The sequence below is a fragment of the Flavobacterium cellulosilyticum genome, from assembly GCF_004349355.1.
GTDB classification, from domain to species: Bacteria; Bacteroidota; Bacteroidia; order Flavobacteriales; family Flavobacteriaceae; genus Flavobacterium; species Flavobacterium cellulosilyticum.
The window spans coordinates 288,358-346,028 of the sequence record NZ_SMFK01000003.1 but is presented as its reverse complement, the minus strand read 5'-3'; the positions used below and the strand labels follow the sequence as shown (position 1 = coordinate 346,028).

At 32.1% G+C, this 57,671-nt stretch carries 55 protein-coding genes (2 of these 55 only partly in view); 33 read left to right on the top strand and 22 right to left on the bottom strand.

Annotated features, from left to right (window positions below; translation table 11 throughout):
• Window positions 1-318, bottom strand: partial view of a LytR/AlgR family response regulator transcription factor gene (locus E0F76_RS07915; RefSeq protein WP_132003887.1) — the 5' end (the start) only. Its footprint begins 378 nt before the window's first position; 318 of the gene's 696 nt are visible here — the first part of the coding sequence; it begins with the start codon at window positions 316-318; the stop codon falls past the left edge of the window.
• A gap of 166 nt (window positions 319-484) precedes the next feature.
• On the opposite strand from E0F76_RS07915, the gene rpsF reads away from it, so the two are divergent.
• The 17 genes from rpsF to E0F76_RS07830 all read left to right on the top strand — a co-directional run bounded on the left by rpsF (window position 485) and on the right by E0F76_RS07830 (window position 17,270).
• Window positions 485-826, top strand: coding sequence for a 30S ribosomal protein S6 (rpsF, locus tag E0F76_RS07910; RefSeq protein ID WP_132003884.1), 342 nt, complete (start codon window positions 485-487; stop codon window positions 824-826).
• 5 nt (window positions 827-831) lie between these two features.
• Window positions 832-1,128 (top strand): 30S ribosomal protein S18, encoded by a 297-nt coding sequence (rpsR, locus tag E0F76_RS07905; protein WP_007138295.1) that lies wholly within the window; start codon window positions 832-834, stop codon window positions 1,126-1,128.
• Between the two features lie 65 nt (window positions 1,129-1,193).
• Complete coding sequence (gene rplI / locus E0F76_RS07900; protein ID WP_132003881.1) at window positions 1,194-1,637, top strand: 50S ribosomal protein L9; 444 nt, start codon at window positions 1,194-1,196, stop codon at window positions 1,635-1,637.
• Between the two features lie 125 nt (window positions 1,638-1,762).
• Window positions 1,763-2,236, top strand: coding sequence for a DUF6495 family protein (locus E0F76_RS07895; RefSeq protein ID WP_132003878.1), 474 nt, complete (start codon window positions 1,763-1,765; stop codon window positions 2,234-2,236).
• A 73-nt stretch (window positions 2,237-2,309) separates the two neighbouring features.
• Window positions 2,310-4,316 carry an NAD-dependent DNA ligase LigA gene (gene ligA / locus E0F76_RS07890; protein ID WP_132003875.1) on the top strand — a complete coding sequence of 669 codons (2,007 nt, stop codon included), beginning with the start codon at window positions 2,310-2,312 and terminating at the stop codon, window positions 4,314-4,316.
• A gap of 1,101 nt (window positions 4,317-5,417) precedes the next feature.
• Window positions 5,418-5,936, top strand: a complete 519-nt coding sequence (locus tag E0F76_RS07885) for a DUF6913 domain-containing protein (RefSeq protein WP_132003872.1) — start codon at window positions 5,418-5,420, stop codon at window positions 5,934-5,936.
• 8 nt (window positions 5,937-5,944) lie between these two features.
• The gene (dapA, locus tag E0F76_RS07880) at window positions 5,945-6,832 is read left to right on the top strand and encodes a 4-hydroxy-tetrahydrodipicolinate synthase (protein ID WP_132003869.1); all 888 of its coding nucleotides are present in this window, start codon (window positions 5,945-5,947) and stop codon (window positions 6,830-6,832) included.
• A 182-nt stretch (window positions 6,833-7,014) separates the two neighbouring features.
• Window positions 7,015-7,812, top strand: a complete 798-nt coding sequence (locus tag E0F76_RS07875) for an outer membrane protein assembly factor BamD (protein ID WP_407920982.1) — start codon at window positions 7,015-7,017, stop codon at window positions 7,810-7,812.
• An 8-nt stretch (window positions 7,813-7,820) separates the two neighbouring features.
• Entirely contained in the window at window positions 7,821-8,138 is a 318-nt protein-coding gene (locus tag E0F76_RS07870) for a DNA-directed RNA polymerase subunit omega (RefSeq protein ID WP_132003863.1), read from the top strand.
• Window positions 8,139-8,146: 8 nt separating this feature from the next.
• Complete coding sequence (gene coaBC, locus E0F76_RS07865; RefSeq protein ID WP_132003860.1) at window positions 8,147-9,358, top strand: bifunctional phosphopantothenoylcysteine decarboxylase/phosphopantothenate--cysteine ligase CoaBC; 1,212 nt, start codon at window positions 8,147-8,149, stop codon at window positions 9,356-9,358.
• Window positions 9,351-10,235, top strand: a complete 885-nt coding sequence (gene porD / locus E0F76_RS07860) for a type IX secretion system protein PorD (RefSeq protein ID WP_132003857.1) — start codon at window positions 9,351-9,353, stop codon at window positions 10,233-10,235. Before coaBC ends, porD begins: the two co-directional genes overlap by 8 nt.
• A gap of 49 nt (window positions 10,236-10,284) precedes the next feature.
• A complete protein-coding gene (gene recN, locus E0F76_RS07855) occupies window positions 10,285-11,937 on the top strand; it encodes a DNA repair protein RecN (protein WP_132003854.1) in 1,653 nt (550 codons plus the stop codon).
• A gap of 58 nt (window positions 11,938-11,995) precedes the next feature.
• Window positions 11,996-13,186: an enoyl-ACP reductase FabV gene (gene fabV, locus E0F76_RS07850; RefSeq protein WP_132003851.1), complete on the top strand. Its 1,191-nt coding sequence runs from the start codon at window positions 11,996-11,998 to the stop codon at window positions 13,184-13,186.
• A gap of 132 nt (window positions 13,187-13,318) precedes the next feature.
• Window positions 13,319-14,320 (top strand): glycosyltransferase, encoded by a 1,002-nt coding sequence (locus E0F76_RS07845; protein ID WP_132003848.1) that lies wholly within the window; start codon window positions 13,319-13,321, stop codon window positions 14,318-14,320.
• A 1-nt stretch (window position 14,321) separates the two neighbouring features.
• A complete protein-coding gene (gene coaE / locus E0F76_RS07840; RefSeq protein ID WP_132003845.1) occupies window positions 14,322-14,906 on the top strand; it encodes a dephospho-CoA kinase in 585 nt (194 codons plus the stop codon).
• A gap of 71 nt (window positions 14,907-14,977) precedes the next feature.
• Window positions 14,978-16,561, top strand: coding sequence for a sensor histidine kinase (locus E0F76_RS07835; RefSeq protein WP_132003842.1), 1,584 nt, complete (start codon window positions 14,978-14,980; stop codon window positions 16,559-16,561).
• Window positions 16,562-16,565: 4 nt separating this feature from the next.
• The gene (locus E0F76_RS07830; RefSeq protein WP_132003839.1) at window positions 16,566-17,270 is read left to right on the top strand and encodes a response regulator transcription factor; all 705 of its coding nucleotides are present in this window, start codon (window positions 16,566-16,568) and stop codon (window positions 17,268-17,270) included.
• A 44-nt stretch (window positions 17,271-17,314) separates the two neighbouring features.
• Here E0F76_RS07830 and E0F76_RS07825 read toward each other — a convergent pair whose 3' ends face one another.
• The 9 genes from E0F76_RS07825 to E0F76_RS07790 all read right to left on the bottom strand — a co-directional run bounded on the left by E0F76_RS07825 (window position 17,315) and on the right by E0F76_RS07790 (window position 24,688).
• Window positions 17,315-18,055, bottom strand: coding sequence for an acyl-[acyl-carrier-protein] thioesterase (locus E0F76_RS07825; protein ID WP_132003836.1), 741 nt, complete (start codon window positions 18,053-18,055; stop codon window positions 17,315-17,317).
• A gap of 58 nt (window positions 18,056-18,113) precedes the next feature.
• The gene (gene miaA / locus E0F76_RS07820) at window positions 18,114-19,067 is read right to left on the bottom strand and encodes a tRNA (adenosine(37)-N6)-dimethylallyltransferase MiaA (RefSeq protein ID WP_132003833.1); all 954 of its coding nucleotides are present in this window, start codon (window positions 19,065-19,067) and stop codon (window positions 18,114-18,116) included.
• Window positions 19,068-19,221: 154 nt separating this feature from the next.
• Window positions 19,222-20,061, bottom strand: coding sequence for an ion transporter (locus E0F76_RS07815; protein WP_132003830.1), 840 nt, complete (start codon window positions 20,059-20,061; stop codon window positions 19,222-19,224).
• Between the two features lie 15 nt (window positions 20,062-20,076).
• Window positions 20,077-21,438 carry an exonuclease domain-containing protein gene (locus E0F76_RS07810; protein ID WP_132003827.1) on the bottom strand — a complete coding sequence of 454 codons (1,362 nt, stop codon included), beginning with the start codon at window positions 21,436-21,438 and terminating at the stop codon, window positions 20,077-20,079.
• Window positions 21,439-21,564: 126 nt separating this feature from the next.
• Window positions 21,565-21,798 (bottom strand): four helix bundle protein, encoded by a 234-nt coding sequence (locus tag E0F76_RS19600; protein WP_281275274.1) that lies wholly within the window; start codon window positions 21,796-21,798, stop codon window positions 21,565-21,567.
• A gap of 12 nt (window positions 21,799-21,810) precedes the next feature.
• Window positions 21,811-21,933 carry a hypothetical protein gene (locus tag E0F76_RS19845; RefSeq protein WP_281275272.1) on the bottom strand — a complete coding sequence of 41 codons (123 nt, stop codon included), beginning with the start codon at window positions 21,931-21,933 and terminating at the stop codon, window positions 21,811-21,813.
• A gap of 65 nt (window positions 21,934-21,998) precedes the next feature.
• Window positions 21,999-22,658, bottom strand: a complete 660-nt coding sequence (locus tag E0F76_RS07800; RefSeq protein WP_132003824.1) for a YggS family pyridoxal phosphate-dependent enzyme — start codon at window positions 22,656-22,658, stop codon at window positions 21,999-22,001.
• Window position 22,659: 1 nt separating this feature from the next.
• The gene (locus E0F76_RS07795) at window positions 22,660-23,547 is read right to left on the bottom strand and encodes a 3-hydroxyacyl-CoA dehydrogenase family protein (RefSeq protein ID WP_132003821.1); all 888 of its coding nucleotides are present in this window, start codon (window positions 23,545-23,547) and stop codon (window positions 22,660-22,662) included.
• 175 nt (window positions 23,548-23,722) lie between these two features.
• Window positions 23,723-24,688, bottom strand: coding sequence for a Gfo/Idh/MocA family protein (locus tag E0F76_RS07790; RefSeq protein WP_132003818.1), 966 nt, complete (start codon window positions 24,686-24,688; stop codon window positions 23,723-23,725).
• A gap of 170 nt (window positions 24,689-24,858) precedes the next feature.
• Between E0F76_RS07790 and E0F76_RS07785 the strand changes: the two genes are divergently transcribed.
• The gene (locus E0F76_RS07785; RefSeq protein WP_132003815.1) at window positions 24,859-25,500 is read left to right on the top strand and encodes a protein-L-isoaspartate(D-aspartate) O-methyltransferase; all 642 of its coding nucleotides are present in this window, start codon (window positions 24,859-24,861) and stop codon (window positions 25,498-25,500) included.
• 55 nt (window positions 25,501-25,555) lie between these two features.
• Here E0F76_RS07785 and E0F76_RS07780 read toward each other — a convergent pair whose 3' ends face one another.
• On the bottom strand, window positions 25,556-26,605 hold the full coding sequence (locus tag E0F76_RS07780) for a Fic family protein (RefSeq protein WP_132003813.1): 1,050 nt from the start codon (window positions 26,603-26,605) through the stop codon (window positions 25,556-25,558).
• Window positions 26,606-26,702: 97 nt separating this feature from the next.
• Window positions 26,703-27,155: an SsrA-binding protein SmpB gene (gene smpB, locus E0F76_RS07775; RefSeq protein WP_132003810.1), complete on the bottom strand. Its 453-nt coding sequence runs from the start codon at window positions 27,153-27,155 to the stop codon at window positions 26,703-26,705.
• 70 nt (window positions 27,156-27,225) lie between these two features.
• On the opposite strand from smpB, the gene E0F76_RS07770 reads away from it, so the two are divergent.
• On the top strand, window positions 27,226-27,468 hold the full coding sequence (locus E0F76_RS07770) for a VF530 family protein (protein WP_132003807.1): 243 nt from the start codon (window positions 27,226-27,228) through the stop codon (window positions 27,466-27,468).
• Here the strand turns inward: E0F76_RS07770 and E0F76_RS07765 are convergent.
• From E0F76_RS07765 to E0F76_RS07755, 3 genes are all read right to left on the bottom strand, one after another.
• Window positions 27,465-28,016 (bottom strand): DUF3575 domain-containing protein, encoded by a 552-nt coding sequence (locus E0F76_RS07765; protein ID WP_132003805.1) that lies wholly within the window; start codon window positions 28,014-28,016, stop codon window positions 27,465-27,467. The genes E0F76_RS07770 and E0F76_RS07765 overlap by 4 nt on opposite strands.
• A gap of 114 nt (window positions 28,017-28,130) precedes the next feature.
• Window positions 28,131-28,694, bottom strand: a complete 564-nt coding sequence (locus E0F76_RS07760) for a GNAT family N-acetyltransferase (RefSeq protein ID WP_132003803.1) — start codon at window positions 28,692-28,694, stop codon at window positions 28,131-28,133.
• 25 nt (window positions 28,695-28,719) lie between these two features.
• Window positions 28,720-29,571, bottom strand: a complete 852-nt coding sequence (locus tag E0F76_RS07755; protein WP_132003801.1) for an aldose 1-epimerase family protein — start codon at window positions 29,569-29,571, stop codon at window positions 28,720-28,722.
• Between the two features lie 168 nt (window positions 29,572-29,739).
• On the opposite strand from E0F76_RS07755, the gene E0F76_RS07750 reads away from it, so the two are divergent.
• Window positions 29,740-32,004, top strand: a complete 2,265-nt coding sequence (locus E0F76_RS07750; protein ID WP_132003798.1) for a M1 family metallopeptidase — start codon at window positions 29,740-29,742, stop codon at window positions 32,002-32,004.
• 268 nt (window positions 32,005-32,272) lie between these two features.
• Here E0F76_RS07750 and E0F76_RS07745 read toward each other — a convergent pair whose 3' ends face one another.
• Window positions 32,273-33,313, bottom strand: coding sequence for an agmatine deiminase family protein (locus E0F76_RS07745; RefSeq protein ID WP_132003795.1), 1,041 nt, complete (start codon window positions 33,311-33,313; stop codon window positions 32,273-32,275).
• Window positions 33,314-33,765: 452 nt separating this feature from the next.
• Here E0F76_RS07745 and E0F76_RS07740 point away from each other — a divergent pair, with 452 nt between their 5' ends.
• The 3 genes from E0F76_RS07740 (at window position 33,766) to E0F76_RS07730 (ending at window position 35,528) form a co-directional block, all read left to right on the top strand.
• On the top strand, window positions 33,766-34,407 hold the full coding sequence (locus E0F76_RS07740) for a DUF2971 domain-containing protein (protein ID WP_132003793.1): 642 nt from the start codon (window positions 33,766-33,768) through the stop codon (window positions 34,405-34,407).
• A gap of 445 nt (window positions 34,408-34,852) precedes the next feature.
• Complete coding sequence (locus E0F76_RS07735) at window positions 34,853-35,149, top strand: type II toxin-antitoxin system HigB family toxin (protein ID WP_132004025.1); 297 nt, start codon at window positions 34,853-34,855, stop codon at window positions 35,147-35,149.
• A 10-nt stretch (window positions 35,150-35,159) separates the two neighbouring features.
• Window positions 35,160-35,528, top strand: coding sequence for a helix-turn-helix domain-containing protein (locus E0F76_RS07730; RefSeq protein ID WP_132003790.1), 369 nt, complete (start codon window positions 35,160-35,162; stop codon window positions 35,526-35,528).
• Between the two features lie 273 nt (window positions 35,529-35,801).
• Here the strand turns inward: E0F76_RS07730 and E0F76_RS07725 are convergent, their stop codons facing one another.
• Window positions 35,802-36,689, bottom strand: a complete 888-nt coding sequence (locus E0F76_RS07725; protein WP_132003787.1) for a carbon-nitrogen hydrolase — start codon at window positions 36,687-36,689, stop codon at window positions 35,802-35,804.
• A 600-nt stretch (window positions 36,690-37,289) separates the two neighbouring features.
• Here E0F76_RS07725 and E0F76_RS07720 point away from each other — a divergent pair.
• Entirely contained in the window at window positions 37,290-37,862 is a 573-nt protein-coding gene (locus tag E0F76_RS07720; RefSeq protein WP_132003784.1) for a glutathione peroxidase, read from the top strand.
• 1 nt (window position 37,863) lies between these two features.
• On the opposite strand, the gene E0F76_RS07715 is transcribed toward E0F76_RS07720, so the two are convergent.
• Both E0F76_RS07715 and E0F76_RS07710 read right to left on the bottom strand, forming a co-directional pair.
• Window positions 37,864-38,361, bottom strand: a complete 498-nt coding sequence (locus E0F76_RS07715) for a GNAT family N-acetyltransferase (RefSeq protein ID WP_132003781.1) — start codon at window positions 38,359-38,361, stop codon at window positions 37,864-37,866.
• 2 nt (window positions 38,362-38,363) lie between these two features.
• Window positions 38,364-39,533 (bottom strand): thioredoxin family protein, encoded by a 1,170-nt coding sequence (locus E0F76_RS07710; RefSeq protein ID WP_246022013.1) that lies wholly within the window; start codon window positions 39,531-39,533, stop codon window positions 38,364-38,366.
• Window positions 39,534-39,726: 193 nt separating this feature from the next.
• Between E0F76_RS07710 and menD the strand changes: the two genes are divergently transcribed.
• The 3 genes from menD to cydB all read left to right on the top strand — a co-directional run bounded on the left by menD (window position 39,727) and on the right by cydB (window position 43,919).
• Window positions 39,727-41,388, top strand: coding sequence for a 2-succinyl-5-enolpyruvyl-6-hydroxy-3-cyclohexene-1-carboxylic-acid synthase (gene menD, locus E0F76_RS07705; RefSeq protein WP_132003775.1), 1,662 nt, complete (start codon window positions 39,727-39,729; stop codon window positions 41,386-41,388).
• A 131-nt stretch (window positions 41,389-41,519) separates the two neighbouring features.
• Window positions 41,520-42,863: a cytochrome ubiquinol oxidase subunit I gene (locus E0F76_RS07700; RefSeq protein WP_132004022.1), complete on the top strand. Its 1,344-nt coding sequence runs from the start codon at window positions 41,520-41,522 to the stop codon at window positions 42,861-42,863.
• Window positions 42,864-42,881: 18 nt separating this feature from the next.
• Window positions 42,882-43,919, top strand: a complete 1,038-nt coding sequence (gene cydB / locus E0F76_RS07695) for a cytochrome d ubiquinol oxidase subunit II (RefSeq protein ID WP_132003772.1) — start codon at window positions 42,882-42,884, stop codon at window positions 43,917-43,919.
• Between the two features lie 19 nt (window positions 43,920-43,938).
• On the opposite strand, the gene E0F76_RS07690 is transcribed toward cydB, so the two are convergent.
• Complete coding sequence (locus E0F76_RS07690; protein WP_132003769.1) at window positions 43,939-44,943, bottom strand: PorP/SprF family type IX secretion system membrane protein; 1,005 nt, start codon at window positions 44,941-44,943, stop codon at window positions 43,939-43,941.
• An 18-nt stretch (window positions 44,944-44,961) separates the two neighbouring features.
• Window positions 44,962-49,323 carry a PKD domain-containing protein gene (locus E0F76_RS07685; protein WP_132003766.1) on the bottom strand — a complete coding sequence of 1,454 codons (4,362 nt, stop codon included), beginning with the start codon at window positions 49,321-49,323 and terminating at the stop codon, window positions 44,962-44,964.
• A gap of 781 nt (window positions 49,324-50,104) precedes the next feature.
• On the opposite strand from E0F76_RS07685, the gene E0F76_RS07680 reads away from it, so the two are divergent.
• The 6 genes from E0F76_RS07680 (at window position 50,105) to E0F76_RS07655 (ending at window position 57,372) form a co-directional block, all read left to right on the top strand.
• A complete protein-coding gene (locus tag E0F76_RS07680; RefSeq protein ID WP_132003763.1) occupies window positions 50,105-50,959 on the top strand; it encodes a CvfB family protein in 855 nt (284 codons plus the stop codon).
• Between the two features lie 1,261 nt (window positions 50,960-52,220).
• Window positions 52,221-53,051 carry a 1,4-dihydroxy-2-naphthoyl-CoA synthase gene (locus tag E0F76_RS07675; RefSeq protein ID WP_132003760.1) on the top strand — a complete coding sequence of 277 codons (831 nt, stop codon included), beginning with the start codon at window positions 52,221-52,223 and terminating at the stop codon, window positions 53,049-53,051.
• 96 nt (window positions 53,052-53,147) lie between these two features.
• Window positions 53,148-54,098, top strand: a complete 951-nt coding sequence (gene menA, locus E0F76_RS07670) for a 1,4-dihydroxy-2-naphthoate octaprenyltransferase (protein WP_132003757.1) — start codon at window positions 53,148-53,150, stop codon at window positions 54,096-54,098.
• 23 nt (window positions 54,099-54,121) lie between these two features.
• A complete protein-coding gene (locus E0F76_RS07665) occupies window positions 54,122-54,799 on the top strand; it encodes a metal-dependent hydrolase (protein ID WP_132003754.1) in 678 nt (225 codons plus the stop codon).
• A 105-nt stretch (window positions 54,800-54,904) separates the two neighbouring features.
• Window positions 54,905-56,107 (top strand): tetratricopeptide repeat protein, encoded by a 1,203-nt coding sequence (locus E0F76_RS07660; protein ID WP_132003751.1) that lies wholly within the window; start codon window positions 54,905-54,907, stop codon window positions 56,105-56,107.
• A gap of 221 nt (window positions 56,108-56,328) precedes the next feature.
• A complete protein-coding gene (locus tag E0F76_RS07655) occupies window positions 56,329-57,372 on the top strand; it encodes an o-succinylbenzoate synthase (protein ID WP_132003748.1) in 1,044 nt (347 codons plus the stop codon).
• A gap of 90 nt (window positions 57,373-57,462) precedes the next feature.
• On the opposite strand, the gene E0F76_RS07650 is transcribed toward E0F76_RS07655, so the two are convergent.
• Window positions 57,463-57,671, bottom strand: the 3' portion of a protein-coding gene (locus E0F76_RS07650; RefSeq protein ID WP_132003745.1) for a PAS domain S-box protein. The gene runs 3,751 nt beyond the window's last position; only the last 209 of its 3,960 coding nucleotides appear in the window; its start codon lies beyond the right edge, outside the window; it ends in the stop codon at window positions 57,463-57,465.

Below are 57,671 nucleotides of genomic sequence, written 5' to 3'. Positions count from 1 at the left end.
TCGATCTATAGCAATAGGTTTTTGTAGATAATCAGTAGCGTCATAATCAAACGCTTTCATTGCATATTCAGCCTTAGAAGTGATGAAGATAATTTGGGGTTTAGTTTTTAAACCATCCAAGAAATCGAAACCACTAATAACAGGCATCTCAATATCTAAAAAGATTAAATCTACATTATGGATGGTCATACATCCTCTAGCTTCAATCGCATTAGAAAAATCACCAATTAAATTTAGATTTGGGTGATTATTTACTAACTTTGTGATAATCATTCTTTGAATGGAACTATCATCTACAACGACACAGTTTAGTTTCATAATTTTTATTTTATAAAGATTTGGGTTAGTAAAAGTAATATTGATTTTTCAATAAACCTAATCTTTATCGTCTTTTTTTGCATTATGACGATTATAATTGAATAATGTTTGTTTATTTAAAAAAAAAGATTACTTTCGCGGCCAAATTAATTTTAAATAAAAATTTATGAATCATTATGAAACTGTTTTCATTTTAAATCCCGTTTTATCTGAAGTCCAGGTAAAGGAAACAGTAAGCAAATTTGAAGATTTTCTTACTAGTCGTGGAGCTGAAATGGTATCGAAAGAGGATTGGGGCCTAAAAAAAATGGCTTACGAAATCCAAAACAAAAAATCTGGTTTTTACCACCTTTTTGAATTCAAAGTACCAGGAGAAATCTTAATTGCTTTTGAAACTGAATTTAGACGTGACGAAAGAGTAATGCGTTTCTTGACTGTAAGTCTTGATAAACATGCTATTTCATGGGCTGAAAGAAGAAGAACTAAACTTAAATCTGCAAAAGCTTAATTATTATGGCAACATTACAACAATCTGCTTCAGGAAAAAAAGACGGAGATATCAGATATCTTACTCCTTTAAATATAGAAACAAACAAAACTAAAAAGTATTGTCGTTTCAAAAAATCAGGTATCAAATATATTGATTATAAAGATGCTGATTTCTTATTGAAATTCGTAAATGAGCAAGGGAAAATTCTTCCTCGTCGTTTAACTGGAACTTCATTAAAATACCAAAGAAAAGTGTCTGTAGCTGTAAAAAGAGCGCGTCATTTAGCTTTAATGCCATATGTGGCGGATTTATTAAAATAAAAAAAATCTCAGTTGTTGGTTTTCATTAATTTGAAACCTAACTTCTAATAACAAAGGACAACAACATGGAAATTATATTAAAAAAAGACGTTCAAAATTTAGGTTTTAAAGATGATGTGGTAAATGTAAAAAATGGTTACGGTCGTAACTTTTTGATCCCACAAGGTCACGGAATTTTAGCTACTCCTTCTGCAAAGAAAGTATTAGCTGAAAACCTAAAACAAAGAGCACACAAAGAAGCTAAAGTAGTAAACGATGCTAAAGAACTTGCTGAAGTTTTAAAAGCACTTGAAATTAAAATTTACGCAAAAGCAGGTGGTGAAAAACTTTTTGGTTCTATAACAAATATTGATATTGCTACATCTTTAGAGAAAGCAGGTCAATCTATCGAAAGAAAATTTATCACTAGCGGTATCGTAAAAAGAACAGGTAAATATGCTGCAAGCATTAGATTACACAGAGATGTTGTAGTTGAATTAGCTTACGAAATCATTGCTGAAAAAGCATAATTTCTAAAACTATAGATTTAAATCCCGATGTAAATCGGGATTTTTTTTGTTTAATTTTTATTGGATTTTTAATTTTAATCTCTCCTTTTTTAATCTAAAATCCTTAATCTAAAATCTAAAAAGGAATGAAATACTCAAGACTTACAAAAGAACAATTCGAAGAATTACATCAAGAATTTATTAATTTTCTGGCTACTCAAGCAATTGATAAAGCGGAATGGGATAAAATAAAAATAGAAAAACCTGAAGTTGCAGAACAAGAACTGGATGTTTTTTCCGATTTGGTTTGGGAAGGTGTTCTAGGAAGAGCAGCATATTTAGAAAATTTTTCCAAAAATCATATTTTCCTTTTTCAATGTTTTGATACTTATGTTCAATCCATTGTTTTAAAATCATTGGTTCCAGAAACCGATTTTCTAACAAAAGAAGGTTTACAATGGTTGAGTGACAATATGTTTACTGATACTATCGAAATTAAAACAGGTAAAAAAGTATTTATAGAAGATAGAAATACATCTATTTTTGAATTGATACAACAAGGTTCGTTCTTGAGCGACGGACTTTTGTTTAAACAAATTATTTCGATTATAGAATCTTAATTGTATCGTTTATTCTATTAAATTGGTTATTTTAGTCTTTTATTTTAAAAACTAAAATTGCCAATTTTTTCATATGGATATTCTAAATACAATTCAAAATTTAAGAGCGGAATTGAATCTACACAATTATAATTATTATGTGTTAGATACTCCATTTATTTCGGATTTTGAATTTGATCAAAAGCTCAAACAACTTCAAGATTTAGAAAATACGCATCCAGAATATTTTGATGAAAGTTCACCAACACAACGTGTAGGAGGGTTTGTTACCAAGAATTTTGAAACGGTGAAACATGAATTCAGAATGTATTCACTAGATAATTCGTATTCCAAAGATGATTTAAAGGAATGGGAAAAACGGGTTCAAAAAGTATTGGGTGATGTTCCCTTAGAATATACTTGTGAATTGAAATACGACGGTGCATCCATTTCTATCACTTACGAAAATGGAAAACTGAAACGAGCATTAACACGTGGTGATGGAGTGCAAGGCGATGATGTTACTAATAATATCAAAACCATAAAATCAATTCCTTTACAATTAAAAGGAAATTATCCTTCAAAATTTGATGTTCGAGGCGAAATAATTTTGCCTTTTGCTGGTTTTGAAAAAATGAATCAGGATTTAATAGAGATTGGTGAAACACCATATTCTAATCCAAGAAATACCGCTTCAGGAAGTTTGAAATTGCAAGATAGTGCTGAGGTTGCTAAACGACCATTGGATTGTTTGCTGTATTTCCTGATTGGAAATAATTTGCCTTTTAATACTCAATTTGAAGGATTAGAAACCGCAAGGGATTGGGGATTCAAAGTGCCAAAAGAAGCTACCTTAGCAAGTAGTTTGGATCAGGTTTTTGAGTTTATTGAATTTTGGGACATTCACAGAAACAATCTTCCTTATGAAACGGATGGTGTTGTTGTAAAAGTGAACTCTTTTCAATACCAAGATGAATTGGGATATACTGCAAAATCACCAAGATGGGCAATGGCGTATAAATTTAAATCAGAACAAGTTGCTACAGCATTGAATTCTATTTCCTATCAAGTAGGAAGAACAGGTGCGATCACTCCAGTAGCCAATTTGGAACCGGTTCAATTAGCGGGTACTGTGGTTAAACGAGCATCATTGCACAATGCTGACCAGATCGCAAAGTTAGATATCCGTGTTGGAGATACTGTTTTTGTAGAAAAAGGAGGGGAAATTATTCCCAAAATTATTTCGGTGGATTTAAGTAAACGTCCCGATGTTTCCGAACCTACAAAATACATCGCACATTGCCCAGAATGTAGCACCGAATTAGTTCGTGGAGAAGGGGAAGCGAATCATTATTGCCCTAATTTCTATGGTTGTCCACCACAGATTATTGGAAGAATTCAGCATTTTATTTCGAGAAAAGCGATGGACATTGAAGGCCTTGGCGGAGAAACAGTAGCATTGTTATTCAATAATAAATTAGTTCAAAATTATGCCGATTTATATGAGTTAAAAGTAGAGCAAATTCTCCCTTTAGAAAGAATGGCCCAAAAATCAGCTGAAAATTTAGTAAATGGAGTTAAGGATTCTTTAAATATTTCATTCGAACGTGTTTTATATGCTCTCGGAATTCGATTTGTTGGGGAAACAGTTGCTAAAAAATTGGCATTACATTATAAAAATATCGACGCCTTGAGTCAAGCTAACCTAATGGAGTTAATTTTAGTTGATGAAATTGGAGAGCGCATTGCGCAAAGTGTGTTAAACTTTTTTGAAAACCAAGAAAATAAAATAATCATTGAAAGATTAAAAAATTACGGTGTTCAATTAGAAATTATAGAGAAAATAAACCCAAATGCAACTACTTTACTTTTAGGTAAAACCTTTGTGGTTTCAGGTGTTTTTGAGCAATTTTCTAGAGATGATTTGAAAAAAGCTATTGAAGATAACGGTGGAAAAGTAGGGAGCTCCATCTCTGCAAAAACGGACTATGTTATTGCTGGTGCAAATATGGGGCCTGCAAAATTAGAAAAAGCAAATAAATTAAATGTTGCTATAATTTCAGAAGATGATTTTATTAACTTGATTAATGATAAAGAATAAAAATGAAAATTTTTAGTGAAGAATCTTAAATAGAAAAATCAATAATAATAGTATATTTTTTCTTAATGTTGATTTAAGTGATGACCGAATTAATTGCTGACAGTCCAATTAAGTATGGACTTAAGCCATTATTAACAATATTAATAGTAATCCTATATTGGAACTTTTCCATTCGAAGAAATTGGCTCTTTTTTATAAGCATGGTTTTTTTTATTAATTTGTAGGTTGTTTTTTATGCCAGATGAGATTAATTTCCTGTTGTATGCTATGTTAGCTTTCTTTTTTCATAGAATAATTGATATAAATATATATTATTACCAAATTGATAAGACTCAAAGATTTTATACCTCCAGTTTTAGTATCAGTACCCTTTCTCGCTTTTTTTTTTTGTATTTAGGGGATTCTAATGAATCTATTTTGATGAGAAGCTATTTTGTATTGATTGTTCAATTTATTCTAATTTCAGTACTTAGTGGAATAATATTATCTCATTATTTATTAACTTTAAAAAAAAAATGATGTTTGTTTATTTATTTTTGGAATCATGTCTTTTTTGTAGTTTTTTATTGTTTTTATTGAGAAATATTATCTTTCAGAATTAAAATTAAGAAGCTTGCGGCCATTAGCAGTGTTGTTAAACACGATTGTCTGTTATTCGGTTTATAAGTTTGTAATTGCTACAGAGCGATTAAACGATGAATGATTTACTAACAGTTTTTTAATTTTTTTAATAAAAAAATTAAATGTATTCGGCTTGGATTTAAGGTGTAAGACTAGTTTTTTAGCTAAGCTCTCAGGATAATAATCTTAAAAACTTTAATAATGTATGTTGCGATACATACGATATGAATTTAAGTGATTTTCGATTTGATGTTGCAATTATATTAATCGCTTAAAAAGTAGGTTTGACTTCCTTTTTCGAAATTTAAGGACCCACATTTCTTTAATTTTAGTAACAGAGTTACTATATTTACAGCAATAAAAGTTTAAAAAAAGTGTTAAGAATATAACAAAAAGTTTTAAAACACCACTTTACTTTTTTAGATTTGCAATCCGTTATGCAACTTAAATTAATTAATTTTGTAACAAAGTAAAAGCAGTATGATTTTAAATTATATAAAGAATTTTTTTTTTAAGAAAAAGCAAAAAAAAAAAATTCAAGATGTAATAAGTACTTCTAATTCAAATACAATTCAAACAGTCGGTTTGCTTATAGACGAAAGTTATTTTTTTGAAAAGGAAGCTTTTGTAAAGGAGTTAATTGCTAATGGAATTTTAGAAACAAATATTAAAATTATTGCTTTTAGCGATAGGTTAAAAAAAAGCGAACTCAATTCTCATCCGACCTTTAGTTTGAAAGATTTCAATTGGAAATCTCAAATTACAAATTTGGAAGTAAATAATTTTATCCTCGAAAAATTTGATTTGTTAATAAATTATTATGATGTTGAAAAAGCGATTTTATTGTACATTACAAATGCGTCAAAAGCAGATTTCAAAGTAGGGTTTTCAACAATAGATAAAAGATTAAATCATTTTATGATAAATACCAACGCTGAAAACTACACTGTTTTTACTCAGGAGTTGTTCAGGTATTTAAAATTATTAAATAAAATATAAAACAAATTATGCAATCATTAATAGGTACAGGCGTTGCTTTAGCAACTCCCTTTAAAAAAGATTTTTCAATTGATACAGAGGCATTAATTAAAACAGTTAATTTTTCAATAGACGGAGGAGTTGAATATATAGTAGTGTTAGGTACAACAGCTGAAGGGGCTACTATGACCAAGGATGAAAAAGAATTTGTAATCAAGACTATAATTGAAACAAATAATGGAAGAATACCTTTAGTTCTTGGAGTTGGAGGTAATAATACCATGGAGGTAGTTCAGGAGCTTAAAACGAGAGATTTTTCTGCATTTGAAGCTATTCTATCCATATCACCCTATTACAATAAACCAAATCAAGAAGGAATATACCAGCATTTTAAAGCTATAGCTGAAGCATCTCCAATTCCTGTAATTTTGTATAATGTTCCTAGTAGAACTGGAAGTAATATGTTGCCATCCACTGTGATGCGTTTAGCTAATGATTTCAAAAATATCGTTGCCACTAAAGAAGCTGCAGGTGATATGATTCAAGCATTACAGTTGTTCAAAAATAAGCCTAAAGATTTTTTAATAATATCAGGTGATGACATGATTGCTTTACCAATGGTATTAGCAGGCGGATCAGGGGTTATTTCTGTAATTGCACAAGGTTTTCCAAAAGAATTTTCAGAAATGATACGATTGGGGTTGAATAGAAAAGTAGATGATGCATTTGAGATTCAATACCTTTTGTCAGATAGTATTGATATGATTTTTGAGCAAGGAAACCCTGCTGGAATCAAACAAGTGCTTCAATCGCTGGGTATTGCTGAAAATACGGTGCGATTACCCTTGGTAAGTGTAGATGAATCGTTGTCAAATAGAATTGATCTTTTTGTAAAGAAAATCAATAAGTTGACCTAGAAATTACCCTTCTTTTTTAATAAAAAAATATATTTTGTAGTGGCTAAATTAATGACTAAATTTGCCACCGAATTACATTTTGATTTTTATTATAAAAGATTTCTAATAAATCATTAAAAAAGTAAATAACAAAAATGAAATCTAAGATTCAGAAACTCCAAAAAACAAGCATTAATTTTATGATGAGTAAAAAAATAGTATCGTTATTACTTATGGTAGTTCTATTTGTTTCTTGTAGTGAATATCAAAAAGCACTTAAATCAGAAGATATTGCAGTAAAATATGATATGGCTTCTAAATTATATGATGCTGGAAAATACAATGATGCAATTCGATTAATTGAACAAATAGCGCCAACATATAGAGGAAAGCCGCAAGCTGAGAAATTATTTTACATGTTTTCTCAATCGTATTACAAAACGAAACAATATTATTTAGCTGCATATCAATTCGAAAGTTTTGTTTCTGGTTATCCTAAAAGTGAAAAAATACAAGAAGCTGCTTTTCTAGGTGCTAAAAGTTTTTCTACGCTTTCACCAGTATACAGTTTAGATCAAACAGATACTTTTAAAGCAATAGACAAGTTACAGGATTTTATAGATTCTTATCCAAATTCAGAGTATTTTGCAGAAGCCAATACTATTCTAAAAGGGTTAAATGAAAAAATAGAGCAAAAAGTTTATGAAAATGCTAAAGGCTATAACACCATTTTAGATTATAAATCTGCAATGGTAGCCTTAGAAAACTTTATTACTGATTATCCAGGTACACACTTTAAAGAAGATGCATTATTTTATAAATACGATTCAGCATATCAATTAGGTATTAATAGTATTCCTTCTAAAATGGAAGAAAGATTAATAATTGCTAAAACTGCTTATTCAAATTTGATAAAATTTAAAGAAGATACAAAATACAAAAAATTAGCTGACCAAATGTTAGTTAGAATAGAAACAGATTTACAACAATTTACTAAATAAATAAAGTCATGGATTTAAGAAAGACGAATGCTCCAGTAAACACAATTACTTATAATAAGAATATTATTGAAGAGCCTACTGGAAATGTTTATGAAGCTATAACAATAATGGCTAAAAGAGCAAATCAAATTAATTCTGAAATCAAAAAAGAATTGACTGAAAAACTAGAAGAATTTGCTACTTACAACGATAGTCTTGAAGAAGTATTCGAAAATAAGGAACAAATTGAGGTTTCAAAGTTTTATGAAAAATTGCCTAAACCACATGCTTTAGCAGTTCAAGAATGGTTAGATGGTAAAACATACTACAGAGACGCAAACAAATAATTATACCAATGTCAGTTTTAAGCGGAAAAAAAATTTTACTGGGAATTTCTGGTGGAATTGCAGCTTATAAAACAGCTACATTAGTTCGACTTTTTATCAAAGCAGGTGCACATGTCCAAGTGATAATGACACCTGCTTCTAAGGATTTTATAACTCCTCTTACCTTATCTACCTTATCAAAAAATGCTGTTTATTCTAGTTTTTATGATGAAAGTACGGATAACGAAAAATGGAATAGCCATGTAGAATTTGGTCTCTGGGCAGATTTGATGATTATTGCTCCTGCTACGGCAAATACTTTGTCGAAAATGGCCAACGGAATATGCGACAACCTGTTAATTGCAACATATTTATCGGCTAAGTGCCCTGTTTATTTTGCACCAGCTATGGATTTGGATATGTATATTCACCCTTCTACATTAGAGAGTTTTTCGAAATTGCAACAATATGGAAACACCATGATTCCTGCCGAAAGTGGAGAATTAGCGAGTGGTCTATCTGGAGAAGGAAGAATGTCAGAACCGGAACATATTATAGCTTTTATAGAAGCTGATTTAGAAAGTAGGTTACCACTTAAAGGGAAAAAAATATTAATTACTGCTGGCCCCACTTACGAAGCGATTGATCCTGTACGTTTTATCGGCAATCATTCTTCGGGGAAAATGGGTTTTGATATTGCACAAAGTGCCGCAAATCTTGGAGCTTCGGTACTATTAGTTACTGGACCAACTCATTTTACAATAGAAAGTAATTTGGTAAAAGTGATTCGAGTTGTTTCTGCACAGGAAATGTATGAAGCTTGTCATCTCTATTTTGACGATGTTGATGTGGTAATTGCAGCAGCGGCAGTTGCTGATTATAGGCCAAAGAATGTCGCGTCTCACAAGATCAAAAAAAATACTGCTGAATATAAAATAGAGCTCGAAAAAACAATAGATATTTTAGCTTCTCTGGGAGAAATCAAGAAAAATCAGCTTTTAATAGGTTTTGCATTAGAAACTGAGAATGAAATTGAAAATGCAAAGTTGAAAATTCAGAAAAAAAACTTAGATTTGATTGTTCTTAATTCTTTACAAGATAAAGGAGCTGGTTTTGGGAAATTGACAAACAAAATCACTTTCATAGATAAAAATTTCGTGGTAGAACCAATGGAACTTAAATCAAAAGAAGCAGTTGCAGACGATATATTAAACAAAGTAATAGCACATTTTTATGCCTAGAATAATTGTTTTTTTCTTTTTACTCACATTTGGAGTTGTTCATTCTCAAGAGTTGAATTGTATTGTTACGGTCAATACTCAAAAACTTTCTAATGCGAATCAACAAGTCTTTAAAACTTTGGAGACCTCTTTAAGTGAGTTTGTAAACCAGACCCACTGGACAAATCAAGTTTTTAAACAAAATGAAAAAATAAATTGTTCGATGTATATAACTATATCGTCTAATAATTCGGATCAATTTACGGGCACAATACAAGTTCAATCCTCTCGACCAGTATTTAATTCTACTTTTTCTTCGCCAGTTTTAAACTTTAATGATAAAGATTTTAGTTTTAAATATACGGAGTTTGAAAGTCTACTTTTTAATCCAACTGTATTTGATTCTAATCTAGTTTCGGTAGTTTCGTTCTATAGCTATATTATTTTAGGATTAGATTACGATACATTTACTCCATTAGGAGGAAATTCTTATCTAGAAATCGCTCAAAACATTGCTAATATAGCTCAACAAGGAAGTTATAAAGGTTGGAGCCAATCTGATGGAAATCAAAGCAGGTATTATTTGATTAATGATTTATTGGCGCCAGCTTATAATGATATCAGACAATCATCTTATACCTATCATTCTGGATTGGATTTAATGAATCAGGATTTAAAATCTGCAAAGGTGAAAATTCAAACGGCTGTAGTTACTATTGGAAAATTGAATTCAGTAAAACCAAATGCCTTTTTAACTCGAGTATTTTTTGATGCCAAAGCCGACGAAATTGTCTCTATTTTTTCTGGAGGGCCTAGTGTTCCAATAACAGATTTAGTAGAAAATTTAAACAAGACTTCACCTTTGAATTCCAGTAAATGGGCGCTAATTAAGTATTAATTAGTTTCGGGTTTCACTAACTTAATTTTAGATTTCAAAATTTATAAAAATGATCACTTCACTGTCGATAAAGAACTATGCTTTAATTGAAAAATTAACTATTGATTTTTCAAAAGGTTTTTCAATTATAACAGGGGAAACTGGTGCCGGAAAATCAATAATTTTAGGTGCCTTAGGTCTGGTTTTAGGTAAAAGAGCCGATCTTACTTCATTAAAAAATAAGGAAGAAAAATGTATTATCGAAGCCCTTTTTTCAATTTCAAAATATAATTTGGCTCCTTTTTTTGAAGCCAATGATTTGGATTATGAAGATGAAACTATTATTCGTCGTGAAATATTACCCTCAGGAAAATCGAGAGCTTTTATCAACGATAGTCCTGTGAATCTTCAAGAATTACAAGAATTAAGTTTCTATTTGATTGACATTCATTCCCAACATCAAACTCAAGAACTATCTGAAGAAAAAGTTCAGTTTGAAATTATTGATGCAATAGCCGATAATTTTCAAAATATTGTAGAGTATCAAATCCTTTTGAAAAATTATAAATCAGATAAAGTCAAGTTAAATACATTACTTAAAAAACAATCTGAATCTGCCAAGGAACAGGAATACAATACTTTTTTATTAGATGAATTAGTTGCTGCCAATTTAAAAGCTGATGAACAAGAAGTATTAGAGTCTGATTTTGAAAAACTGAATAATGTTGAAATCATTAAAGAATCAATAGATAAATCCTTGGCTGTAGCCAATGAAGAACAAATAGGAGTGATGCACAATTTGAAAGAAATTAAAAATTCATTGCATAAAATTGCTTCTTTTTCTCCAGAATACGATGCTTTGTTAGAGCGGGTTTCGAGCGTAGCGATAGAATTTGATGATATCACAGTCGAACTAAATCGAAGTGCCGAAAAATTGATTAATGATCCAGAGCAGTTGGTCTTGATTAGTCAAAAGTTACAATTGATTTATACCTTGCAAAAGAAACATCAAGTTACTACAGTAAATGAATTAATTCAGATTAAAAACAGGCTGGAAAACACTGTTTTAGAATTAGGGAATTTAGAAGATCAAATTGTAAATTTAAAAAAATCGATTCAACAAATCACTACCTCATTAGATGGATTATCTAATGAAATTCATCAAAAAAGAGTAGATGCTGTTCCTGTTTTAGCGCAGAAGTTAATAGCTATATTAGAAACTTTAGGCATGCCAAATGTTCGTTTTAAAATTGACATACGAGCGTCTTCAACTTATTTCGATAATGGAAAAGATACACTTGAATTTTTGTTTTCTGCCAATAAAGGAACAGATTTTGGATTGTTGAAAAAGGTAGCTTCTGGTGGTGAAATGTCAAGAATTATGCTTGCTGTTAAAGCAGTATTAGCGCATTATTCAAAACTGCCAACTTTAATTTTCGATGAAATAGATTCTGGGGTTTCTGGTGAAATTGCCAACAGTATGGGTGAAATAATGAAGGAAATGAGTCAAAATATGCAAATATTTGCCATTACACATTTACCTCAAATTGCTTCAAAAGGAACGGCGCATTTCAAGGTGTCAAAATCTACAATTGGAGAAGACACACTTTCAGAATTAAAATTATTATCCAAAGAGGAGCGTATAGTTGAAATAGCGCAAATGTTATCAGGAACAGTTGTTTCGGATTCGGCATTAAACCATGCAAAAGCCTTGTTGAATTAAAGAAATGCCTTATATTTGTCCACTTAAAAATTCAGATAAACCGAAAATTTTTTAAAATATGATTATAGAACCAAGAATGAGAGGATTTATTTGCCTAACGTCTCACCCAGATGGTTGTGCGCAAAGTGTAAAAAATCAAATTGAATATATCAAATCAAAAGGTGATATCAATGGAGCCAAAAAAGTTTTAGTAATTGGAGCTTCAACCGGTTTCGGTTTATCATCGAGAATAACTGCCGCTTTTGGTTCTAATGCTGCAACAATTGGTGTATTCTTTGAAAAACCACCAACTGTAGGAAGACCAGGTTCTCCAGGTTGGTATAATTCAGCGGCTTTTGAAAATGAAGCAAGTAAAGCTGGCTTGTATGCAAAAAGTATCAATGGCGATGCGTTTTCAAATGAAATCAAAAAACAAACTTTAGATTTAATAAAATCTGATCTGGGTCAAATAGACTTGATAATTTATAGTCTAGCATCACCTGTTCGATTGCATCCAGTTACAGGAGTTTTGCATCGTTCGGTTTTGAAACCAATTGGTCAAAAATTCACCAATAAAACAGTTGATTTTCATACAGGAATTGTTTCTGAAGTTTCTATTGAACCTTGCACAGAGGAGGATATCACAAACACAATTGCAGTAATGGGTGGAGAAGATTGGGCAATGTGGATTGATGCATTAAAAGCAGAAAATCTTTTGGCCGAAGGAGCTTCAACAGTTGCTTATTCTTATATTGGACCATCATTAACTGAAGCTGTTTATAGAAAAGGAACTATTGGTCAAGCTAAAGATCATCTAGAAGCAACTGCTTTTGAAATTACAGATAGTTTAAAATCTATAGGTGGAAAAGCATTTGTATCTGTAAATAAAGCATTGGTAACACAAGCAAGTTCTGCTATTCCAGTTATTCCTTTATATATTTCTTTGTTATACAAAATAATGAAAGAAGAAGGAATTCATGAAGGATGTATTGAACAAATTCAGCGATTATTCCAAGAAAGATTATATACAGGAAATGAAATTCCTACCGATGAAAAAGGAAGAATTAGAATTGATGACTGGGAAATGCGTCCAGATGTTCAAGAAAAAGTAGCTGCTTTATGGAAACTTGCAACAACTGAAACGCTGCCTGAGATTGGTGACTTAATAGGTTATAAAAAAGATTTTTTAAATCTTTTTGGATTTGAATTTGAAGGAGTTGATTATGCGGCAGAAGCTAATGAAATGGTAGCAGTTTCAAGTATAGTTTAATTTGATACTATAGTTTTTTATACTGTTCATATATTGAAAACCATCACGATTTACGTGATGGTTTTTTTATAGATATAGATTATCTTTGTTAAATTTATGGCGCTATTTATACGTTAATCTTAAACCATTATTATGTTTTTTTCTTTAATTATTCCAGTTTACAATCGTCCAGATGAAATAGAGGAGCTATTTGAAAGTTTATCACTGTTAGATTACTCTAATAAATTTGAAATTATAATCGTAGAAGATGGATCTTCAATCCGATGCGAAGAAGTAATTCAAAAGTATGAAGATAAATTATCGGTATATTATTATTTTAAAGAAAATTCAGGTCCAGGAGATTCAAGGAATTATGGAATGAAAAAAGCAAATGGAGATTATTTTATCATTTTTGATTCCGATTGTATCATTCCAAAAAACTACTTGACTGAAGTAGAAAAGGCTTTAAATGCCAATTATGTTGATTGTTTTGGCGGACCGGATAAAGCTTTGGATAGTTTTTCGGACATACAAAAAGCAATTAATTTTACCATGACATCCTTTCTTACAACAGGTGGAATTAGAGGTGGATCTGAAAAAATTGACAAGTTTCAGCCTCGAAGTTTTAATATGGGTTTGTCTCGAAAAGCATTCGAAGCATCTAAAGGTTTTGGGAATATACACCCTGGGGAAGATCCAGATTTGTCTATTCGTTTATGGAATTTGGGTTTTGAAACGAAGCTTTTTCAAAATGCGTTTGTCTATCACAAACGTAGAATTGATTGGGGTAAATTTTCGAATCAAGTAAATAAATTTGGCAAAGCCAGACCAATATTAAACAGTTGGTATCCTAAATACAACAAGCTTACATTTTTCTTTCCATCCCTTTTTATTGTTGGACTAGTTGTTGCAGTCTTAGCTTCGTTAATTTTTAATCACGATTTATTACTCCAATTCTATTTTTTATATTTTTTGGTGCTGTTTTTAATATCGAGCTATCAAAATAAAAGTTTAAAAATAGGGGTTTTAACAATAAAAGCAGTTTGGAAACAATTCTTTGGTTACGGAATAGGTTTTATAGAATCCTATTTTAAGATTATCATTTTGAAGCAAAAACCACAGGTTGCTTTTCCAGAATTGTTTTTCAAAAACTAAGATGTCAAAAATAATTGGTTTAACAGGCGGTATTGGGAGTGGCAAAACTACAATAGCCAACCATTTTAAGGCTGCAGGTGTTCCTGTTTATATTGCTGATGATGAAGCACGCATGATTATGCAATCAGCTGAAATTGTTGCAGAAATTAAAAATACATTCGGTCAAGCTCTATTTGAAAAGGACGTTTTAAACCGGCAAAAATTAGCTGAAATTGTATTTAATAACCCTGATAAATTAAAGCAACTTAATGCTATTATTCACCCTGCGGTAAAAAATCATTTTGATAACTGGATTTTAAATTATAAAAATGCACCATTTATTATCTATGAAGCTGCAATTTTATTTGAAAGTGGGAGTTATCTAAAATGTGATCAAATAATAACAGTCATAGCTCCAATTGAATCCAGAATTCAAAGAGTAATTCAGCGCGACGGCACAACTCGTGAGAATGTTTTGAATCGGATTAAAGCACAATGGAATGATGAAGATCGTATTTCAAAAAGCGATTTTGTTATTGATAATGTTACTCCTGAAATCACTAAAGCAGAAGTTGAAAAAATTCTTAAAATTTTGAACATTCAATAATCTTAAGCTTTGTTGTTAATCTTTGGTTAATTTATTATTAATTATACTGTTAAAAAGCTAAATTTGTATCGATGAATAAATTTTTTTTTAAAATCCTCGTTTTGTTGATGAGTTTATCCTTAATAGGGATAATATTAGTGCAAGTATATTGGTTCAATACCTCATTTAAAAATAATGATGAACAGTTTAAATTTCAAGTTAAACAAGTTTTAGGAAATGTAGCTTCTAAACTTCAAAAACAGGAAGCTTATAGTTTTTATGATAAGTACAATCGATATAAAGACAGTACTGGAAAAATTCCTCAAAAAAATGATTTATTAGAGTTTTATTATGTTCAAAAGGATCATTTAACTAATAAAACGATTATTTATTCAAACAGTATAATAGCTGAGAATTATAATATTTCATCTACGTTCTTTGATAAAAAATTAGATAGTGTAAAATTTAAAAGTTTCAATTCTAAAAGGGTAACTGAAGTTTATAACAATAAAAAAATTGATAATCCAAGTATTCAGCACAGTCAAATTCCAGATGTAAAGATTGAAAAGTCAGGAAATTTGGATGTTTTGGGTAATGCACAATTTGAGATTTTCTTTAAGGATATTGCCGAAGCAATGTCATTAGAAGAAAGAGTTTCTAAAGCCACTTTGCAGAAACTTTTACAAAAAGAATTAGTAGAATATGGTATAAATACTTCATTTGAGTTTGGAATATACAGTAAAGGTATAGCTACAAAAGTAAAATCGGATTCATTTAAGTACAATAAAAATTTAACTTATTCCATTCCGATTTTTGCTGACAATGAAGGAAATAATAAATACCAACTTTTAGTTTCCTTTCCTCATAAGAAAAAGTTCTTACTTACTGATCTTGTTGGTATCACCTTGTTGTCTATTATTTTTACACTAATAATTATTATTGCTTATTCAAGTGCATTAAATCAATTGATTCGACAACGTCATATTTCTGAAATAAAATCCGATTTCATAAACAATATGACACATGAGTTTAAAACTCCAATTGCAACTATAAATTTGGCTTTAGATGCCATTAAAAATCCAAAAATTATAGACGATAAGGAAAAGGTTTTAAAATACCTTCAAATGATTAAGGACGAAAATAAACGAATGCATGCACAAGTTGAGAATGTATTGCGAATATCTAAATTAGAAAAGAAAGAATTGGATATTTCAAAAGAGTCTAGTAATATTCATGAAATTATTGAAGATGCTATTGAACATGTAGCTTTAATATTAGAAGACAGACAAGGCAATATTAATAAACAATTTGATGCGGTCCGAACAGTTGTATTAGTAAATGAAGTTCATTTTATAAATGTAATTGTAAATATATTAGAGAATGCCATAAAATATTCTCCTACTATTCCCAAAATTGAAGTGATTACCGAAAATGTGAAAGATTTTATTATCATTAAAATAAAGGATAATGGAATAGGGATGAGTAAAGTAGCTCAAAAAAGAATTTTCGAAATGTTTTATAGAGAACATACAGGAGATTTACATGATGTAAAAGGTCATGGTTTGGGATTAGCTTACGTTAAGAAAATTATAGAAGACCATAACGGTCAAATCTATGTAGAAAGTGAAAAAGGAAAAGGTAGTACCTTTATAATAAAAATACCATTAATAAATTAAAAATATGGAAAATGTAAATAAAAGGATTCTTTTAGTTGAAGACGACCTTAATTTTGGTGCCGTACTAAAAGATTATCTAATGCTAAATGATTTTGATGTCACTTTGGCAAAAAACGGAATGGAAGGTTTTGAAAAATTCAAAAAAGACAATTACGATTTATGCATTTTAGATGTGATGATGCCTTATAAAGACGGTTATACTTTAGCAAAAGAAATAAGAGAGAAAAACCAAGAAGTGCCAATCATTTTTTTAACGGCAAAATCCATGAAAGAGGATGTCTTAAAAGGATACAAAGCAGGAGCTGATGATTATTTGAATAAACCTTTTGATTCAGAAGTTTTATTAATGAAAATTAGAGCCATAATTCAAAGAAAATCTTCTGGAGCAAAAGCGGAACCGGTTCAATTTGAATTTAATATTGGTAAGTTTCATTTGAACTCTAAACTTAGATTTTTGAGTTTTGACAACCAAGAACCCGTTAAATTATCTCCTAAAGAGAATGAATTATTAAAAATGTTGATTCTTCATGAAAATGATTTAATGCCTAGAGAATTGGCTTTAACTAAAATTTGGAGAGATGACAATTATTTTACTTCAAGAAGTATGGATGTGTACATCGCCAAATTAAGAAAATATTTAAAACTAGATCCCAATGTTGAAATTCTAAACATTCACGGGGAAGGATTTAGATTGGTAGTAAAAAAATAATATAATGGTAATTTTTGAAAGGTTTCAAGTAATTGAAGCCTTTCTTATTTTAAGTTCAGCTGTAAGGCAAAACAGGTTTTATCTTCTTTTGTAATACTGAAAATTAGTGCATCCGAAGTTAAATTTTCATGAATAATAACGTTGTCTTTCAAGGACAGTTCTTTTAGAAAGTTCATTTCGAAGCTTTCTATTTTTTGATTTAATATAGAGTCATCTTCCACAAAATCCAAGCACCATTCTAGATATTTTACGTTATTTACGTGATTTACAATGTCTAAATCGGACAAAACAACCCTTTTTTTAAAAAGTATTTCGGTATCATGATTTAAATTGATTTTTGAAAAAGATTCTTTAGTTGCTTTTCTTTCAGGATATAATTCAAAATGTTCAAACGGTAAAGCCAAGGCTTCAGGCCGTCTAATTTTAGTGTTGAATACTGCCCAAAACGTTTCGCAACCCACAATTTTTTTACCTTTGACATGTATTTCTATCGCACGAACGGAACGTGAATTTTCTAAGGTATTAATCCAAGTTTTTACGGTAACGATATCTTTCCACTTCGGTAATTCAGTTATTTCAACACGCATTCTACTCAAAACCCATGCTTGGTCGAATTCCTGCATATCCGAAAAACTAATCCCGCCCACATCCGAATGTGCTGCAGCTGTTAATTGTAAAATGTTACACAAATCAGTATATTTTAAATATTCATTTGGCATGCATTGCGTAAAATTGATTTCCCAATCTTTACTGAATATGGACGTGAAATTTGGTGAAATTGGCATGTTGATAGAGGAGGTTGGAAGTACGAAATACGAGGTACGAAGTTAGTATTTGGAATTTTTATTTTGGAATTTCTATATTGGAAATATTTTTGTCATTGCCATTGCTATTGTCATTGCTTTTCTTTTTTATGTAATCTATAATCTCTTGTCGATCTATCAAATAATCAAACCACTTTGTTTCTTCGTTTCTTTTGAACCAAGTAAGTTGTCGCTTGGCAAACCTTCTGGTGTTTTTTTTGATTTCTTCGATGGCAAATTCCAATGAAATCTCGCCTTCGAAATAGCTGAATAATTCTCTGTAACCTACAGTTTGTAGGGCATTCCGATTTTTATGTGGCAATAATTCTTTGGCTTCCGCCAATAAACCTTCGTTCAACATAATATCTACTCGCTGATTGATTCTATCATATATTACACTTCTTTCGGCTTCTAATCCGATGAGAATAGGAGTGAAGTTACGGGTGTTTTTCTTTTGGTTTAAAAAAGAGGAATAAGGTTTTCCAGTTCCAATACAAACTTCCAAAGCACGCATCAAACGTTGTGGATTTTCTTTGGCTACCACTTCAAAGTATTTTGGATCTCTTTGCTCTAATTCGGTTTGTAAATAGTGTAAACCTAGTAGTTCATAATTTTGTTTTACTTCCTCACGAACTGAAAGTTCTATTTCAGGAAATTCGTCAAAACCCTTTAAAACGGCATCGACATACAAACCAGAACCTCCAACGAGAACAACATAATCATTGGTTAGGAATAATTCCTCTAATTTTTCGATGGCTTCTTTTTCGAAATCGCCAACGGTATAATTTTCGAAAATGGATTTGTTTTGAATAAAATGATGTTGGGCCGCAGCCAATTCCTCACTCGATGGAACTGCAGTTCCTATTCGCATTTCTTTGAAAAATTGTCGGCTGTCACAAGATATTATTTCGCTTTTGAACTGTTGTGCCAAAGCGATGCTCAAGGCTGTTTTTCCTATGGCTGTAGGGCCGACGATGGTTATTAAGTATTTCATATTTTTTTAGCCCAGATGGAAACGGAAACCCCAGAGTTATGAAAGTTATTTTTTCTTGGTTGTAAAAGAGCGACCAGCGGAAGCTCCTTTTACGGCCGTAGAAAAACAACTTGAATAACGAGGAGTTGTAGTGCACAGCTGGAATAGCTTCTTATTAATTTTCTACTAATTTTGAACCGCAATGATAACAAAATTTTGCTTTATCTTGATGGTCTTCGGCATCGCAATGGTTACATGAATAGTTGTTATTTATATTTGGTTTTTTAGTTGTTGATTTGGCCATTTCGGTGGTAACAATTCCTGTAGGTACTGCTATAATTCCATACCCCAAAATCATTACAAACGAGGCTATAAATTGACCCAATGGAGTTACAGGTGAAATGTCGCCATAACCTACTGTCGTTAGGGTTACAATTGTCCAATAAATGCTGGTTGGGATACTTGTAAAGCCATTTTCCTCCCCTTCAACAATATACATTATGGAGCCAATTATAATGGTGCTGATGAGTACAAAATACATGAAAACCGTGATTTTTCCTCTGCTGGCTTTGAGCGCTTTGACTAAATGTAATGATTGGACTGAAAATTTTGGGTTGTTCAAAATTTTAAATAATCGTAACAATCGTAGCGAACGAATTACTGAAAAAACCTTTGTCCCCACTAAGAAAAAGGCCAAATACATGGGTAGAATGGCAATCAAATCGATAATACCGTAGAAACTTGCGATGTATTTTAAAGGTTTGTTTGTAACTGCAATTCTCAATACATATTCAAGTGTAAAAAAAACAGTAATTATCCACTCAAGAATTATAAGTTGGTCGTGGTATTTTACATCAAATCCTTGTACTGTTTCGAGCATTACTAAAAGGACGCTTAAGAGGATAAGTCCCAAAAGGATTAAGTCAAAAAGTCTTCCGGCTACCGTATTTGTTCCATAAATGATGATATGGATTTTTTGCCGTAGTATTTTTAATTTTGATTTTTCTCGAATCATACGAAGTAAAAAAAGTTAAAAATGCATTATTTTAATTCCTTTGCTTTTTCGAATATAACTTTGAATATGATGCCTTGTATCCCGGTTATTTGGCATTGGAATAATGATGTTTCTTAAAATGGCAATAGTAGTAATTTGATAATTTAATTCATAAAAGGCATACCCTTTATAAATTCCATTTTCCACAAATATTACACTACGTTCTGTTATAGAGCGACCTCTGTCTAATATTGCCAAAGTTTTATTTTCGAAAATATTTTTATCTATAAAATTTTGAACCCGCTCATTATAAGCTTCTGCATTAATTTTTCCAACACATGCACCATCACATTCACTAATAGTATGTTGAAAACAATGTGTTTTGGTTTGAAATAAACCTGTCAATTTTTGACACAATTGGTATTGAGAACTTATTCTAAGCAAGGCGTCCTTGCCTTCCTGTAGAGAAGTATATGATTTTATTTCTTTTTTGCGCCCGTCAGCCTTTTGTAAATTTAAATTCAAGTAACCTTCTGCGTCTTTTTCAGCATAGATTGCCCATGAAAAATTGCTTTTAGGTGACATTCTATTATAAATGGGTCTATTGATTTTTATTTCTTGGGATTCTTTTAAAATGGAAATCAATTCGCTTCCCGTTTCTTCATAAGTTACGGTGAAAACTTCATTCTGAATTTTCTTGGCACTTTTTGTAATTCCAGTGAAATGTTGATTTACACGCTTTTTTATGTTTCGGCTTTTTCCAATAAAAATGATCGTTCCATCTTCACGGTGAATATAGTAAATCCCTGTTTTGGAAGGAAGGCTTTCGACGATATCCATCAATTTAGGAGAAATTCCTTTTTGGATTTCGAATTTGATAAGTTCTTTGACAATTTCTTTATTTACATCTTTGTCCAATAGCAATTTGAACAACTTTACGGTGGCTAATGCATCTCCGCTGGCACGATGTCTGTCGGCCATTGGGATTCCCAAAGCACGAACTAGTTTACCTAAACTGTGAGAAGGTTGTTCAGGCAATAATTTTTTGGATAGTTCGACTGTACAAAGTGTTTTCACATTGAAATCATAGCCCAAACGCCGAAATTCGGTACGTAATATTCGATAATCAAATTCGGCGTTATGTGCTACCAAAACAGCGTCGTTGGTCATTTCAATAATGCGTTTGGCCACTTCAAAAAACTTTGGGGCAGATTGTAACATGGCATTATTAATTCCGGTCAATTTTACCACAAAAGGCTGAATTGGAATTTCGGGATTCACCAAACTGATGAACTGATCCACGATTTCGTGACCGTCATATTTATAAATGGCAATTTCCGTTATTCCTTCTTCGTTGAATTGTCCTCCAGTAGTTTCTATGTCAAGTATTGCGTACATTTTCAATATCAATTTCAAAAATCAATGGCAATAGCAATTTCAAATATCAATGGCAAAATCAAAACTCATTATCAATTTTAAAAATTTAAAATTGTAATTGCCATTGTAATTGTTATTGTAATTGAATTATTTTTTATTGTTTATCATTTTTGAAGCGATTGCGATAAGTTCTTCAACTTCCGTCAAAAGCCATTTTCTTTCTTCTGAATCTCCTGATTTTATATTATCAAGAACTTTTAATGAATTTCTAGATTCTTTAAGTTCCTTTACGGATAATGAAACTTTGAAAATGAAATCTTTGCTAGTTATTGTGCCTTGAGCTTCTCCATAATTTAACGAAGAACTTCCGGACGATCTTATTAATTGGTTTTTCTAATATTCAATTTCATAAGACTTTTCTAGTTTTCTAACAAAGAAAATACATTCTCCAGCAAATCGAACCAAACGATCTTCAAAATTATAAATTTTATCAAAATTAGGTTCGTTAACTTCCATTTAGGTTTTAATTTTATTTTTTTTCAATTTGCCATTGCCGTTGCCATTGCTATTGCCATTGAAGTTTATCGTCCCCCAAATATACTACTTCCTATTCGAACCATAGTACTTCCGCATTCAATTGCGAGTTTGTAATCGCCCGACATTCCCATTGAGATAGTGTTCAGTTGGCAGTTATTAGTGTTCAGTGGTTTCAGTTTGTCAAAAATCAATTTCAAATGCGTGAATTCTTTCTTGATTTGGTTTTGGTTGTCTGTAAAAGTGGCCATTCCCATTAATCCAACGATTCGAATGTTTTTCATTTCTTCGAAAGCTTTTGATGTTAGGATTTCGTTGAGTTCCATTTCATCCAAACCAAACTTAGTTTCTTCTTCGGCAATATGGATTTGAAGTAAACAATCAATAATTCGGTTGTTCTTTTTTGCTTGTTTATTTATTTCTGCCAATAATTTCGAACTATCAACACCGTGAATCAAATTTACAAAAGGCCCCATAAATTTGACTTTATTCGTCTGAACGTGTCCAATCATGTGCCATTCGATATCTTTTGGCATTGCCTCCCATTTCTCTGCCATTTCTTGGATTTTGTTTTCGCCAAAAATTCGTTGTCCGGCATCATAAGCTTCCATTAAATCAGGAATAGGTTTAGTCTTTGAAACCGCAACTAGGGTTACGTTTTCAGGTAAAGTCGATTTTATTTTGAGAAGATTTTGTGCTATTGACATATTATACAAACTGTTTTGAGATTTTCTCTGCTTTTTTACTTTCACCATAATCATAGAAACCTTCACCAGATTTCACTCCTAATTTTCCAGCTCGGACCATGTTGACCAATAACGGACAAGGAGCATATTTTGAGTTTTTAAAGCCGTCGTACATCACGTTAAGAATTGCCAAGCAGACATCCAATCCAATGAAATCGGCTAATTGCAAAGGTCCCATTGGGTGTCCCATTCCGAGTTTCATCACGGTATCAATTTCGTAAACGCCAGCTACTTTGTTGTATAATGTTTCAATTGCTTCGTTAATCATGGGCATCAAAATTCTGTTGGCCACAAAACCTGGATAATCATTGGCTTCAACGGGAGTTTTTCCCAGTTTTTCGGATAAATCCATAATGATTTTCGTCACTTCATCACTCGTATTGTAGCCGCGGATAATTTCGACTAATTTCATAATCGGTACAGGATTCATAAAATGCATCCCAATTACACGTTCTGGATGCGCTACAACAGCTCCAATTTGTGTAATAGAAATGGAAGAGGTATTTGTTGCGAAAATTGTGTTATGAGAACAAATCTCGTTCAATTGCTTGAAGATATTTAGTTTTAATTCTACATTTTCAGTGGCTGCTTCAACAACTAAATCAACGCCTGTAACACCATCTTTTAAATCGGTATAGGTAATTATATTACTGATGGTTTTGAATTTGTCTCCTTCGGTAATGGTTCCTTTAGCAACCATACGATCTAAATTCGTAAATATAGTTGCCATTCCCGAATCCAATGACTTTTCGGATACATCGATCAGTTTTACGGTGAAACCACTTTGTGCAAAAGTATGTGCTATACCATTGCCCATAGTTCCAGCTCCGATTACGGCTATAATTTTCATATGTTGATAATATTAGTTTTTATAAAGGAATATGTAATTGCTTCGCCTGTTCGGAAGCTCGGGTCGCATATAACTTCATCGGTTTTTGCATCACATTTCCGTTATACTCATTTCATGGATTTTAGTTTAAAGTTTAAAGTACTCTCGAGTAACTTTAAACTTTAAACTAATTTTATTACTTTTTAAAACAATCAATAATTTGATAGGCTACACGCAAGGCTTCTGTAGCTTGTTCTAAAGTTACCACTGGAGTTGAGTTGTTGTTAATAGCATCGGCAAAGGAATCCAATTCGTCTAGAATGGCATTGTTTTGCTCGACATCAGGATTGGAGAAGTAGATTTGTTTTTTCACACCCTCAGCATTTTGTAAAATCATATCAAAATCTCCAGGAATTTCGGGAGCATCTTTCATTTTTACAACCTCGCATTTTTTCTCCAAGAAATCTACCGAGATGTAGGCGTCTTTTTGGAAGAAACGGGATTTTCGCATGTTTTTCAGGGAAATCCGACTGGCTGTTAAATTCGCTACACATCCATTTTCGAACTCAATTCTAGCATTGGCAATATCTGGTGTATCACTAATTACAGAAACTCCACTGGCATGTATGTTTTTTACTTTCGAATTAACTACGCTTAAAATAGCGTCAATATCGTGGATCATTAAATCTAAAACCACTGGAACATCAGTACCACGAGGATTGAATTCGGCCAAACGATGGGTTTCAATAAACATCGGGTTTTCGATCATATCCTTGGTAGCTTTAAAAGCGGGATTGAATCTTTCGACATGACCTACTTGACCTTTTACCTTATATTCAATTGCCAAAGCAATTATTTCTTCGGCTTCAGCTACGGTATTTGAAATAGGTTTTTCAATAAAAACGTGTTTTCCTGATTTGATAGCAACTTTGGCACATTTATAATGCGAAAGAGTTGGGGTAACAATGTCAATTACATCTACAGCATGGATTAAAGTCGCAATAGTCGAGAATTGTTTGTATCCAAATTCATTGGCAACTTTTGCTCCATTTTCTTGGTTTTCGTCATAAAAACCAACCAATTCATATTTTTCAGATTGTTGTAATAATCGTAAATGTATTTTTCCAAGATGTCCTGCACCTAAAACCCCTACTTTTAGCATAAAATGTATTTTTAACAAAAATAGCAATAAATTAATAATTGCTTCGACAGTTCGCAATTTAATTTTTATCCTTTGCAAATTGATAAATATTTAATACTATAAAATTTAAAATTCAATATTTATAATAGCAATTTCTTTCTTATTTTTACCAAAATAAATTCACTTAAATTTTGAAAGACACCTCCAAACATCAAGGCCTTCGCAATCAATTAGTAAGCCTTTTAAAAGAAAAAGGGATTACTGATAAAAATGTTTTGAAAGCAATAAGTAAAATTCCAAGACATCTTTTTTTGAATTCTAGTTTTGCTGATTATGCTTATCAGGATAAAGCTTTTCCAATTGGAGCTGGACAAACTATTTCTCAACCTTATACAGTGGCATTTCAAAGTCAATTATTAGAAGTTAAAAAAGAACAAAAAATACTCGAAATTGGAACAGGTTCAGGGTATCAAACAGCAGTTTTATGTTTGATGGGAGCTAAAGTGTATAGTGTTGAAAGGCAAAATGAACTATTTAAACAAACATCAGCTTTATTACCTAAATTAGGAATACGCCCCAAACATCTTTCTTTTGGTGATGGCTATAAAGGATTGCCAGGTCATGCGCCATTTGATAGCATAATTGTAACGGCTGGTGCTCCAATAATTCCACAAGCTTTGATGGCGCAATTAAAAATAGGAGGAAGGTTGGTCATTCCTCTTGGTGAAGAAAAACAAATAATGACCTTACTAATTAGAAAAAATGAAACCCAATTCGAGAAACATGAGTTTGGTGATTTTAGATTTGTACCTTTATTAGAAAATAAAAATTAATATTCAGAGTATATAAACCAATATCCCGTATCCTTTTAGGACTAGACGGGATTTTTTATTGACCAATAATTTCTAGATAACGAGCCAAACTTTCTTTTTCATTTTGGGCAATAAATAACAGAAAATCTTCTTTGTTGTTTTTTGTTTGAGCAGTTTCTAGGGAATTGTAATATCGCATTCGGGTTTCGTAATCGCCTTTTATATTGGTAATTACATATCCATTTTGTAATAAAATAAGATTCATTACCAAGCGAGAAGTTCTTCCGTTTCCATCTATAAATGGATGAATAGTCAATAGGCGCTCGTGAAGTTCTGCTGCCAAAACAATGGGATGCAAGTTGTTTTTATTGGTTTCATACCAAATAAAAAAATCTTCCATTTCTTTGGAAACCAAAAAAGGTTGCGGTGGCATATACGAACTGCCTTTGATCATTACTTGTGTCTGACGATATCGACCAGCGTCATTTGGTTTAATTCCTCGTAATATTAAGTTATGAATAGATAACACTTCTTGTTCATTTAGGGCATTATTTTTGTCTATCAAATGCTTGATATAGGCAATTGCTTCATGGTGGTTTATTGCTTCCAAATGCTCTCGCATGCTTTTACCCGAAATAGTTAAGCCTTCATTGATTACCAAATCAGTTTCGAGAAGTGTTAGTGTATTTCCTTCGATGCGGTTGCTTTCAAAAGTATATTCCAGTTCTAAAGCTTGAGTGATTCTATCACTATCAAATTTTGGAAATTTATCCAACTTTGATTTAAGAATATCAATTTCATCAAGAATAGATGTCAAGTTTTTTGATAGTGATTTTTTTATCGTGTTATAGTTATTTTGAATCTCTTCCCGAACCATATCCATTGCTTTCAAGGCAAATTCATCCTGTCCTATTTCATTAAGGATTTTCTCTTTAAGCCAAGCCACCAAGAGGGTTTCATAATCGATAGCTAATAAAGAGGCCAATTTAACAACTTGATCTTTGGTTGGTTTTCTGGAACCATTTTCAAACTTGCTGATTAAGGCTTGGTCAATCCTTAAAAGTTGCGCCACTTCTCTGGTTTTTAAACCTTTTTGTTCTCTTGCATTTTTGAGTAGTGTTTTCATTTTTATATGTATTAATTGTCTTGACATATTTGGTCATAAAATTTAAATATAAAAAACCACAAGTAAATTTTTTCAAATCTAGTTGTGGATCTTGTATTTAAAAAGCTTTTTTTATTCTATCAAGATCTCTTTTGGTATCTTGTTCTTTTAGGGATTCTCTTTTATCGTAGGTTTTCTTTCCTCGGCAAAGGCCAATTTCAAGTTTTGCCATCCCTTTTTCGTTGGTAAACAATTTTAAAGGGACAATTGTTAATCCTTTTGCTTGTACACTTCTAGCTAAACTTTTTAATTCTCGCTTATTAAGCAAAAGTTTGCGTTCACTTCTTGATTTATGATTGAATTGATTTCCAAAAGCATATTCTTCAATGTAGGTATTAATTGCAAAAAGCTCCGTGCCACTGAACTCACAAAAACTTTCAGTTATATTTGCTTTTCCTAGACGGATAGATTTTATTTCCGTTCCAGCCAAAACGATTCCAGCAGTAAATTTTTCGATTATTTCATAATCGAATCGAGCTCTTTTATTAAGTATGTTGATTGTTTTTAGCATAGAAGGACAAATGTAATTACAAATGGATGAAACACCAAAAAAATAAATATAAAAGCCTTAAATTTGCCATATGGAAAACCCAATTAAACCAGTTTCAAAAGATCCACTTCACGGAATTACACTTCAATCAATTCTAGAACAACTCGTTACTTATTATGGGTTTGATACTTTGAGTGAATTAATAAAAATTAAATGTTTCACAGACAAACCAAGTATCAAATCGAGTTTAACGTTTTTAAGAAAAACGGATTGGGCAAGAAAAAAAGTAGAAGAATTATACATTAAAACACTTCCTAAAATCAATAGTATCTAATTAATTCGGTAGGAAACCATAACGCCACCTCTGTATGGTAACCATTCACCACTTTTGTTGTAATGTTCTGCTTTGTCAACACGTTCACCAGTACTAATTGCATAGCCCTTATAGAAAGCTTGGTGACTTCCTCCACCTACAAAACAGTCTAACATAAATCGGTTATTTATCTTTTTTTGAAAACCAATTGTTGCTCCCATAAAGTATCCAATACCTTTTTCTGCATAATTTGAATGGATATATTGCCATTTTTGAAGATTAAAACTGGAAAAACCAATATGTCCTCCAAGATAAAATCCATTGTAATTTTCATGAAAATGGTATCTATATTCAGAAGTGAAGCTGTAAAATTCCATTGGAACTCCTTGTAAATCTTTCCAAAATGAGGTTAATACATCAAATTGCAGAGTGGATTTTTTTCCAATACTGGTTTCTAAACCTACATTTGGAATTGTTAACAAAGTTGTAAATGCATTTACTTTTATGTAGGTTTGACTTTGTGAAAAAATCGAAAGTAAAAGAAAAAAGATGATAAGTGGTTTTTTCATATAATTTATAATTTACGGTATATTGTTCATTAAGAATTTTCACATGTTTCGCTAGCAAATATAGAAATAATTGGATGAATTAATTTGTTGTTTTAGTCTAAAAATGAATAAGAATTAAGGGTAGGAGAAGTGCTTATTCAAAAGAGAATAGATTACAGTATCTACAAAACGACCTTGATAAAATTCATTTTCTTTTAAATGAGCCTCCTTGATAAATCCGTTTTTTTGCAACACTTTTTCGGAAGCTAAATTTTCGGGATCGATTATGGCTGCTATCGAATGCAGTTTCATCTCTATAAATCCATATTTAACAACTTTTTTTACGGCTTCAGAAATGATACCTTTTCCATGATATTCTGGAAGTAACATATACCCAATTTCAGACCTATAATGTTCGGGTTTTATATTAAAATGGCCAATAATTCCAATCAGTTTTGGATCGCTTTTTAAAGTAATTGCCCAATTTATGCCTTCATTGGTTTTAAGTTTTTCTTCAAGCAAAGTGATATGTTCCATTGCCTCTTCATTGCTTTTTGCTATAGGTCTAGGTACGTATTTCATGATTTCCTTATTGGACCGAAGTGCAAAAATTTCATTTACATCCTCTTTTACAATCCGGCGTAAATAAAGACGTTCGGTTTCGAGATTTGGAAATGGATTAAAGGATATGCTCACCATTTTATTTGCTTGTTTTATAGTTTAATTATAGAATTTCAATGCTAAATTTCGAATTGAAAATGTCATTTTCACTCAGTACTTGAATCCCTTCTTTTTCAAAAAGATTTCCGAAATGTTCGTTTGTATCAGAATATCCAAACCACGGTTCTATACAAATAAAAGAAGCGTCAATTTTCGTCCAAAGTCCTAAACTAGGAAAATCTTCAAAAGTGACTTTCAAAAATGGTTTTAAATTTTCTAAAATTGTGATTGAATTTGATTCTAGTGTTTTGAAAATTAAGGCGTCGTTTTCAAATAATTGATAGTTTAAATTAATTTTTTTATTTTTCAGTTCCAATTGTTTCTTTTTATTAGCAATCAGATCATTTTCTAAAAGGAAATATTCTAAATTTTCTTCCTTTTCAAATTCAAGAGAGTATTTTTCGAAATTTCCATCTAAAGCAAAGGCCGGATGGGCTCCAATAGAAAACGGCATTATAGTATTTCCTTTATTAAAAACTTTATATTCTACCATAAGACTGTTTTCAATCAAAGTATAAATGATTTGCAGTTCAAACTCAAACGGGTATGTTTTTCTTGTTTCTTCTGATGAATTTAATGAAAAAATGACACTGTTTTTATTTTTTTGTACTACTTCAAAAACCATATCTCTAGCAAAACCATGACGAGCCAATTGGTAATCGATTCCGTTATAGGAATAAGAATTGTTTTTTAATGTGCCCACTATTGGAAATAGAACTGGAGAATGTTTACCCCAAAATTTAGGATTTCCTTCCCACATGAATTCTTTATTTTCTTTGTTTTTTATAGAAAATAATTCAGCTCCTACATGATTTATTTGAGCCGTTACATTTGAATTTGAAATTTTTGTAGTCAAAATAACTCTGTATTAGTATTAAAATATTAAGAATAGAAACCAAATTTCTGAATTTTTATTGAATTATTAGGAATCAAATCAATAGAATTACTAAAATTATGTCAAATTTAATCCGTTTTTTGTACTGTTTACTTTATTTTTCATTTATTTGTTGAAAATTTTTTAATAATGAAAAAATATCATTTCACCTTTACTTTGCAATTCCTTTTATTATTGTTTGTTAGTTCATTATGGTCTCAACAATCTCCAGTTTTAGCACCGATTAAGAAAGTGTCAAATTATGATTATTATGCTGCTTTCGGCCCCTATTTTTATTCTAATGACGGTTCGAAAACCCGCTCCGTTAGTGGTCAACCTGGAGTTGAATACTGGAAAAATAAAGCAGATTATAAGTTATCAGCTGAGCTAAACGATGCAGATAATGAAATTTCAAGCAAAGTTATTATAACTTATACCAACAATAGTCCTGATAATATGAATTTTTTATGGATGTATTTGGAACAAAATTTATTCAAAGACAATTCTCGAGGAAATGCAATCATACCTATCAGTGGCAGTAGAAATGGAGCTCAAGGTCAAGTTTTTGATGGAGGAAATAAAATCAAGTCCGTAAAAATTGTTACAACTTCTAAAGGAAAATCAACAGAGACAGACGTGAAATACAGTATCTATGAAACTAGAATGCAGGTTTTTCTACCTCAAGAATTGAAATCAAAAGGAGGAATAGTCAAACTTAAAATTGAATACTCCTTTATTTCTCCCAAAGAAGGATCAGATAGAATGGGAGTTTTAGAAACAAAAAACGGTAAAGTCTTTACAATGGCTCAATGGTATCCAAGAATGTGTGTATATGACGACATTCGGGGGTGGAATACCAATCCTTATCTTGGAGCTTCGGAATTTTATCTTGAATATGGTGATTTTGACGTTGCCATTACTGTTCCTTCCAACCAATTTGTTGTTTGTTCAGGTGAATTAGTGAATAAATCGGAAGTGTTATCTTTAAAAGAACAAAATCGTTTTGTAACAGCTTCTCAAAGTGACAAAACGGTTATCATACGTTCTAAAGAAGAAGTTATAGAAAATGCCACTACGAATCCAAAAACAACTAAAACATGGCGATTTAAATTAAATAATTCTAGAGATATAGCATGGGCATCATCGGCTTCATTTATTGTTGATGGGGCAAGAATTAATTTGCCAAGCGGAAAAAAATCTTTGGCCATTTCTGTTTATCCAATCGAAAGTGACGGCATGGACGCTTGGGGACGCTCTACTGAATATGTTAAAGCAGCGATTGAAAATTATTCCAAAAGATGGTTCGAATATCCTTATAAAACCGCAACTAATGTAGCGGGTATTGTATCAGGAATGGAATATCCCGCGATGTCTTTTTCGGATTACAAGGATAAAGGTAAAGATTTATGGAGTGTTACCGATCACGAATTTGGCCATATTTGGTTTCCAATGATTGTGGGATCCAACGAACGTTTGTATGCCTGGATGGATGAAGGATTCAATACATTTATTAATTCCATTAGTTGGAATGATTTTAATAATGGAGAATATAAAAAAGAAAATAGAGATCTTCATCTTTATTCAAAAAACTTTACCAACCCTAGTCTAGAGCCAATTATGAGTTCTCCTGATAATATGAAAGAAGCCAATATAGGTATTTTGTCTTATTATAAACCTAGTACTGCTTTAACATTGTTAAGAGAACAAATTTTAGGTCCCGAACGTTTTGATTTTGCTTTTCGAACCTATATAGAACGTTGGGCGTACAAGCATCCAGCTCCCGACGACTTTTTTCGCACCATGGAAAATGCATCTGGTGAAGATTTAGGCTGGTTTTGGAGAGCTTGGTTTGTCAATAATTGGCAATTGGATCAAGGTGTAAATGCGATAAAATATGTAAACAATGATCCTACAAAGGGTGTGTATATCACAATAGAAAATTTCGAGAAAATGGCAATGCCAGTGACTTTAGAGATTAAAACCAAAAGTGGGAAAACAACACGGATTCAATTACCAGTTGAAATCTGGCAAAGAAATGAGGAATGGACTTTTAAGCATAATTCTACTGAGGAAATAGAAAGTATTATTATTGATCCTGATCATATTCTACCGGATAACAACGAAAGTAATAATAGTTGGAATTCAGCTACTGGGAAAATCGAAAAAGACATCGATTTAAAAGGCTATTTAGGGACTTATTCTAATAATAAATATATTGGAACCTTTGTATTATCATTAAAAAAAGGAGTTATCAATGTTGAAATGAAAGACTTTCCAAAATTTACTATTGAATATATAGATAATAATACTTTCGAATCAAAAGCTTCGGGTCTAACATTTCAATTTGCTGAAAATAAAAACAGTTTTGATTTGATTTGGGATGATGGTAATAAAATTAACTATACTAGAGAATAACCTATAAAATTTAATCAAACAAGCACCAACGTTTTAGAAATAAATGTTGGTGCTTTTTTATTTTATAAGAACAAACTTATCGGTGCCAATTCGTTTAATCGGTTTAATCTGTGATCAAAATAATGATTCGTGCTAATTTGTGCAATTCGTGTCTAAAAAAAGAAGCACTCGACTTCGCAGATTGTAAAAGTCTTCAAAGAAAAAATCCGTGCAAATAAGTTTAATCCGTAGAATGATTGTCCAAAAAAACAAGCTGTGGCTCAAAAAACTACTCCGGTATCTGCTGACTCAAGCAATGTAAGGTCCCAAAACCCCATATCAGATCAATCGCACTAATGCCAATAATTTCTCGATCAGGGAAACATTCTGCCAAGATATTCAAAGCTTTTCTATCGTTGGGATCGTTAAAAGTAGGAACCAAAACACACTGATTCAAAATCAAAAAATTAGCATAACTCGCTGGAATTCGAATCCCATCAAAAATCAATTTCTTAGGCATCGGCAAACTAACTATTACCGGCGAAGCACCATTTTCTAATTTTGCGTTTTGCAAGCGCTTCAAATTGTCTTGCAAAGGCTTATAATTGGCATCGTTGACATCCGTTTCTATGATGGTAACAATAGTATCTTCGTTTACAAACCGAGCCAGATCATCAATATGACCATGAGTATCATCGCCTTCAATGCCGTCTCCTAACCAAATAACGTTGGTAATTCCTAAGTATTCCTTAAAAACAGCTTCGTAATCTTCTTTGGTAAAATTCGGGTTCCGAACCTGAATATCAGGATGCAACAAACATTCTTCAGATGTCAATAACGTACCACGACCATTAACGTCTATGGCGCCACCTTCAACAATTACTGGCTTGCCTTTGTACATCACTTGGGTAAGTGGTAGTTTCAGAAAATCGGCCACTTTCGCAGGAACATGCTTGTCAAGATTGATGTTTTTGTATTTTGCCCAGCCATTAAAATTAAAGTTCAAGGCCTCTCTTTTATTGCCGTTTTTCACGATAATCGGACCCGAATCTCGCATCCATGAACGGTTCGTTTTATGAATGATAAAAGATACTTTGTCCAAATTAACGGCCGCCATTTCGAGCAGACCACTCACTTTGTCTTGAAGGTTCTCATCGGCAACAACCAGAAAAACAGATTCATATGTGGCGACTTTTTTGATGAATTCTACAAAAGCCCACTGAATCGCCTCATATTTTCCGGGCCAATCGTTGCCATTATGCGGAAAACACAATAAAATTCCTTCTTGTTTTTCCCATTCAGCAGGGAAACGTCTGTTTGTAGTAGTCATAAAAACGAAGCTAAAATTTGATGACAGCAAATATAAGCATTCGCGAGGATTATAAAAATGGATGTTTGATAAATGAGGTTTATAATTTTTAGGAGCTTAATCCAGCACTTCGCTACAAGGTATTCGGTTTCCCATTCTTTTTCTAAGCTCTAGCAGGAGCTTCCTCTGGTCGCTCTGCTAAAGCCAGAAAAAGTAATGGTCTCCCTTCATACGCTTTCCACTGCTATCAAGGCTAGGGGAGTTGGGATTGTGAGAATAATCATTTGTTGAGAAGGGGATTTGTGAGGGGGATTTTATATATTTGAGTTTGTATTCAAGTTTAAAATTATCGAAGAATGAATGATGAAATAATAACAGCTGGAAGACCTTACATTTTCAGATTTAGACCAAATACTGATAGAACAATAGATGAAATAATTAATAATTATATTTTTTTTGCGGATTGAAATTCTTTGAATGATCCGTTTGATTCCAGTCCAGATTTAGTTAAATTAAGTGAAGATCCTAAAGAAATTGAAAAATATTACAAGTTGATTTCTGAAAATTTAATTAATAAAAAAAGTAAAGAAAATTTTCTCGTTAACTATAATAATGAATCACTCTATAAATTTGCTCAAGGAAAAGTAGCAGATTTGATTTTAGAATTTGGTGTAGCTTGTTTTTCAATGTATATTATGAATATGCCTCTTTGGGCAAATTATTCGAATAATCATAAAGGTATATGTTTGCAATTCAATAGTGAAAATGATAAAGATTTTTTTAATTTTTTAGGCCCTATTCGTTATCAAGAGAACTTAAGTCAGATAGAGTTTTCACCTATATCGGATGCGGATGAATTAGGGAAAATATTTTTTAGAAAAGAAAAGAGTTGGGGATATGAAAAAGAAATTCGTTTGCTTAAAGATTTTAAAGGTAAATCGCATTTTAATAAAAGTGCGTTAAGAAATGTTATTTTTGGATATAATGCAGAGCTTGACTATATAAACAAAGTATATAAAGCGGTTAAAGAAAATTATGATGATGTAGGTGTTTATAGACTTGAAAAACCAACAACTCTTGGAAAATTAGTATTTACTGAAATAATTATCAAATAATAATAAAAGCTGCTCCAAGTGTTCCTTAAAAATAAACGTTCTTGAAAATGGATTTGAAGTGTGCTATGTTTTTCCAAAAGGTAATAATTAATAAGGGTTGTTTTGTCATTTCGACCAACGGGAGAAATCACATAACGAGAGCAACTACAATGAGCAACTAATGTGATTTCTCCTTCGTCGAAATGACAAATTACAGGTGATTTGATCTTTAATTAAAGACATTTCACTGCACTTTTCTCGATTGCATCGAGTACCTAATTCAATTAAATGTAAAATTGTAGCGTTTGCAACGCGGATAACTAAAAAGAAGAAATCTCATAAAACTAAATACCTACAAGGTCAAAAAAAGACCTTGCAGGATGGTATCCGATTACTCGAAGTGTTATTTGAATAAAAGTTCGTAATTCGAGAACTTATTGTTGTATTGGCATTATATTTAGACAATCTGAAAAGAATCATTGCTAAAAAAACATTGAGAGACTTTTGGGAAAAGCACGCCGATGCGGAACAATATTTGAAGACTTGGTACGAAACGGCTAAGAATTCAAATTGGAATTCACCAAATGAAATCAAACAAACGTTTATAAATGCAAGTATTTTGAAAGACAGTAGGATTGTTTTTAATATAAAAGGAAATTCATACCGACTCATAGTAAAATTCAATTTCGAAAGACAGTGGGCATTTATTAGGTTCATTGGCACACATGCTGAATATGATAAAATAAATGCTGACACAATTTAAAAAACCAATTATGGAAATTAGACCTATTAAAACCGAAAGTGATTACGAAAAAGCGCTTGAAAGACTTGAAGTGATTTTTGATGCTGCTCCTAATACTAAAGAAGGGGATGAAGCTGAAATTTTATCCTTGTTGATAGATAATTATGAAAATCAATTTTTTCCTATTGAAGCTCCTGATCCTATTGAAGCTATTAAAATCAGAATGGAAGAAATGAATATTAAGCAAAAAGATTTAATTGGAATTATTGGAGGCAAAAGCAGCGTTTCTGAAATTTTGAGCAAGAAAAAAAGACTGACAGTAGGCATGATTAGAGAGCTTGAAAGAGTTTTAAATATTTCGGCATCTGTATTAGTAAATAATTATCAATTGAGTAAATAGTTAATGTATTGTTTTTCTTTTTGAGACTATTCTAATGAAAATTTAACGTTCTCATCAGCCCCGATAGTAGCGGAAATCCTTGTGGTGGCTTTGCTTTTGCCACCACAATATTGTAGCGAATAGCGGGAGTAGAGGTAATTGAAATGCACATTTGTACTGCTCCTAAAAAAAACAAAAAAGGACTAAAACACATCGTTATAGTCCTTTTTTTTATTTTTTAATAAAATCCGTGTCAATCGTTTTATCCGTTAAATCCGTGTGCCAATTTAAACTTTAATCAATTGCTCTTTTGGTAATATCCCCAAAAGCATCAATTCTACGATCTCTAAAAAACGGCCAGTTCTGACGTACGTTTTCTTGTAGATCCAAATCGACTTCGGCAATCAGAATTTCTTCTTTATCGTGTGAGGCTTGTGCCAAAATTTCGCCTTGTGGACCCGCGATAAATGAAGAACCCCAAAACTGGATTCCGGCGGTATCGGGCAAATAGTGCTCTAAACCAATACGGTTGGCAGCGGCAACATACACACCATTAGCAACAGCATGCCCTTTCATAACGTTCATCCAAGCGCCGTGTTGGTTCTCGCCGTATTGCTCTTTTTCTTGTGGATGCCAACCAATAGCAGTTGGGTAAAACAAGACCTCGGCACCTTGAAGCGCTGTTAATCGAGCGGCTTCTGGATACCATTGATCCCAACATATTAGGGTGCCCACTTTTCCTTTGTTGGTATTAAAAGCTTTAAAGCCTAAATCACCTGGTGTGAAATAGAACTTTTCATAAAAATGGGGATCGTCTGGAATATGCATTTTACGGTACAATCCTGCTTCGGAACCATCAGTATCGATAATGTACGCACTGTTGTGGTAGATTCCGGCCATTCTTTTTTCGAAGAAAGGAACAATAATTACCACACCTAATTCTTTGGCCAAGGCACTAAAAGCAATAAATGAAGTGCTGTATAATGGTTCTGCCAAGGCAAAATTATCGACATCTTCGCTTTGACAAAAATAATGACTGCTATATAATTCAGGTAATAAGATGACTTCGGCTCCTTGATTGGCAGCATCACGAACCCAACTAATGCATTTTTTCAGGTTGTTTTCGGCAATATCATTCAAATTCAATTGGATAACAGCTATTTTGTATTTTTTGTTTGGCATAAGGCAATAATTTAGAGTGCAAAAATAGTGATTTTATAAGGAGTTTAATATAGTGGAAATAGAATTATTTACCTATTAATCTATCAATATTTAACGTTATATGACACTCCGTTACTTATACCAATAATTTATTTCAGCCACGAATTGCACTAATTGTCACGAATTCCTGTTTTAATTTTAAAAAAATTAGTGTAAATTAGTGTAATTCGTGGTAAAGTTTTATAACAGGTTGTATGCTGAAAATTTAGTCCGCTTAGCGGAAAGTCATATAACGTAATGTCCTTCAATCAAGTTCAAGTTGACCACTAATTTTTATAAAGTTATATAATTAGGATAACTTCCCAAACCTAGTAGTAACATAGAATATAGAAATAAATACGTTTACTCTTAGTTACACATTACTTTTTTACTTTAAAAAATGAAGCGTCTTATCAAATTTAATGAAGGCTAAATCTCTAGCTTGTACCAAGTTTGTAGAAGTTTGATTGAAAAAATAAACTAAATTGAATAGCACCCAATAGGTTTAAAATTAATAAAACTTTAAGGAATGTTGTAGTTATTCGAATGTCATTTTGACTATTTTTATACAAAAAATAAACAATGAAAAAAATTATAAGTATTACATGTGGACTATTCCTTTTTATAGGGATTCAGAGTCAAGCTCAAACCGATAAAAATAAAAACAAAATGGAAAAGCAAACGATTTATCAATTTAAAGTTGAAGATTTATCTGGTGAAACCTTTGATTTTGCTTCTTTGAAAGGTAAAAAAATAATGATTGTAAACACAGCTTCGAAATGTGGATTCACACCACAATATAAGGATTTAGAGGTTTTATACAAAGATTATCATGATAAAGGTTTTGTTATTATAGGCTTTCCAGCCAATAATTTTGGCAAGCAAGAACCAGGTAGCAATGAAGATATAGCTAGTTTTTGCCAACTCAATTATGGAGTTTCGTTCCCAATGATGAGCAAAATTTCAGTAAAAGGAGATGACATGAATCCAATATATCAATTCTTGACTCAAAAAGCTAAAAATGGAGTAGAAGATTCTGAGGTAAAATGGAATTTTCAAAAATATTTAATTAATGAAAAAGGGGAATTGGTAAAAGTATATTATTCGAAAACCTTACCAACCGATCCTGAAATTGTAAATTGGATTAAAAGCTAGTTTACTCTAAAATAAGCTGCATAAAAACAGAATCCAACCATCGATCAAATTTAAATCCGGATTCTTTGATAATCCCAACAGTAGAGAAACCAAATTTCTCATGAAACGCTACACTACTTTGATTTTCCGCATCAATAACGGCAATCATAGTGTGGCGTTTTTGTTTTCGGGCTAGTTGGATTAATGCTGCTAATAGAAGTTTACCAATACCATTCCCTTGAAAATCTTCATTTACATAAACGGAATGTTCTACAGTAAATTTATAGGCTTCTCGAAACCTAAATTCACCATACATTGCAAAACCAGCCAGTTTTCCATCAAATTCAGCAATAATCACAGGAAATCCTTTGTTGACTTTATCTTCTAAGATGTTTTTTTGTTGTTCAAAAGTTCGAATAGTGTAATCATATAAAGCCGTTGAATGAAGAATATTATAATTTATAATTTCCAAAATGGCTTGTGTATCTTCTATCTGGTACGGTCTAATTTTGATATCCATGACTATTTAGTTATGCCCAATTTAATATATAATTCGTCTACCTCTTTTGGATTAAAACTATAAGCTGTACAAATAACTTTTGATTTTCGGGCAGCCGTTATTGCTGAATTTTTATTGTTAGTTTTTAAATATAAGTTCGAAAGCAAAAGGTTTCCGTCATAAGAATCGTTCAATAATAAGGAATGAGTTGTCCATTTAATAGCCAGATTCAAACTAGGAACGTCAGTTATATATTTCAAAAAGTTTTGAGAAATTTCCTTTAATAATGTGGGATCTTTCCATGCAAATTTTTCTGTTGATTCGATGGCTATTTTTTTATAGGCTGACCAGTTCCCAGTTCTTTCGGCGATAGTAAGATCGTACCGATATATTAATGAATCTGTTTTTTGTAATTGTATGGTTTTTGCTATTTTTCGTTTTTGGTAATAGGCTATGGTGTCAAATGATTCTGTAAGTGGTTTGAGTGATTCGGTTACAATACTTATAATTTTACGCTCCACTCTCAACGGTGAGCTTATTGCCTCAAACTCTATCTGATGTTTTAATACAAATTGAAATTCTCTAGATGAAATATCAGTAACACAATTGGCGATAATTACCCAATTTGTGGGACTTATTAGTTGTTCATCTGTTTGTGAATCAAAATAGGCTTTCACTTTTTCGGCTAAATACTCTCTATCTTTCCCTTTTTTTAACACATTCATATAGTTCAGCCATTTTTGGGAATCGCTAGGCATGTTTATATATTCTTTTTCTAAAAAAGGTAATTGTAGCTTTGAATTCAAAGCGTTATTTAATTCTTGAATAAAATCGGAAGTTGATAATTCCCCTTTTAAACGGTAGAGTTCGGTTTCATTAGAATCTAAAAAGACAAATGTGGGTAAAGAAGTCAAATTGAATTTAGTATTTAAAATTTTACCTTCGGGAGTATCGATATCAAACCAAGTGCAAATGAAATTAGTCCTTAACATACTTCTAACTTTTTCTTCTTTGAATACGGTATTTTTCATTTTATTACAATGAGGACACCAAGTTGCGTATAGCATCATGAAAATCGGTTTATTTTCAGTTTTCGATGTACTAAGTATGGTTTGGTAATTCCTTTCATCAAATTTAAAACTGGTTTGAGCAATTCCAGTTTGAACAAAAATAAAAAAGAAGCAAAAACACATTAAACGCATATAATAGTTGGATTATTAATTTATAAATTTTCTATTAAATTGATTTTTACAAATATATTTCTTTTATGCAATAATAGTACCGAATATCTGGTATTTATAAGTAAAATAATAGTCTAAGTTTGTAACTTTGTAAAAAATAAATGCCTTTAGAGTCTTAGTGTCATTGAGGCAAAAAACAACAAGAATGGTTTATCCTAAAATACCTTTAGCGCAAAGCGTCATTGAAATATGTCTTGCTAAAGGAATAAAAAACATCATCATTTCTCCAGGTTCACGAAATGCGCCTTTAACTATAGGTTTTGTGAGTAATCCTGATTTCAATTGTTTTAGCATTGCTGATGAACGATGTGCGGCATTTTTTGCACTTGGAATAGCACAACAAACAAATAAACCTACAGCAGTAGTATGTACCTCGGGTTCTGCTTTGTTGAATTATTACCCTGCTTTTTCCGAAGCATTTTATAATCAAATTCCTTTGGTAGTTATTTCTGCAGACAGGCCACAAAACAAAATTGATATTGGAGATGGGCAAACGATTCGCCAACAAAATGTATTTAAAAATCATTCGCTTTATAATGCCAATTTATCACAAGAGGCCTCTGTTGAAAATGATTTAGAAATAAATAAAGCTATAAATAAGGCTTTCACGAAAAAAGGACCAGTTCATATCAACGTCCCTTTTGAAGAGCCGTTATATCAAACAGTGTCTAAATTAAATGTCGATGTAACTATTTCGGCTTTGGCCAAAAAACAAAAGAAAATTTCTATAGATGAAATAATTGCTTACACTAATATTTGGAATAAATCCAAAAAGAAATTAATTCTTGTTGGAGAAAACAAACCCAATGCAATTGATGTTGAAATAATAAATTTTCTAGCTAAAGATGATTCGGTTGTTGTAATGACAGAAACGACTTCAAACTTACATCATCCATCCTTTTTACATAACATTGATACCATAATTACACCTTTTACCAAAAAAGAGTTCGTGAAATTGCAGCCAGAAATCTTGATTACTTTTGGCGGAATGGTGGTTTCTAAAAGGATAAAAGGTTTTTTAAGAGCGTATGCGCCTTCAAATCATTGGCATATTGATGAATTAAGAGCGTATGACACTTATGGCTGTTTGACGAAACATTTTAAAGTAAATCCAAACCAGTTTTTCAATCAGTTTTTGAACTTTACGATTCCGATTCCTTCTAAATACAAATCATCTTTTGCAGCGATCGCCTCTTTGCGACAATCCAAACATCAAGAATATTTAGATACAATTCCTTTTTCAGACTTTAAGGTTTTTGAAAAAATAATTTCTTCTTTGAAGCATGATTCTATGGTGCATCTCAGCAATAGTTCGGCCATTCGTTACGCACAATTATTTAAAATAGATTCTTCAATTACCGTTTTTTGCAATCGTGGAACTAGTGGAATAGATGGAAGTACTTCTACAGCCATTGGTGCGGCTGTGGCCAATGAAAAACAAACTACACTCATCACAGGAGATATTAGTTTTTTATATGACAGTAATGCGCTTTGGAACGAATACATACCAAAAAATTTTAAGATCATTTTAATTAATAATGGAGGTGGAGGTATATTTAGGATTTTACCTGGTCACGAAGAAACGCCGGTATTCAATAAATTTTTCGAAACATCCCATTGTCATACTGCTGAATATTTGGCCAAGATGTATGGTTTTGAATACAGTATTGCAAGTGATGAAACGAGTTTAGAGAATAGTTTGGAAACGTTCTATTCCCAAAATGAAATACCATGTATTTTAGAAATTTTTACTCCAACGAGAGAAAACGACAAAATTTTGTTGCAGTATTTCAAGGAATTGGTGTAGTATTTTAGATTATAAAAATAACATTACAATTTTCTAATCTTAAACTATTTTGAACTTAAACTTAATTTAAACGTGACTTTTGCTATTCACTTTAAAATAAAACAAGAATATTTTTGAATAAACTTTTTATTATGGATGTTGAAATACTTGCTCGAATACAATTTGCCTTTACTATCGCTTTCCATTACATATATCCACCTTTAAGTATCGGGATTGGATTGATTATGGTGATAATGGAAGGTCTTTATCTCAAAACTGGAGATAAAGAATATGAAATATTAACTCGTTTTTGGATTAAATTATTTGCTTTAACATTTGGTATTGGTGTTGCAACCGGAATCATAATGGAGTTTGAATTTGGAACCAATTGGGCGGTATATTCTCGGTATGTTGGCGATATTTTTGGAAGCGCATTGGCTGCCGAAGGACTATTTGCCTTTGGTTTAGAGAGTACTTTTCTTGGGATTTTACTTTTTGGATGGAATCGAGTGAAACCATGGGTACATTTTGTTTCAACACTAGGTGTTTTTTTAGGTTCCATGTTCTCTGCAGTTTGGATTGTAGTCGCTAATTCTTGGCAACAAACTCCAGCGGGTTATCATATAGTAGGCAAGGGATTACATGCACGCGCCGAAGTTACCGATTTTTGGGCAATGGTATTCAATCCCTCAAGTGTAGATCGGATAATTCATACTTGGCAAGGGGCTATTTTAGCAGGTGCATTTTTGGTTTTAAGTGTGCATGCGTATTATATCAGAAAAGGTCGTTATGTCGAAATATCTAAAAAAGCATTCAAAATTTCATTAGTAGTAGCAACTATTTTTTCACTGACTCAGTTGATCTCTGGGCATAGTTCAGCCGATGGAGTTGCGGTAAATCAACCGGCAAAACTGGCAACTATGGAAGGCCATTTCAAGAAAAATTCCCCTGCTGATTTATATCTTTTGGGTTGGGTTGATAAAGAAAATCAAAAAGTGACAGGAATTGGGATTCCTGGTGGATTATCCTTCATAGTACACCAAGATTTTAATGCTCCAATAAAAGGATTAAATGACTTTGCAGTTGAAGACCGACCGAGTCAAATAAATGCTGTTTTCCAATTTTATCATATCATGGTCGCTATAGGAATGACATTGATTGGGCTTACATTATACGCCAGTTTTTTGTGGTGGCGTGGTAAATTATTTGAAAAGAAATGGTTGTTATGGATTTTTTCTTTTTCAGTTATTTTACCTCAAATAGCCAATCAAGTGGGTTGGTTCACTGCCGAAATGGGAAGGCAACCCTGGGTGGTATATGGTCTATTGAGAACTAGCAAAGCTTTTTCTCAAGAAGTATCAGCGAATCAAATTATTTTTTCATTAGTCATGTTTACAGTTGTTTACACTTTCTTATTGATTTTATTTATTTATTCTGTAAATAAAAAAATAAAACATGGACCTTATGATGAAATCCAGACACCCTCAATACTATAATTTTTAATACGTAACGCTATGGAATATTTTTTAGGAATAGATTATCCAACATTATGGTATTTAGTAATCGGATTATTGTTTTCGGGTTATGCAATTTTAGAAGGATTTGATTTTGGAGCAGGGGCTTGGCATTTGTTTTTTAGAAAAGATTTAAGTCGGAGAATTGCAATAAACGCCATCGGTCCAGTTTGGGATGCTAATCAAGTTTGGTTAGTTATTGGTGGAGGAGCATTATTTGCTGGATTTCCTGTAATGTATGCTACGATGTTATCGGCCATGTACATTCCGTTTATGTTGTTTTTAATGTTCAATGTATTGCGAGCGGCAGCAATTAAGTTTAGAAGTGCCGAAGAAATGGCGTGGTGGAGAAAAGGGTGGGATATAATTTATAGTGTGTCTTGTATTCTTATTGCTTTTTTGTTAGGTGTTGTATTGGGAAATATTTTGCAAGGGTTTGCTATAGGTCCCAATTATACCTATAAAGGAGGCGTATTTTTCTCCTTCCTAAATCCGTATGCCATCATGGTAGGTATTACCACGCTTTCTATTTTTATGACTCAAGGTGCTATCTATCTTTTGCTGAAAACAGAAGACCGATTGCATGACAGACTTGCTTTCTTACTGCAAAAAGGAATGGTTTTTTTTATCTTAAGTTTTGGAATGACAACGCTTTATACTCTTGTTTTTATTCCTGAAGTAACAGCAAACTTTAGAGAACACCCCATTTATTTTGTTGTTCCTGTAATTTCATTTTTGGCTGTTGCCAATGTTCCTCGATTGGTTTCCAAAAAACAATATATGTTAGCATTAGTGTTTTCGTCACTAACGATGGCTTTTTTACTTATTTTAGTTGCTTTGCAATTATATCCAACATTATTAATTTCTACAATCGATCCTAAGTATAATGTCACTATATACAACGCCGCTTCGTCACAAAAATCGTTAGGAATTATGTTGACTATAGTAGTAATTGGGGCTCCATTATTGGCTGGCTATTTTTTCTTTTTGTACCGAACATTTAACGGAAAAGTAAAATTGGACGATACGAGTTATTAAGGGAGTTTGAGAGTAATTTTTATTTCGCAGTATAATTGGGACAACCAAAACATTTGACGTCCATATTAAATTGATACGTTAGCGACAACTCATAAACTCCGCCAGTTTTTCCGATTTTTGTTGTGTTTAAATCATAAGAAAATCCTAGTCTTAAATTTTCATACTGTAATCCTGTAAATAAATTAATCGAGGTTAGGAGTTGGTTATTCATGCCATTTTTAGCTGGATTAGTAACGGCAGTGGCTCCAAAAAACATTTTTTCAAACAGTATTGATGCTCCTATATCAAGTCGGTTGTAACGTCCTTGTTGCATATAGTTTGAAGTTACAAACATTTTAGTTTCATAAGGAAAAAATAGAACATCCACATATTCTGCCAAAAGAAATTCATAGCCACCACTCAAAGAGAAGAAAGTAGCTAAGGGAACATTTCCTGCATCTCCAGCAAATGAAATATTTGGCCTGTTGAGGTGTTTCATCGACAAACCAATCCATAAATCATCGGTATTAAAAACCATACCTGCATTATAGTCAAAAAAGTTAACTTTATCATTGAATGCAAATGGATCAATAGAGTTTGCATTATTATTACCTGATCGGATGTTAATTTGATCTTCTAATAATAAATTTTGAAAACCATAGGATTTTATTCCATAGCCAATTTCTATTCCAGGTCTAAAACACCAATCATCACTAATTCGTACTTTATAAGCATAATTAGCATTGACTTCGGTGAAATTATAGTTGTTTATATTTTCTCTTTGACTTAGTACACTCACACCCAGGCCACTATTCATGCTTTCGATCCAAGTATTGACAAAAGCATAGTCGGTACTGATTTTTAAGTCTAATTCAGGCCATTGTTCTCGATGTATGATTCCGGTGTAAGTCGTTTCCATAAAGCCGGAGAAACCTGGATTTAATGTTTCTGGGACTAAAAAATATTGAGTAAATATTGGGTCTTGCGCACTCATTTTAGAATAAAAGCAGCAAGTGATAATTATGATAAATAGTTTGAATTTCATTTTTTTTATCTATTGCTTTTATTTAATTAAAGTGAATGCCCCTTTGTCTGTAACGGTATGATTGTAAAAGGTTTTTGCTGTGATTTTAAAATAATAGTTGCCGTTTTCAGCATTTATTCCTTTTATTTCTCCATTCCAGCCACGAATATTTTCTCCAGTTTCTGAGTAGATAATACCTCCCCAGGTGTCAAAAACATCTAGAGTTATATTAGTTAATCCGAGAAATACTGGCGCAAATGAGTCATTGGTTCCATCATTATTTGGTGTAAACGCATTTGGCATAGCTAGGCTATATCCTTTTTCTACGACTATTGTAGCCTCGTGTGAATATTTGCAGCCAAAAGGATAGGAAACGACTTGTTTTATAGTGTAAGTTCCAGGTCTGGTATAAATATGTTTCGGACTCATTTCATCTGAAAAATTACCATCTCCAAAATCCCATGATATAGTTGTGAAACTTCCTGTAGCTAAATTTGAAAATAAAACAGGGTCGTAAATAGAATATAAATCATAAACCTCTTTTCCGTAAGAACTTGTAGAAAAATCGGCTATGCCTAAAACAGGAGTGTTCACATTGTATGGAATATCAGCTTTGCAGCCAAAACTATCTGTAACAGTAAATAGTATTAAACCATTATTTACAGTATTCATAATTTCATTATTTGCACCCGTAACCACGCCATCAGACCAACTCAAAGTGTAAGGCGGAATACCACCTTTTACATGTCCTACGAAGGTTTGATGAACATACTTGGTAGCACAGTTGAAATCCGTTAAGACTTCAATAGTAGGAGTTAGTTGTTCAAATCGGGTGATTTTCCATGATTCTGATTTTTTACAACCATTGGCATCGGTTACCGTAACCGTATAATTATTAGGAGTAAGATTGCTTAAATCTTCGGTAATTGCACCATTGGACCAAGAATATTTAAACGGCTGCGTACCACCAGTAACGACTAAATTGATAGCCCCTGTATCAGCTGCATAGCAATTTAAAGGATTGGTTACATCAGCTTTTAGTTCTAACAATAAGGGCTCAATTATTACAAATGTTTCTTTTATTTTACAGGATTTAGCATCAGTAATTGAAACACTATATTTTCCTGGCCCTAGATTATTTCTTTCAATACCTGCTGTAGCATCATCATCCCATATTAGTGAAACAGGAGTTTTGCCACCAACAAGGTTTAATCGTATGTGAGCATCTCTTTCGCCAAAACAAGAAATTTGTCTTACATCAGGATTTATGGTAAAAACAGGGGCATTGTCAATAACGATAGTAAATACTTTTGGACAGCCTAATGAATCGGTAATGGTAATTATATAAGTTCCAGCAGTTAAATTATTTTGTACAAGTCCAGTCCCTAAATTGCTCCATTTTATGATATAAGGTTCGCCAGTTGCAAAAGGTACTCCGCCAGTAATACCATTAATAGTAATCGATGCATCAGCATAATTATAGCAGGCAATTTCGGTTTTGGTGTATGTTAATTTTATTTCAGCATTTTGCAGTAAAGTGACTTGTAAATTATCTGTACAGCCAGAATTGTCAGTAACGGTTAGATTGTAAGTTCCTGCGGGTACATTTCTTAAATTTTGAACAGAACTTCTAAAACCGTTTGGTCCAGTCCAATTGTAAGTGTATTTGAAAACTCCTGGAGAAATTTCAGTAGCTCTTCCGCCAACTGTTTTTACATCAATTTCTCCAGTGGAATATCCGTAACACAAAATATCAACTTGACTTACATAGCTTAGTTCTAACAAAGGAGGCTCAATTATGGTATAAGATCCTTTGAGGATATCACAATTGTTTACTTCTGTAATAGTTACTTCATAAACGCCAGCAGATAAATTAGTAAGATTTCCGGTGATGGGAGTAAAAGGATTTCCATCTTTTGTCCACAGATATTTATAGGGAGCGGTTCCTCCAGATGTAAATAAATTAATTTTTCCATTATTTAAACCAAAACAGCTGATGTCATTTTTACTTCCTGAAAATTGAAATAAACCAGGTTCACTAACATAGTAACTTTTTGCAAAAGGACAATTACCATTATCAATAACAGTTAAATTATAATAGCCAGGTTTTAAATTCGAAAGATCTTCATCTGTACTTGTAAAACCGTTAGGGCCAGTCCAAGAGAATTTGTATGGATTTCCAGTTGTAAAAGGAATACCACCAGCTACATTTACAGCAATGGATCCATCATTTGAGCCAAAACAAGTAGTGCCTTTTATAGTTTCAATTACCTTTATTAAAGGATCAACAGTTACTGTGATTGTAAAATTTGGACCAGGACAGATAACAGATATTGGCGATACAGTATACGTTACGGTGGCAGGATTTGGAGTTGTATTGGTTAATGTTTGACTGATAGTTGTGGTTGGAGTTGATTGCCCACTTGCTCCAGTAACTGAACCAAGGGGAGAAATTATTGGCGCAGACCATATATAAGTAGTTCCTGGAGGTACGTTGTCAATACCATTAGTTACAGGAGCAATTTGAAAAGAATTACCACTACATATTTTTACAGTCTTTGGTTTTATAATAGGAGAAAGAACTAAATCAACCGAAAAGCTGGCTGTTTTTGAAACCGTTCCGCAGCTATTGCTAACGCTAAAGGTAGCCTGATAATTCCCGCTTGTGGTGTAATTTATAGAACCTGGGTCTAGTGATGTAGAAGTTGAAGGAGTACCGCCAGGGAAAGTCCATAAATAAGTTATCTCATTACTTGGAGCACAGCTTTGTTCTACTTTTCCAACTGGCTTAATTGTTGCCGAATTACAAAAATCCGAAATAGGTTCTAAAGTGATAACAGGTGGTTTTTTAACTTCTATAGTTTTGGTAATGTATTGATCTATTCCGCACGAATTTCGAGTCCTAAGTCTCACGTAGTAGGTTCCCGGTAACGTAAAATTAAAAGCAGGATTTTCAGACGAAGAGTAGGTTCCGTTTGCAAAATTCCATTGTCCTCTACCAGTTCCTGGAACGGATTCTTTACCACAAAAACCTTCATAATAGTTAGTAACTTCCCAATAATAACTTTGGGGTCCACAACTTAAACGGGTATCGGTGGTATTATTCATTTGAAGCGTTGTTGAAGCGCAGGCATTTCCAAAAGTGAAATTAGGCTGTAATATGGGTTCAACACATATTGTTCTTGTTGTAGATGCTCCAATTCCACAAGGTGTTTGAGCCGATAATTTTATGGTATAAGTTCCTGGCGTTGTATAAACATGACTAGGATTTACTTGTCTTGAAGGCGCACTTCCGTCTCCAAAATCCCAAGTATAAACGTTAAAAGTACTACAACCATTGGTGTAACCCGCAATTGTGGTATTGTTAAAATACACAGAGGTATTGGCACAAACAATATTACTTACATTGAAACTAATTGTTGGAACATCTAAAATTATAATAGGACCAGCTGTAAGATAGGTGCTGCCGCAAGAAGTTGTAATTGTTAAACTAACTGTATTTCCTGAAGGGCAATTGAATCTAGTAAATTTATGCGGAATTGGGAAATTTTGAGAAGCTTGAGGATTTAAATTATTATAATAAGAGGAACTTTCTAGTTGTGATTGAGTATAATTTTGAGAAGTTCCATCACCATAATTAACCTGATAATTAGTGTCAGAAGGATTGAGAGCCCAAGATCCGATGGCAAAATCCATTGGTGCAACAGGGATACATAAATTTGTGGTGTTTCCTGGAGCGATAAGAGCACCAAGTGGGTTGTTAGAATTTTTAACTACATAAGTGATTGAATTACTACATTCATTACTTCCGTTTCCAGTTATAACCATATTAAAAGAACCTATTTTCAGGTAGTCATGCATTTTCGGAAAAGTAACATTTGTATCAAAAGTGCCATCACCCCAATCTACATCATAGGAAGAAATACATGAAATAGAATTGGAATTATTTCCAACATTAATGGTGTATTTTGGGTTCGAATTGTTGTCTCCACATCTTTCAAAAGGAGTATTTGATCCCGGAGAATTTAAGTTTGAAAATTTTATATCTGGTTTTTGCTTTACCGAAATAGACTTTGTTATCGTATTGACTTCACCATTAGCATCGGTAACCGTCAATTGTATGCTGAAATTTTGTAAGCCGCAACCCAATGCGGTAAAAGAATGACTTGGAGAATTGCTTGTTGAAGAGCTTCCGTCCCCAAAATTCCATTTGTACGTAAAAGGAGCGTTGCCAGTTATTGTTGGGTTGAATGTAACAGGAGTTCCAGAACAGGCACCGTCATTGCTAAAACTAAAATTTATGCTTGGCGGCAAAAGTAATTTACTATTGTTATCAAAACTATATACTGAAGAGGTAATTATTGATAGTAAAAGTAAGTGTAATAAGTAAAAATTCTTCATGTCTCAAAGTAATTTAAAGGCGTAAAAATAGAGATATTTTATTACAAAAATAAAAAAATATGTTTTTTTTTCTGCACGAAGTATAAGAAGATAATTTGCCTTTATTGAGACTCAATATAGGTGAAATTATTTTTTTATTTGATTGATTTATTGGAGTGTTAAGGGTTGTTTCCTTACACTTGTTATTATGAGTATTAGTTGAATTTTAAAAATAATAATTGGTGAGTGAATATCAGTTTGAGATTTGATTTCGTTGTTAAGGTTGAAGGGGGTATTTATGGAGTTGGTATTGTAATTAATTTTAAAGAAAGGCGATTTATATAGGTGTAATTAAGCAAAGCTGGAAAGTGTTTTTGTATTGGAATATAATAAATTGCAGCACAATCAATAAAGCATTTATCTATTTTGTTTTCTGAAAATAGTGTCAATATTGAAATGTAAGTTTGATAATTAACATTGTTTCAATTAATCATAATACCTTCTTTTAAGCTTTTGTTTTTTTTATCCAAATTGATGGTATAAAAATCAAAAACGGTTATTGGATTTACAGATTCCTAACAAATTAGGATTGTCAATTTCTATTCTGTAATGTGTTTTTTTATAAAAAATATGACTTCCAAACTACAATAGGGATAAAGTAAATAGAATGTCTGTATAAATAAATTTAAATTAGAAGTTTTGATAATCGTAATTAAACAAATATGCATATTGTTATAAATTAATAGATTTTAATTCAACTCAAAATCTTCGTACCTTTGCGGCTTAGAAAAAATACAAGAATATGATTGAAATAGGAAAATACAATACGCTAACTATATTACGTGATACCAAAGTAGGATTGTTTTTGGGTAATCCCGAAAAAGATCCAGAAGGAATTCACGACATTCTTTTGCCTAATAAATACGTACCAAACGAATGGGAAATAGGCGAGGAGGTGATTGTTTTTGTTTATTTGGATCACGAAGAAAGACCTGTTGCGACAACTTTAGAACCATATATATTACTGAATGAATTTGCACTTTTGCGTGTAAATTATGTGAATCAAGTGGGCGCTTTTATGGATTGGGGAATGGAAAAGGACATTCTGGTTCCGTTTAAAGAACAAGCTCGACCTATGGAAAAAGGAAAACGCTATTTGGTTTACCTTTATATGGACGAACAAACGAAACGTTTAGTAGCATCGAGTAAAACGAATCAGTTTTTGAAAAATGATAATCTAACTGTCGAAAAAGGAGAAGAAGTCGACTTGATTGTATCGCATATAACGGAACTTGGTATCAATGTAATCATCAACGAACAGCACAAAGGCTTGATGTACAAAGATGAAGTCTATGATGATTCGATTCGTACCGGAGACAGAATGCGTGGGTATATAAAAACCATACGTCCTGATAATAAAATTGATGTTTCATTACAAATACAAGGGTATCAAAGTATTGAACCTAATGCAGATAAAATTCTAGATGAACTTCGAGCCAGTCGTGGATTTTTAAGGTTGACCGATAGTTCGCATCCCGAAGACATTAAAACAGTCTTGAAAATGAGTAAAAAAACGTTCAAGAAAGCAATAGGTGCTTTATATAAAGAAAAATTAATCGAGATAAAAGAAGACGGAATTTATTTGGTGAATGAATAAAAATAGGTTCTACCACGAATTGTGTGGTTTTGGATTTAATTTAAGTTTAAATTCAAAACTTTAAACCATTAAGAAAGTTAAGATTCTATAAAAGCTAAAAGCTTAATTTTCTTAACTTTCTTAATGGTTTGTTTTTTAATTTACTAATAGTTTTTAGTTAATCCATAATATCTGGACCATTAAGATAGATAAGATTTTTCAAAGCTATAAGCTTAATTTTCTTAATTATCTTAATGGTTTGTTTTTTAATTTACTAATAGTTTCTAGTTAATGCATAATATCTAAACCATTAAGATAGTTAAGATTCTTCAAAGCTATAAGCTTAATTTTCTTAACTTACTTAATGGTTTGTTTTTTAATTTACTAATAGTTTCTAGTTAATGCATAATATATAAACCATTAAGATAGTTAAGATTCTTCAAAGCTATAAGCTTAATTTTCTTAACTTTCTTAATGGTTTGGTTTTTACTAATAGTTACTATTTGATGTTATTTATGCTTAATTTACTCATGCATTAGTGCAGAATAAAAAAGAAAGACTAATCTAAGCGATTAGTCTTTCTGATTTAAGTATTATCCTGAATTTAATATTTAGAATAATCTTAAGTTAAGTATCTATCATTTTTAAAAGTTGATTTCATCGCTTTCTAAACAAAACTGTATTTCTACAATATTTTATAAAGCATCATAGCGTAAATATCTTTATCAAATGGTTTTGTCTTGATATTTCAAAAATTCACTTATAATTAAGAGAAAATTTCACAATAAGACCATGGTTTTTTTTTTATTATAAAGATGGTTTTCCAAAATAATAATGCCTTAATGTATGCTGGCAAGTATTGGTCTACAAATCCTCTGTTTTAACCTTAGGTGTTACACTTTAAACTTTTACTACAATTGCAAATTCTTGTATCATTTGCTCATTTTTCTTGGTTTTAAAATTGATTATATTATAAAAGACCGATGAAAAATGAGTGACAAAATTTTTAAATTTATCCAAAAAGGTTCATTTTTTAGGTTAATAAATCAGTGATAAAAATTATTGCTTTATTATTTTAAATAAAAAAAGATATTTTTTTATTAGCAATCATTAAATTTAAATAAAATATTTCATGCTGACTGTTAAAATTATTTTTATTTTTATTATTTAGAATAGTTCTTAAACTTTTAAAGGATTAATTTTTCCTTCTCCCAAAAAAGTATAGCTAAAAATGTAAAAAAATCAACTATTTTTACATTGAAATAATTTAAAGAGACTATAAATGGATTGGATAACCGTCAAAGAATACGAAGATATAACTTATAAAAAATGCAATGGAGTTGCTAGAATCGCTTTTAACAGACCAAACGTACGCAATGCTTTTCGTCCTAAAACAACCTCCGAATTGTACCAAGCTTTTTATGACGCTCAGGAAGACACTTCAATTGGGGTTGTATTACTTTCTGCCGAAGGTCCTTCTACTAAAGACGGAATTTATTCTTTTTGTAGCGGTGGCGATCAAAACGCAAGAGGCCATCAAGGATATGTAGGAGAAGATGGTCAACATCGTTTGAATATCCTTGAAGTACAACGATTAATTCGATTTATGCCAAAAGTAGTTATTGCCGTTGTTCCTGGTTGGGCTGTTGGTGGTGGACATAGTTTGCATGTGGTTTGCGATTTGACATTGGCAAGTAAAGAACATGCTATTTTCAAGCAAACGGATGCTGATGTGACTAGTTTTGATGCTGGATATGGCTCTGCTTATTTAGCTAAAATGGTAGGACAAAAGAAAGCGCGTGAGATTTTCTTTTTAGGTCGAAATTATTCTGCTGAAGAAGCTATGGAAATGGGGATGGTTAATGCAGTTATTCCACATGCAGAACTAGAAGATACTGCTTTTGAATGGGCACAAGAAATATTACAAAAATCACCAATGGCTATTAAAATGCTAAAATTTGCCATGAATCTCACTGATGACGGCATGGTAGGACAACAAATTTTTGCTGGAGAAGCCACTCGATTGGCTTATATGACCGAAGAAGCTAAAGAAGGTAGAAATGCTTTTCTGGAAAAACGGAAACCCAATTTCGAAAAAAAATGGTTGCCTTAAAAATATTTTAGATTTACGATTAACGATTTTAGATTTTTGAAATCTGAACTTCGTAATCACAATTCTAACATCTCAATTCTAACATCTTAAATTATAATGAAACATTGGATTCAAGCCGCACGATTGCGCACCTTGCCGTTATCGGTTTCTGGAATAATAGTGGGAAGTATGTATGCTTTGGCATACCCAACAAATAATGTACTAACGCCAACAGAAGTTTTCAATTGGAAAATATTCGGATATGCAATCTTAACTACTTTGGGATTGCAAATACTGTCTAATTTTGCCAATGACTATGGTGATGGTATAAAAGGAACCGATAACGAGGAGAGAGTGGGACCGAAACGGGCACTTCAAAGTGGCGTAATATCACCGCAAGCCATGAAACGAGCAATTGTGATTACTTCGCTTTTGACGTTGATTGCGGCGATGCTGTTGATTTATTTTGCCTTTAAAGGTACAAGTATAGGGTATTCTTTGTTTTTCTTGGTGTTGGGTGTTTTGGCAATCGCTTCTGCGATTCGCTATACTGTAGGAAACACAGCATATGGATATAGAGGTTTTGGTGACTTGTTTGTATTTGTGTTTTTTGGTTTAGTAAGTACTTTAGGAGTCAATTTTTTGTACTCAAAACAATTGAATTTTGACCTTTTTTTACTTGCATCAGCAATTGGATTTTTAAGTGTAGGGGTGTTAAATCTCAATAATATGAGGGATGAAGCATCTGATAAAAAGTCAAATAAAAACACTATAGTAGTGAAAATTGGTGGCGAAAAAGCGAAGAAATACCATTATTTTTTAATTATTTCAGCAATGGTTTTGGTTTTGGTATTTGCTATATTAAATAATTTTCACTTTGATCAATACCTTTTTTTAATAGCCTATATACCTTTAACTAAGCATTTACATACGGTTTATAAAAACCAAGATCCGAGGGCTTTAGATCCTGAATTAAAAAAATTAGCGTTAAGCACTTTTGCACTTTCTGTATTAATTGCTTTGTCTATGATTTTCTTTATTTCGGATTTGTTAGTTAATAATTATTAAGTGAATCTTTAAAATTAATCAATATGAAAATTACATTTTATGGCCATTCTTCAATTGGAATTGAAGTTAGTGGCAAGCATGTTTTAATTGATCCTTATATTTCTGCCAATCCCAATGCGTCTCATATTAATATCAACGAGTTAAAAGCCGATTATATTTTATTGACTCATGCACACAGCGACCATATTCTGGATGTTGAATACATAGCTAGGAGGACAAATGCAGTTATTGTTTCGAATTTTGAAGTGGCTTCGCATTTTGGTGCAAAAGGACTTCAGTTCCATCCAATGAATCATGGTGGGAGTTGGAACTTCGATTTCGGGAAGGTGAAATACGTAAATGCAGTTCATTCTAGTTCTTTTCCTGATGGAAGTAATGGTGGAAATCCCGGCGGCTTTGTCATTGAAGGTGAGCACAAAAACATTTATATTTCTGGAGATACTGCACTAACAATGGATATGAAATTAATTCCTTTGCGAACCAAACTTGATTTGGCTATTTTTCCAATTGGAGATAACTTTACAATGGATGTCGAAGATGCAATTCTGGCATCTGATTTTGTGGATTGTGATAAAATATTGGGAGTTCACTACGATACGTTTGGTTATATCGTCATCAACCATGAACAGGCTATTCGTAAATTTTTTGACAAAGGAAAAGATTTAATGTTGCTAAAAATCGGGGAAAGTATCGAATTATAATTTTTTTAGGAGCTTTTTCCTGCTGTACACTATATCTCTTGTGGCGAACACCGCCGCAAGAGGATGCCGTTTCCATCAGGGCTGGACATATCAACACTAAACAAAATGAATTTTAAGATATTATTTATTTCGCTTTTCATAATCTTGAAAACTAGTTCTATTTATGCTCAGAATGACGGTTATTGGGATAAAGAAAGATCATTCACAAAGGAAAACGTTGTTTCGGCACGAGATAGAATTGTTGTAAAAACTGATGATTTGCCATTGGGAACTACTGAAGTCCTTTTTAGAATCACCCTTCTTGATGGAAATCAACAAATGGCAAGCAGTTTGGTTTCGGTTTTGAAATCCATTCCTGATCCAACTGGAATTAGTCAAGGGTCAGCTGGTGCTGTTTTTTTATTGTCTAAAATTTCAGGAGAGGATAAATGTAAATATGCCATTTTTTCAAATGAAACAGCCGCAACTGAATACAAAAAAAGTGGAAATACTGATAAGGCATGTTATGTGCAAAATGAAGCGGTTAGTAAAGATGCTAAAGTTCTTTCTATGGAAAAATATTCGTGTATTCTATCCAATTCGAATACAATGTGGTTTGGTTTTGAAAGTAAGAATTGGATAATGAATCAAAAAGTTGTTATTGAAATTTTGCCTTGGGTTAATAAGAAGTTAAGTAGAGGTTGGGTTTTAGAGAACCGAAAATCAATAATTAACCAATGTAAAATCTCTGAAATTGCAAAAAAAATAATAGAGCCGGATGATTTTTGTATTTGTACACTTGATAAAATACAAAAAGAATATAAGTTTCAGGAATTTCAAAAGCTGCTTGCAATTGAAAAATCAAAAATATACAAGGATATCGGGAATGTTTGTCTAAAAGGAATGGGTGTTTCTAATACTGTTTATCCTGATTTACGTAATGAAGCATCAAAATTGATGAAGCAAGGCAAATATGGCGACGCAATCGATAAAATATTAAGAATTGTAATTAATGGTATGGCAACGGATATTGATTTTAATACGCTTGGAAATGCCTATATCATGACAAAGCAATATGGTAAAGCAATTAAATTCCTAAAAGAAGGAGAGAAAATGGACGATTCTGAATTGTTAATCCAAATGAATCTGGCGCATGCTTATCTGTTTAATAATGACTTTAAAGCTGCTAAAGCTATTTATAAAAAATACCAATCTCAAAATGTTACAGATAGTTTGAGTTGGACTCAAAAGGTAAAACAAGACTTCGAAACTTTCGAAAAAGCAGGATTGCCAAATGATGATTATAAAAGGGTTTTAAAGCTATTTTAATGTTAATAATATGAATATAAATTCATTTGTAATATCACTATATCAGTTGTTTGTGCTGTATTATTTAAACTTAAAATGCATGTAGTTTTTATTGAAGTATTATTCTGTGTTTTATTGAAATATTTTCAATTTAAAACGAAAATCTACGTTTTGTAAGTCCTTTTATTAAAGCGTTTAATCTTATCTTTTTTTTTAGATCCAATTAATTATAACAACTCATTTTGAAAGCAACCTATCATAAATACCTCCTTCAATTTAAACGACCTTCGGGAACATCAAGAGGGGTAATGATCGAAAAAGAAACCTGGTTTATTGTTCTCGAAGAGAATGGTAAGAAAGGAATAGGAGAGTGTGGGGTATTACGTGGCTTAAGCATTGATGATCGGTCGGATTATGAAGAGAAATTAAAATGGACGTGTGCTAATATTCATCTTGGAGAAAATCAGCTTTGGGAAGTTTTAATCGAGTTTCCTTCAATTCAATTTGGAGTGGAGATGGCTTTTCAATCTTTAGCTAGTGAAACTCCTTTTTTACTCTTTCCTTCGGAATTTACAAATGGACAAAAAAGTATCCTGATAAACGGTTTGGTTTGGATGGGTGAGGAGCAGTTTATGAAGGAGCAAATAGAGGAAAAATTAGCGGCAGGATTTGGCTGTATTAAACTTAAGATTGGAGCTATAGATTTCGATAAAGAACTGCAATTATTAGGTTATATTAGACAACATTTCACCGAAGAGCAGGTGGAAATAAGGGTAGATGCTAATGGGGCTTTTAACGAATCTATAGCTTTAGATAAAATAACGCAGCTATCTGAATTTAAGCTTCATAGTATAGAGCAACCAATACAAAAAAACAATACTGACAAGATGTCAGCGCTATGTAAAACAACACCAATTCCTATCGCTTTGGACGAAGAGCTTATTGGAGTGTTTACATTGGAAGAAAAAGAAGCGTTATTACAGAAAATTAAGCCGCAATACATCATTTTAAAACCTAGTTTTATTGGAGGATTTCGGGGAACAAAAGAATGGATTTTATTGGCTGAAAAATATAATATTGGCTGGTGGATTACATCTGCTTTAGAAAGTAATATTGGTTTAAATGCGATTGCACAATGGACTTTTATGCAACATAATTTAATGCCACAAGGTTTAGGTACTGGAGCATTGTATACCAATAATTTTGATTGTCCTTTAATGGTTTCTAAAGGACAGTTGTGGTATGAAAGTACAAATGGCTGGATAATGGATTTTAACTCACTATAAAGCCTTATTTAGTGTGTTTTTGGGATGATTTATTCTAATTGCATTATCAATTACTTATAATCTTGTATCAACTCATTTTTCAAATGCCTTTTATTTTTTCAAATGCTTTTGAATTAACGTACTCAAATATTCAATATTGATTGGTTTTGAAATATAATCAGTACATCCTGCTGCGATAGCGTTATCTCTATCACTCTGCATTCCATTTGCAGTTTGAATGATAATAACAATATCTTTATTGAATTCCCTAATTTGTTTTGTAGCCTCATAACCGCCCATTTCCGGCATGTTTATATCCA

Coding starts and splice junctions, on each gene's coding strand:
- rpsF (WP_132003884.1), top strand. CDS start 485: ATGAATCATTATGAAACTGTTTTCATTTTAAATCCCGTTTTATCTGAA.
- rpsR (WP_007138295.1), top strand. CDS start 832: ATGGCAACATTACAACAATCTGCTTCAGGAAAAAAAGACGGAGATATC.
- rplI (WP_132003881.1), top strand. CDS start 1,194: ATGGAAATTATATTAAAAAAAGACGTTCAAAATTTAGGTTTTAAAGAT.
- E0F76_RS07895 (WP_132003878.1), top strand. CDS start 1,763: ATGAAATACTCAAGACTTACAAAAGAACAATTCGAAGAATTACATCAA.
- ligA (WP_132003875.1), top strand. CDS start 2,310: ATGGATATTCTAAATACAATTCAAAATTTAAGAGCGGAATTGAATCTA.
- E0F76_RS07885 (WP_132003872.1), top strand. CDS start 5,418: ATGATTTTAAATTATATAAAGAATTTTTTTTTTAAGAAAAAGCAAAAA.
- dapA (WP_132003869.1), top strand. CDS start 5,945: ATGCAATCATTAATAGGTACAGGCGTTGCTTTAGCAACTCCCTTTAAA.
- E0F76_RS07875 (WP_407920982.1), top strand. CDS start 7,015: ATGAGTAAAAAAATAGTATCGTTATTACTTATGGTAGTTCTATTTGTT.
- E0F76_RS07870 (WP_132003863.1), top strand. CDS start 7,821: ATGGATTTAAGAAAGACGAATGCTCCAGTAAACACAATTACTTATAAT.
- coaBC (WP_132003860.1), top strand. CDS start 8,147: ATGTCAGTTTTAAGCGGAAAAAAAATTTTACTGGGAATTTCTGGTGGA.
- porD (WP_132003857.1), top strand. CDS start 9,351: ATGCCTAGAATAATTGTTTTTTTCTTTTTACTCACATTTGGAGTTGTT.
- recN (WP_132003854.1), top strand. CDS start 10,285: ATGATCACTTCACTGTCGATAAAGAACTATGCTTTAATTGAAAAATTA.
- fabV (WP_132003851.1), top strand. CDS start 11,996: ATGATTATAGAACCAAGAATGAGAGGATTTATTTGCCTAACGTCTCAC.
- E0F76_RS07845 (WP_132003848.1), top strand. CDS start 13,319: ATGTTTTTTTCTTTAATTATTCCAGTTTACAATCGTCCAGATGAAATA.
- coaE (WP_132003845.1), top strand. CDS start 14,322: ATGTCAAAAATAATTGGTTTAACAGGCGGTATTGGGAGTGGCAAAACT.
- E0F76_RS07835 (WP_132003842.1), top strand. CDS start 14,978: ATGAATAAATTTTTTTTTAAAATCCTCGTTTTGTTGATGAGTTTATCC.
- E0F76_RS07830 (WP_132003839.1), top strand. CDS start 16,566: ATGGAAAATGTAAATAAAAGGATTCTTTTAGTTGAAGACGACCTTAAT.
- E0F76_RS07825 (WP_132003836.1), bottom strand. CDS start 18,055: ATGCCAATTTCACCAAATTTCACGTCCATATTCAGTAAAGATTGGGAA.
- miaA (WP_132003833.1), bottom strand. CDS start 19,067: ATGAAATACTTAATAACCATCGTCGGCCCTACAGCCATAGGAAAAACA.
- E0F76_RS07815 (WP_132003830.1), bottom strand. CDS start 20,061: ATGATTCGAGAAAAATCAAAATTAAAAATACTACGGCAAAAAATCCAT.
- E0F76_RS07810 (WP_132003827.1), bottom strand. CDS start 21,438: ATGTACGCAATACTTGACATAGAAACTACTGGAGGACAATTCAACGAA.
- E0F76_RS19845 (WP_281275272.1), bottom strand. CDS start 21,933: ATGGAAGTTAACGAACCTAATTTTGATAAAATTTATAATTTTGAAGAT.
- E0F76_RS07800 (WP_132003824.1), bottom strand. CDS start 22,658: ATGTCAATAGCACAAAATCTTCTCAAAATAAAATCGACTTTACCTGAA.
- E0F76_RS07795 (WP_132003821.1), bottom strand. CDS start 23,547: ATGAAAATTATAGCCGTAATCGGAGCTGGAACTATGGGCAATGGTATA.
- E0F76_RS07790 (WP_132003818.1), bottom strand. CDS start 24,688: ATGCTAAAAGTAGGGGTTTTAGGTGCAGGACATCTTGGAAAAATACAT.
- E0F76_RS07780 (WP_132003813.1), bottom strand. CDS start 26,605: ATGAAAACACTACTCAAAAATGCAAGAGAACAAAAAGGTTTAAAAACC.
- smpB (WP_132003810.1), bottom strand. CDS start 27,155: ATGCTAAAAACAATCAACATACTTAATAAAAGAGCTCGATTCGATTAT.
- E0F76_RS07770 (WP_132003807.1), top strand. CDS start 27,226: ATGGAAAACCCAATTAAACCAGTTTCAAAAGATCCACTTCACGGAATT.
- E0F76_RS07765 (WP_132003805.1), bottom strand. CDS start 28,016: ATGAAAAAACCACTTATCATCTTTTTTCTTTTACTTTCGATTTTTTCA.
- E0F76_RS07760 (WP_132003803.1), bottom strand. CDS start 28,694: ATGGTGAGCATATCCTTTAATCCATTTCCAAATCTCGAAACCGAACGT.
- E0F76_RS07750 (WP_132003798.1), top strand. CDS start 29,740: ATGAAAAAATATCATTTCACCTTTACTTTGCAATTCCTTTTATTATTG.
- E0F76_RS07745 (WP_132003795.1), bottom strand. CDS start 33,313: ATGACTACTACAAACAGACGTTTCCCTGCTGAATGGGAAAAACAAGAA.
- E0F76_RS07730 (WP_132003790.1), top strand. CDS start 35,160: ATGGAAATTAGACCTATTAAAACCGAAAGTGATTACGAAAAAGCGCTT.
- E0F76_RS07725 (WP_132003787.1), bottom strand. CDS start 36,689: ATGCCAAACAAAAAATACAAAATAGCTGTTATCCAATTGAATTTGAAT.
- E0F76_RS07720 (WP_132003784.1), top strand. CDS start 37,290: ATGAAAAAAATTATAAGTATTACATGTGGACTATTCCTTTTTATAGGG.
- E0F76_RS07715 (WP_132003781.1), bottom strand. CDS start 38,361: ATGGATATCAAAATTAGACCGTACCAGATAGAAGATACACAAGCCATT.
- E0F76_RS07710 (WP_246022013.1), bottom strand. CDS start 39,533: ATGTGTTTTTGCTTCTTTTTTATTTTTGTTCAAACTGGAATTGCTCAA.
- menD (WP_132003775.1), top strand. CDS start 39,727: ATGGTTTATCCTAAAATACCTTTAGCGCAAAGCGTCATTGAAATATGT.
- E0F76_RS07700 (WP_132004022.1), top strand. CDS start 41,520: ATGGATGTTGAAATACTTGCTCGAATACAATTTGCCTTTACTATCGCT.
- cydB (WP_132003772.1), top strand. CDS start 42,882: ATGGAATATTTTTTAGGAATAGATTATCCAACATTATGGTATTTAGTA.
- E0F76_RS07690 (WP_132003769.1), bottom strand. CDS start 44,943: ATGAAATTCAAACTATTTATCATAATTATCACTTGCTGCTTTTATTCT.
- E0F76_RS07685 (WP_132003766.1), bottom strand. CDS start 49,323: ATGAAGAATTTTTACTTATTACACTTACTTTTACTATCAATAATTACC.
- E0F76_RS07680 (WP_132003763.1), top strand. CDS start 50,105: ATGATTGAAATAGGAAAATACAATACGCTAACTATATTACGTGATACC.
- E0F76_RS07675 (WP_132003760.1), top strand. CDS start 52,221: ATGGATTGGATAACCGTCAAAGAATACGAAGATATAACTTATAAAAAA.
- menA (WP_132003757.1), top strand. CDS start 53,148: ATGAAACATTGGATTCAAGCCGCACGATTGCGCACCTTGCCGTTATCG.
- E0F76_RS07665 (WP_132003754.1), top strand. CDS start 54,122: ATGAAAATTACATTTTATGGCCATTCTTCAATTGGAATTGAAGTTAGT.
- E0F76_RS07660 (WP_132003751.1), top strand. CDS start 54,905: ATGAATTTTAAGATATTATTTATTTCGCTTTTCATAATCTTGAAAACT.